Here is a 57,671-nt window from a genome sequence, read left to right as displayed (position 1 = left end):
CCTACCGCATGCAGCTCGGTTTCTCCCAGATCGCCAAGGGCAACCGGGACCTGATGAACACCGAGGAGCGCATCCAGTATGAAAAGGAGATCGGACTGACCGACGGAAAGGACTACAACCTCCTCAGCCAAACCGACGTTTGCTGGCTCGACGAAGTCTACAACAACGCCGCCATGCTCCAGAACTACGAACTCTCCGTGTCGGGCGCCAACGAGAAGACAAACTACTACGTCTCGGGCGGATACTACAGCCAGGAGGGTATCGCCCTGGGCTCGAACTTCGACCGGTACTCCATCCGTGCCAATATCGAACAGCGCGCCGCCAAGTGGCTCAAGATCGGGACCAACACCATGCTCAACTACCAGGATATCGAACAGGCTGACGATGGCGAATACACCCTCGTGACCCCGATCTCCGCCGCCCGATTCATGCTCCCCTACTGGAACCCCTACAACCCCGACGGATCGCTCGCTTCGGTCAACGACGGATCGTGGAAGGGTGACGGACAGAACCCCCTGGAGTGGATCAAGAACAACCAGCGCTCCTACAAGAAATACAAACTCGTGTCGAGCATCTTCGCCGAGGCTACCATCATCGAGGGGCTGACCTTCAAGTCGCAGTTCAACGTCGACTTCTCACACATGACCGGTCTGAGCACCTCGGCCCCGAGCTATGCCCCGAATCTCGGTCAGGGCAACGCCCAGCGCCTCTCGAGCGATGCGCTGACCCTCTCGGTCACCAACACGCTCAACTATCAGTTCCAGAAGGACAAGCACTCGTTCAACTTCCTGCTCGGTCAGGAGGGCGTCAACTACCACTACGAGGGATTCACGCTGCGGGCCGAAGGTCAGAACAACGACAAACTGGTCAACATCACCTCCGGTACGCGCGTCACCTCGTGGAGCGACACGACCGATGACGACTACTCCTACATGTCGGTCTTCGGCCGCGGCGAGTACAACTACGACGACCGCTACTATGCCGACTTCTCGATCCGTGCCGACGCCTCGTCGCGCTTCGGCGCCAACCGCCGCTGGGCCGGATTCTGGTCCCTGGGCTTCATGTGGAACCTCCGCAACGAAGCTTTCATGGAGAGCGTCAGCCGCTGGCTCTCGAACGCACAGATCTCCTTCAGCACCGGTACCTCGAACTCTACAACGGCGTGCAGGAGTATGAAATGTCCGCTACGTCGATGAAGCTCGTCGTCGGTCACGACAGCGGCGAATTCTACGTCAACCGCTTCGCCGGCGTCAACCCCGCAAACGGAGACGCCCTCTGGTACACCAAGGACGGCGAAATCACCACCGAAATGCGCGACGAAGACAAGGTGCTCGTCGGCAAGAGCATGAACGCCCCCTGGGCCGGCGGTTTCGGCACGAACCTCTCCTGGAAGGGAATCTCGCTCTCGGCCCAGTTCTCGTGGGTGGCCGACCGCTGGATGATCAACAACGACCGATACTTCGACGAGTCGAACGGCCGCTACAGCGCCTACAACCAGTCGCGCAAGCTGCTCGACCGCTGGAAGAAGCCCAGTGACATCACCGACATCCCGCGTCACGGCGTCTACACCGAGTTTGACGACCGTCTGCTGGAGGATGCCTCGTTCCTGCGTCTGAAAAACCTCATGCTCAGCTACTCGTTCCCCCAGGAACTGCTGCGCAAAACCCGGTTCATCAACGGAATACGAATCTACGCCCAGGCGCAGAACCTCTTCACGTTCACCAAATTCTCGGGCCTCGATCCCGAAGGTATCGGAAACATGTATCAGGCGCAATATCCCATGTCCCGCCAATTCACGTTCGGTCTCGACCTCACGTTCTAATCGACAGCCAATGAATATGTTACGAAATATCAAGTCACTCATCGCCGCGATTCTTCTGGTAGCCGGCACCTCGTCGTGTCTGGACAAACTGCCCGAATCGTCCATCCGTGAAGACGAGGCCATGCAGACCTTCGACGATGCCGAACAGATCCTCACGGGCATCTACGAAGGTCTGATGAGCAGCTCGCTCTTCAGCGGGACCCTTACCGTCATGCCCGACATTCAGGCCGATCTGGCTTACGCCGTCGAAAACTTTTCGAACGTCTACGGCCCCGCATGGCTCTGGAACCTCCTCTCGACCGATCAGGATGTCGAATCGGTCTATGCCGCTCTCTACGGCGTCATCAGCCGCTGCAACTTCTTCCTCGAGCGCGTCGACGCCGTCAAGCAGCAGGAGACCAATTACGAAAACATCGATGCCCTGGACACCTACACCGGCGAGGTCTACACCATCCGCGCACTCTGCTACTCAAAACTCATCGAGTGCTTCTGCAAGGCATACGACCCCGCAACGGCCGAAAACGAACTCGGCGTCGTCCTGCGTTCGAAGTACTCCACGCCCGAACCCATGAAGCGCGCCTCGCTCAAGGCTTCCTACCAGTTCGTCATCGACGACCTGAACCGTGCCGAAGAGTTGCTGGACAACGACAACGACCAGTACAACAACATCTACGCCTCGGCCGCTGCCGCACAGGCCCTCCATGCCCGCGTGGCCCTCTACATGCAGGACTATCAGACGGCCGTCGACTACGCCTCGAAGGTCATCGGCAACGACATGTTCCAGCTGGCCGACGCCAACACGCAGTACACATCCACGGATACCTATCTGACCTACATGTGGAACTACGACTCGAGCTTCGAGATCATCTGGAAGGTCGGATTCACGACCACCTCCTACGGCGGCGCCCCGGGTCAGGTGTTCTTCAACGCCAACCGCGACTACACGTACACCTATCCCGACTACGTGCCCGCACAGTGGGTGCTCGACGCCTATGCCGATACGGACCTGCGTTACGACGCCTACTTCAAGGAGTACACCACCGGCTATGCCAACGGACTGACGTGGCCCCTGTTGTACAAGTACTTCGGCAACCAGTCGTTCATCACCTCGGCAAACCTCTACATGATCTCGATGCCCAAGCTCTTCCGTCTGGCCGAACAGTATCTGATCCGTGCCGAGGCCTACTGCAACCTCCCGACGCCCAACTACTCGGCGGCCAGCAAGGATCTCACCACGCTGCGTCAGAAACGTTACTCGGGCGGCGCCGGAGCCATCACCGTCAGCGCCAACAACTGGCTCGAAACCATCTCCGCCGAGCGCGTCCGCGAACTCTACATGGAGGGCTTCCGTCTGAACGACCTCAAACGCTGGCACATGGGATTCGAACGTAAACCCCAGTCGTGCTCGCTCACCGAAGGCAGCTCGCTCAAGATCGAGGCCGACGACCCGCGTTTCGTTTGGCCCATCCCGCGCCACGAACTCGAATCGCCCGGCGCCGAAATCGAGCCCAACGAGAGCAACAACTAACGCATTCACCGTTTACTAAGACCTTTCAAACATGAGACGAATTACTGTCATACTGTGCACGGCCGCCCTGGGCGGACTCCTCGCCACAGGATGCAACGCGGATAAAAAGACCTACTCCGATGCCGAATACATCATGTTCGCCGACACGATGTCGACCTACAGGGTTTTCCCGGACGAGGCCAGCTTCTCCGTCCCGGTAACCTCGACCGTCGCCTGCGACTACGACCGCACGTTCGCCGTCGAGGCCATCGATCAGGGCAGCAACGCCATCGACGGCTACCACTACCGGATCCTATCCAATACCATTACCATCAAGGCCGGTGAACGTACCGCCAATGTCGAAATCGCCGGGTGCTACGATCATATTCAGGATACCGACTCGCTGGGATTCAAACTCCATCTGGTGATGCCCGATCAGCTCCGCTGGACGAGCCTCTATCCCGAGAGCGACTACACGAAGGTTGTCCTCTACAAGGGCTGCAACTATGATCTGGATACGTTCAGCGGCTGGTGCGTCGTCACGTCGCTGCTGCTCTACGACTACCCCAGCGCACTGGACACCAACTACCAGCGGCTCATCTACACCGAAAAGCACCCCACGGAACCCAACACCATCATCCTGCACGACTTCCTCTACAACGGATACGATGTCACGATGCGTCTGACGAACGACGATCCCAACAATCCGATCATTGAGATGGATGAAGACCAGGTCCTCAGCGACGAGCAGACCGTCTTCGGACAGATCAACGGCGATGACAAGATCCTCGGTACCGTCAGCCCCTACTACGACTCGTATTACAATACGTGCCAGAAATCCATCTCCGCCTGGCTCTACGTATATATAAAGAACGTCGGAACCATGGTGGGTGCGGTCGGACACTACTACAACACCCTGGAGTGGGTATCGCTCGAGGAGGCCGTCCGGCTCAAAACCGAAGAGAACATGTCAGGGGCACGCGATCCGCGCGAGGATCCGAACTACCCCGGGAATGCCCAAGAATGAGAAACCCGAAAATTCCATCCAAATTCTCATTCTCCAATTATAGTACCACTAAACGCAATGTCTTATGAAAAACACGATTTTATATTGGACATCGGTTCTGTTGGCGAGTTCAGCCCTGATACTCTCCGGCTGCAAGTCGGAGGACGACAGCGTTGATACACCGATCACTCCCGCGTTCCCGGAGCTGCTGCAGGCGACCATCCCCGCCGGTGAGAACTCCTGCGCCGTGACCTTCACCCCCAACATGGACTGGAGCGCGTCGATCCCCACCGACGAGGTAACTTCACGCTGGTTCACACTCCGCTACGACCCCTTCGAAGGCGTATCCGTATCCGGAAAAGCCAGCACGGAGCCCGTCACCCTATATGTCGAATCCATCTCCACGGGAACCTTCGACGAAAACCCCGTCTGCGAGGTCTCGCTCACGATGAACGGCCAAACCAAGGTTATCGCCCAGATCACCCGCGGCAACAAGGCCCGCGAATTCGAACTCTACGCCTCGGAGTACAACACGACGGATAATTTCACAACGGATGATTTCACCATCCCCTATGTCTACCCGGAGACCGCTCTGACCAAATACTCCGGCCCAGATCAGGCCTCCGGAGATACCGTAGAGCTGAAATGGCCCTTCCGCGTAAGCAGTTTCATGTATGTCTTCAAGGCCAAGGGCAACTTCAGCTGGCTGATCTCGAAACCCGAGGGGCTGGAGATCTCCTCAATGGCCATTGCGGATGATCCCGGCAGCTACCAGATCACCGTCACCGGTGACTTCTCCGCAACCAATCTGGACACCCACACGGCCGTACTCGACTTCTACGACAGATCCATCAACCGCGACGAGGATCCCGGAAACAACGCCCACAACCGATATTGTCTGCGCATCCCCGGATTCCGCGACATCGTCCGCCATCCGTTGGCCAACATCGACGCCACCTTCACCTTCAACAAAGAAGGCAAGTATATCAGCAACACACTGGGGAACGAAACCATCTCGGACAATCTCTCCACGACGGTTTCCAGTACGGAAGGGCTGGCCTTCTACGTGGCCGAGGAGATTGAGCATGTCGGATATGTATTCAAAAAGGGTCCGGCACAATGGGTGACCATAGCCGACACCTGGGACTCCGAACTCGAAGACGTTTTTCAGAAACACCAGTACACCGTGACGGTAGCTCCCAACGAAACCGGAGCCGCCCGTACGGCCAAGCTGATCGCCCTGCCCAAGAGTCTGGCCGACGAACTGCAGGATGATCCATTTAATATGCTGGAGGGCATGACGGACTTCAAGGCGGAGTACAAGCCCTACGTCTATGCTACCATCGAACAGAGCGACGCTTCGTCCAGCGGCGATACCGACGATTTCATCACCATCAACCCGGAGGTACAAGACCGCTTCGAGGGTCCAGATGCCATTGCAACCCTTACCAAGCTCGATCCGGACAAGGATGAAGACCAGCAGTTCTTCAAGGATCACGAGAACGATAGCCACATCTTCGACTATGCCGGACCCTGGGAGAACAAAGAGTACCCGGTCTATGTACTGACCTGCAAGGCCAATCCGATGCAGTCGAACGACACCGAGCTCGGTATCGGCACCCTCTTCGCAGACGCCACTTACAACCAGGTCAAGATAGATCCCGAAGGAACCACATGGTTGGCATGCGAACCGATGGAGGCTGTCAATGGGAAGACCGAGCTTTTCATCAACACGGAAATGAGTGATACGGCCCAGAAAGGAGATACGGCAACCATCGTGTTCCAGGAACTCACTCCCGAAGGTTGGATAATAGGTACACTCGGTGTTATTGTCGTCGTCCATGACTACGGTTCTGAACCTGCACCCGGTGAAGGCGCAGGCGGCGAGTCTTCGGCAACTGACGCTTTCTGACACTGCAAAAACAGGGGCCCCGTTGAATGGGCCGGGGCTCCTGTTTTCAAAATATCAAATCCTTATTCGCCTTCGTCGTCTCTTGCGCCGCACTCTGCTCCGCAGCCTGCTCCGACGACGACGGTATCGACAATCGTGAGCTCGAATACGGCTATGTCCAGTTCAAGCTCTACAAGGAGGCCTCCTATCCGCAAACGCAGGATGCCCAGGGCCTCACGCGTGCCGACCAGACCGACCATATGGTCGCTCAGCTCGACTCCCTCTCCCGGGCCTGCAAGCTCCGCATCAGACTCCTGTCCGGATCGACGACCATCTCGCAGACCCTTACCCTCTCGGCCTCCAGCAGCGAAGCTGCCGAGTTCGGCCTGCGAAGCGACAAACTCGAGCTCATGGCCGGTGACTATCAGATCATCTCGTTCATCCTCTACGATATCACCGATACCCCGATCTACAGCGGTACGGTCTCCGACAACCAGCTTTCGGTCGTCGCCGGCGGCCGGACCATCCATGACCTTACGGCAAACGTCGCCCCCCGCGGAAAGGTCCGTTTCAACCTCGTAAAGGATATCTCGGAACTCACCGGGAAATGGAACGCAACACGAAGCTCATCCCGCAACCGCGAATATACCTTCGACGAAATCGCCTACTTCGACGTCTCCGTCCACAAGGCCAACTCCGACGAAGAGGAAATCACTTTCACAAACCTGAAGGCGAACTTCGACGTTCACTTCGACGAAGAGAATGTCGAAAGCGACAAATTCGGATACCAGACCTCGTCGATCACCTGCGACTCGCTCCTTTTCCTCCCCGCAGGAACCTACGAAATCACCGGCCTGGTCACCTACGACACCAACAAACTCCTGCTCGAAACCATCACCGGCGGGATCCCCGAGAAGTACAACTTTACGGTCACGGACAACGAGACGATCGATGCCAAAGCCCCCGTCACCATGCAGGAGGCCGATGAGTACATTCAGGACGGATACGCCCTGAAGGCCATCTGGGAGGCCCTCGACGGCCCGAACTGGTACTACGGCGGTCAGGACTACAACAAGGGCTGCAACTGGGACTTCAACAAGTCGCCCGACCTGTGGATCGATCAGCCCGGTGTCGAGGTCCACTCGAACGGCCGTGTGGCCAAGCTCGTGCTCAGCGAGTTCGGAATCAGCGGCGACATGCCCGCCGCTATCGGTCAGCTCACCGAGTTGGCCGAACTCTACCTCGGTTCGCACAGCGATACCAACACCGGCACCTACGACCCGATGCTCGACCAGTCGAAGTCGCTCGAAGACCGCAACCGCAACCGGCTTGCCTACAACAAGCAGTATCTGGCAGCCACGCACATCCAGCCCCAGATGTCCTATCCCTGCGCCCTGGCCCTCAAAGAGCACAACCTCACCAGCCCGGCCATCTATCTCTATGAGCAGGGCTACACCGAGGACCAGATCTTTGACCGCAAGAGCGGCCGTCAGGTCGAAATCCAACCCAAGGATGTCATCGCCGGACGTTTCTGCAACAACCTCAAGAGCCTGCCCGACGAAATCGGCAACCTGACCAAGCTCGAGTATCTCTACATCGCCAACAGCCCCATCTCGAATACCCCCACGACGATCGCCAACCTCGCGTCGTGCACGCTGCTCGAGATCTACAACTGCCCCAACCTGCACGGCCTGCCCAAAGAAGTCGGCGACATGCCCGCCCTGGTACAGGTCAACATCTCCTGCAACCAGGGTACCGCTCAGCATCCCGGATGGACGGCCGACGAGATCTACCGGTCGATCGGATACCTGGCCAATGGCAAGTCGCAGAATCTGATCCAGATGTTCTATGCCCGCGACAACAACCTCGAGAAGTTCCCCGAGGATATCAAGCAGATGGAGCGCCTCAACTTGCTCGACCTGGCCAACAACAAGATCCAGGGCGTGATTCCCGCGTTAGGCAACAACTTCATGCCCTCGGAGCTCTACTTCGAGAACAATGAAATCACCGGTTTCGGAACCGAAACGGTCAACGGCCGCCGCATCTTCTGCAACACCGACAACCTGGAGACCTTCTCCGCTTCGTACAACAAGCTTACGAAGGTCCCCGACATCTTCACCAGCAACACCCCCAACTACGTGTCGAGCGTTTCGCTGGGCTACAACGAGATCGACGGTTTCGAAAACCAGGACAACGGCCAGTATCAGGGTATCAACGTCAAGACCTTCACCCTCTCGGGCAACCGGATCAAGACCTATCCCGCCTGCATGGCCAAGAGCCAGTCGCAGATCAGCTACATCCTGCTGGCCGGAAACGGTCTGGAGGGATTCGAGAAGGACTGCTTCACCTCCCCCAAACCCGAAAACCAGGCAAACCTGATCTCCATCGACCTGACCTACAACCGTATCAAGGAGCTTCCGGATGATTTCCATGCCGGAAACATGCCTTACCTCTACGGTGTGGACCTCTCCTACAACGCCTTCTCGAAGTTCCCCTGGGAACCGACCGACGCCCTCACGCTGACGGTCTATGCCGTCCGCGGCCAGCGCGACGACAACGGCAACCGCTGTCTGAAGGAGTGGCCCACGGGCATCTACAAGCACACCGGTCTGCGCGGTCTCTATCTGGGGTCAAACGACCTGCGCAAAATCGACGACACAATCTCCTATCTGATCTACAACCTCGATATCAGCGACAACCCCAACATCACGTTCGACGCTTCGGACATCTGCTACTACTGGCAAGCCGGAGCCTACACCCTGACCTACGACAAAACGCAGAATATCATCAACTGTCCTGAAATGCTCGAATAACCATGAAAGTACGCAATCATATCTTCCTCGCGCTGCTCGCCGTCGCCTTCATGGCCTCCTGCTCCGAGGCCGACAAGACGATCGAGTTCGGGGTCGACAACAACTCGATCGACATCGAAGCCGTCGGCGGCACCCGTAAAGTCAACGTATCGGCCGGCGAAAACTGGGTCGCTACCTCCTCCGCACCCTGGATCACCGTATTGCCCGCAAACGGCCGCGGTTCGAAAGAGTGCAGCCTGATTATCGACTCCGCCATCACCACCTCGCCTCGCGACGGTTATGTCCTCTTTATTAATACCGACAATAACAACGAATACAAGCGTGTCGACGTCTCGCAGAAGGGTTTCGACTATGCCATCACCCTTGATGAGCCATCGGTAAACATCGAAAACTATGCAACGCTCGACAAACGCTACTTCGACGTGAAGGTGAAAACCAATGTCGCCTTCAATGTCAAGGTCGTCGACGAAGAGACCGGAGCTGAACCCAGTTGGGTCGATGTCGGTCAGTTCAACGTTAACCTCGACCACGGCCGTCGCCCCCGCGAAGTCTCCCTGCGCATCTCCTGGGGTATCAACTCCACCCCGATGCAGCGCAATGCCCTCCTCTCGTTCACGCCTGCCGAAACGGATGTTACCTCCGAAATGCTCGCCCGGAACGACGAACTGACCATCAACCAAAATGCCGCTGAGCGCATCGTCACAGGACGCGGAGGTGACTCCATAGCCCTGCTCGGCATTGCCCGGTCGCTCGAAGTCTGGGACTCCAATTGGGAAAGCTCCGGCGAAAAAATGGACAACTGGGACGGCGTAGTTCTCTGGGAAGAGGGCATGAGCGGATACGTCGATTCGCTGAAGGGCCGTGTCAAGTCGGCCGAGTTCAACTCGTTCTCCACCAAGGAGGGCATCCCCTACGAGGTACAGTATCTGACCGCGGCCGAAGAACTCAAGTTCTACAGCAACGTGAACACCTTCCAGCTCAACCTCAGCACGGGTCCCTACATCTGTGAACTCACGCAGCTCAAACGGCTGACTATCGGTGCATACGGTCTGACCGAACTCGACGAAAACTTCACCAAACTGAAGAACCTCGAGTACCTCGATCTGAGCAGCAACAATTTCGAACAGGTGCCTGCCGTCATCAACCCGGAGAACTTCCCGAAGCTCCATGCGCTGCAAATGGTCAACAACCAGCGACTGCTCATCTATGACCTGAGTAACAGCATCTCGACCAACTTCGGCGGTCTCTATCTGCATACCAAGTACGATTCGGCCCAGGATACCTTCGGCGAATTCCCCACGTGGCTGCTCAAGTGGGAGCCCGACGCGGCAAAGGGAATCGCGGGTCTCGACACGCTGAAACTCTCGGTAAACTACCTCCAGGGTTCAATCCCCGATTTCAAGGATGACGCCACGATCGGTTATTACGACGATGAAGATTTCATCCGGCCCGACACCATCCCGGCCATACATGTCAAACGCGTCATGCCCCAGTTGAAGATGTTCGCTCTGAACCTCAACCGTCTGACCGGAGAGCTGCCCGAATGGATCCTCTACCACCCGGCTCTCGACTGGTGGGACCCCTACACCCTGCTTTTCACTCAGGAAGGCAAGGACGAAAAGGGTAACCTGGCAGGTTTCTCCAATACGCCCGTAAACCTGAACTATTACTACGAAAAGTACACCAAGAAGGAGATGGCCGGCAGCTCCAGCGACCAGGAGACGGGAACCGACTCCGGATCCCAGACCGGCAGCCGTTAACACTATGTATCTCGTATCGGCCCTCAGCGTCGTGGCGCTGTTCGCCTTCCATGCCTGCTCGACCGAAGATCTCGTCGAACCCTCCGCCTCCAACACTCAGTCGGAGCCCACGGAGATGAGCGGTGAGGTCATCGTGAAGTTCGACCCCGCGGTCAGCGATCTGCTCGATGAACGCGGCCTGGCTCAGACCCGCAGCAACGCCGCTGCAACCCGCAGCGGTATCTACTCCGTGGACGAGGTGCTCGACATGCTCGGCGAGGTCCAGGCCGCCACGCCCAACCGCACCATCAAACGGGCCTATCGCACCGACCGAAAGCCTATCCCCTTCCCCAAGGAGCTGCTCAATGCCCCCGCAACCCGTGCCGAGGGTGAGAACGGATACGTTTACAACGACCAGCTCCTCAAATGGGAGTGGCACATGATCAACCGCGGCTATCAGGACCACTTCACCATCGATCCCGAGGAGGATGCCGAGGTAGCCAAAGCCAAGTTCCAGGTCGGTGCCGACGTCAACTGCGAAAAGGCCTGGGAGCGTACGACGGGTGATCCGTCGATCATCGTGGCCGTGCTCGACGAGGGCATCTACTTCCGCCACCCCGACCTGCAGTACAACATGTGGGAGAACGAGGGCGAAACCTACGGCTCGCACAAGGACAACGACGGCAACGGATATGTCGGCGACTACTACGGATACGACTTCATCAACAATACGGGAATCATCTCCTGCGACAACTCGGCCGATACGGGCCACGGAACCCACGTGGCCGGTGTGATCGCCGCCCGAAACAACAACGGAATCGGCATCACCTCGATCGCCGGCGGCACGGAGGAGAATCCCGGCGTGAAGATCATGTCCTGCCAGATCTTCTCCGGAAACACCTCGAGCAATACGGTCAGCCTGGCCCGCGCCATCAAGTACGCGGCCGATAACGGGGCCGTCATCCTGCAGTGCAGCTGGGGCTACACCTCCAGTACGGCCAACGGCTATGAAAACACCCCGGGGTTCGCCACCCAGGAGGAGTGGGAGACCAACTGCCCGCTGGAGAAGGCTTCGCTCGACTACTTCGTCCATAACGCCGGTTCGCCCAACGGACCCATCGAAGGCGGTATCCCCGTCTTTGCGTCGGGTAACGAGAGTGCCCCCTCGGCCGGATTCCCCGGCGCCGCGGACTACTGTGTCTCGGTGAACGCCATCGCCGCCGACTACACCATCTCGACCTTCTCGAACTACGGCCCCGGTTCGAACATCTCCGCTCCCGGCGGCGACCAGGACTACTACTTCGACTACATCGGTTCGGAAAGCTCCGATCCCGCCTATACCGCAGCACGCGGCGCCGTCGGATGCGTCCTCTCGACCATGCCCCCGCAGGTCAGTGACCAAACCGGATACGGCTACATGGAGGGTACCTCGATGGCCTGCCCCACGTATCGGGTGTCGCCGCGCTGGGTCTCTCCTACGCCGTCAAGCTGCGCAAGCACTTCACCGCCGCCGAGTTCCGCAAACTGCTCGTCGAAAGCGTTACCCCGATCGACGACTACCAGACTGGGAACAAGAACTATTACCACTATGTGAGCGATATGGGCAAGAACTATCCCAAGATCATCCCGCTGTCGCAGTATGTCGGCAAGACCGGTGGTCTGGTCAATGCCGACAAGCTCCTGGCCGCCATCGAGGGCGAAGAGGCCGGTACGGCCGTCACCTTCCCGAACATCTACCTCGGAATCGGGGAAGAGAATGCCGTCAAGGAGGATCCCGCCCGCTACTTCGTCAACGGAGAAAGCCTCTCCTACACGCTCAAGATCGACAATACCTCGGTCGCAACGGGCGAAATCAAGGAGGGCAAAGCCGTCTTCATCGGCCTGAAGGAGGGGGTAACGACTGCCTCGATCGAAGCCAACGGCACGGTACAGAAATTCAACATCACCGTCCGCAAGACGGCCAACGGTAACGGCTGGCTCTAATTCGGAGAAGGAAGGCTTATGCCCGGAAGATCGCTCATAACGAAGATTCTGGTCCCGATGGGGATGGCGGCGGCACTCGGCGCCGCCTCCCCCGTCCGGGGACAGTTTCACATCGTTCCCCGTCAGCGGCTCGACAGCATGGCCAACCCTGCACTGGCCAACGGCGCTCAGGCAATGCGGTTCGTCGCCAAACGGATCGAAACCGGTCCGATCGGCGAAGACGACGGCCCGAAAAACTACCGCTTCGAGTGGCAGAACGTCGGCGACAAACCCCTGGTCATCACCCGCATCACGACCACGTGCGGCTGCGCCGCCCCGTCGTGGGACCGCCAGCCGGTCAAACCCGGAGAGAAGGCGACGGTTACCGTCACCAACCACCCCAAAGGCCATCCCGGCAGCTTCACGCGGAAGATCTTCCTCTTCACGCAACTCGCCGCGAATGCGCCGACGGCCATCCTCGAACTCTCCGGCGAGGTGATCCCCTCGGCCCGTCCGACCTACGCCTACCCCCATGCCCGCGGGAATCTGCTCCTCAAGCAGGAGGCGATCCACCTCGACCCGCAGCTGAAGGCCGTCGAACGAATCGAGTGCCTCAACGGCGGAAACGACACCCTGCGCATAGGCGTCGATACGCGGATCCTGCCCCCTGCATCCGGGCCGGATTCAAGCCCGAGGTGCTCCGACCGGGAGAGATCGGCGAGCTGACCGTGCGGTTCGATCCGACGGCCGGCCGTGCCCCCCAGCGGGTGCCGCTCTTCCTGCGCGGTGTGGGGCTCCCGCCCTCGCAAAGCGCCGTGACAGTCTACTTCGACCCAACCACCAACGAATCCAAATCTGTGAACAACAACTAACGAAATATGAAAAATCTGCTCAAAATCTCGCTCCTGATGCTCTTCGCATTCGGCCTGACCGCCTGCGATGACGACAAAAGCTACGACGACCCCGGACTCGAAGTCTCGCTCTACAACCTCTCCGGTACGTGGAAACTCGACTCCTGGAACAACGGCGAAGCCCTGGCCGACGGCAGCTACGTCTACATCGAGCTCTCCTACCGCGACGGAAACGAGTTCACCATCTACCAGAATCTCGACAGCTTCGGTCCCCGCCGGATCACCGGCGTCTACAACCTCTCGACCGACGAATCCCTCGGCTCGGTCATCCGCGGCATGTACGACTACGAGAACGGAGACTGGAACCATCGCTACATCATCCGCAACCTCTTCTCCGACCGCATGACCTGGATCGCCACCGACGACGCCCAGAATGTCTCCGTCTACAAGCGTTGCCCGGGCGTGCCGCAGGAGATCCTCGATGCCTACAAGGACGAAATCGAGGCCGAAGAGAGCGAAAAATAGACCGAACCGAACACCTCTGCGGCAGATGCGCCCCGCGGCGCACCCCGCGCAGGCCATCCCGAGACGGGGAGCGACATGCATGCACGTCGCTCCCCGTTTTTTCGCGGCCGACCGATCGCGCTCACGGGACAATTTTCCCGGCCCCGGATTGCGCTTTCTGAATTTCTTATTAACTTTGCGCTTTGGAAACCAAAACGCTCGAAATCCTTTTTAAGAAATATGTTCGAAAACCTTACCGATAAACTCGAACGGTCGTTCAAAATCCTCAAGGGAGAAGGCCGCATCACGGAAATCAACGTCGCCGAAACCCTCAAGGAGATCCGTCGCGCCCTGATCGACGCCGACGTCAACTACAAGGTCGCCAAGTCGTTCACCGACGAGGTCAAGCAGAAGGCTCTGGGACAGAACGTCCTCACGGCCGTCAAGCCCGGGCAGATGCTCACGAAGATCGTCCGCGACGAACTCGCCGCCCTGATGGGAGGTACGGCTACGGATATCCGGCTGGAGGGTACGCCCGCCGTCGTGCTGATCGCCGGTCTGCAGGGTTCCGGTAAGACGACCTTCTCCGGAAAGCTCGCCGCCATGCTCAAAAGCAAAAAGGGACGTCAGGTGCTGCTGGTGGCCGGCGACGTCTACCGTCCCGCGGCCATCGACCAGCTGAAGGTCCTCGGTGAGCAGATCGGCGTCGAGGTCTACACCGAAGAGGGAAACAAAAACCCCGTGGAGATCGCCCGACACGCCATTCAGTATGCCCGGCAGAAGAACTGCAACGTCGTGATCGTCGATACGGCCGGCCGTCTGGCCGTCGACGAAGCCATGATGCAGGAGATCACGGCCATCAAGGCCGCCATAAAACCCTCCGAGACGTTGTTCGTCGTCGATGCCATGACCGGTCAGGACGCCGTAAACACGGCCAAGGAGTTCAACGACCGGTTGGATTTCGACGGCGTCGTACTGACCAAGCTCGACGGTGATACGCGCGGCGGTGCCGCCATCTCGATCCGTTCGGTGGTCAACAAGCCCCTGAAATTCATCTCCAGCGGCGAGAAAATGGATGCCCTGCAGGTCTTCCACCCGGAGCGCATGGCCGATCGAATCCTCGGCATGGGTGATGTCGTCTCGCTCGTCGAGCGCGCCCAGGAGCAGTTCGACGAGGAGGAGGCCCGCAAACTCAAAAAGAAACTCGTCAAGGATCAGTTCAACTTCAACGACTTCATCGCACAGATCCAGCAGATCAAGAAGATGGGCAACCTGAAGGATCTGGCCTCGATGCTTCCGGGCATGGGCAAGCTGCTCAAGAATGTCGACATTCCGGACGACGTCTTCAAGCAGACCGAGGCGATCATCTCCTCGATGACCCCCGCCGAGCGCGAACACCCCGAGATCATCAACGCCCGGCGCCGCGAACGCATCGCAAAGGGCTCGGGAACGACCGTGGCCGACGTCAACCGCCTGATGAAGCAGTTCGACGACACGCGCAAGATGATGAAAGCCGTAGCCGGCGGCGGCATGAAGATGCCCAAGGTCCCCGGTGGCGGCATGTTCCGCCGGCGATAGTCCCCCGGCCGAAGGAGCCGAGAGAAACAGAAAAGGGACCGAGAGAAACAGAAAAGGGACCGAGGCGCAGAAAAAGGCCGAGAGGAACTGATGGGCCAAGAGGAACTGATGGGCCGAGAAGGGGCCGAAAATGAAGAGTTGAGAGGAAGCATGTTCCTGCCGCAAATAAACGAATACTCGGCTCCCCAAAAACAGCTAAAGGAGACTTTCGAAAACGAAGGTCTCCTTTTTCGTCCCCGCAGCGGGGCGGAAATGAACCCGCAACACCCTTAAACGACAAAATCCACCGGTAAATTCACCGCCCGACAGTTGCAGGCATGCCATTTTATCCGTATCTTTGTCCGAATCATCTCCGAAAAGAGTACAGCAACATGCATAAATCGGGCTTCGTCAATATTATCGGAAATCCCAACGTCGGAAAATCAACGCTCATGAACGCCTTGGTCGGCGAACGGCTCTCGATCATCACCTCCAAGGCCCAGACTACCCGTCACCGAATCATGGGTATCGTATCGGGCGACGACTTCCAGATCGTCTACTCCGATACCCCGGGGATCCTCAAACCCGCCTACAAACTCCAGGAGTCGATGATGAAATTCGTCAACGGCGCCCTGACGGATGCCGACGTCATCCTCTACGTCACCGACACCGTCGAGCAGAGCGACCGCTCGGCCCAGATCCTCGAGAACATCCGCCACAGCGGGATTCCCGCCATCGTCGTTATCAACAAGATCGACCTCTCGAACCCCGCGGCTCTCGACACTCTGGTCGAAAAGTGGCACCAGATCCTCCCCGAAGCCCGGATCGTCCCCGTCTCGGCCAAGGAGCAGTTCAACCTCGAGGGGCTCTTCAAGACCATCCTCGAACTGCTGCCCGAAGGCCCCGCCTTCTACCCCAAGGATACACTCACGGACAAAACCCTGCGATTCTTCGCCTCGGAGATCATCCGCGAAAAGATCCTCCGCTTCTACGACAAGGAGATCCCCTACTGCTGCGAAATCGAAATCGAAAGCTACAAGGAGGAACCCACGATCGACCGCATCTCGGCCACGATCTTCGTCTCGCGCGAATCGCAGAAGGGGATCATCATCGGACACAAGGGCGAAAAACTCAAACGCGTCGGGCAGGCCGCACGCGAAGACATGGAGCAGTTCCTCGGCAAGAAGGTCTTCCTGCAGCTCTTCGTCAAGGTCAGCGACGACTGGCGGAACAACGATCGGCAGCTCCGCCGCTTCGGATACGAAACCGAATAGCCGACCGCCCGGCCCGGGGCAACACTCCCGGGGCCCGTCCCGCACTCACGCGTAAAGGCCGGCGGGAAGGTAAGGGGACGGGAAGGGTCGCGTGAGCCCCGGGCCACAATCGCGTGTGAAGGCTTGGGAAGGGACTCCGGACCGTAACAAAACAATAAAGTCCCTCAAAAGGACGTTACAACAAAAACTCGAAAAATGCGGAAATTCATCATCGCCCTGCTGGCCGGTATCGCCCTGCTGGGGTCTCACGCGGCTCACGCCCAATACAACCGGGAGTACTTCTTCTGGATGGGCCGCACCTGCATGATGAACAACAACTACCAGGAGGCCATCCGCACGCTGAACATCCTGCTGCGATTCGACGAGGACGCCTTCGAGGGATACTTCCTGCGCGGTATCGCCAAATACAACCTCGACGACCTGCTCGGCGCCGAGGAGGACTTCTCGACGGCCATCCGCCTCAATCCCGTCTACACCCAGGCATATACCTATCGCGCCATCACCCGCTCGCGCCTCGGAAACTACGACGACGCCCTGCAGGACTTCCGTGAAGCCATCGAACTGCGCCCCGATCTGCCCGGCCCCTACTACAGCCGCGGGGTCACCCGTCTGCTTAACCAACAGTTCAAGGAGGCTATCTCCGACTTCGACAAGTTCATCCGCCAGGAAAACAAGGTCGCCGATGCCTACATCTGCCGCGGACTGAGCTATCTCCACCTCAAGGACACGGTGAAGGCCTATGAGAACTTCAACACCGCCATCCGCACCAATCGCGAAGATCCCAACGGGTACAACCGCCGCGGAGGCCTCTATCTCGAACAGGAACGTTACAAGGAGGCCGAGGCCGACTTCAACAAGGCCATCTCGTGCGATTCAACCTACCTGCTCTCGTTCTTCAACCGCGCACTGGTCTACAACGCCACCAACCGCCCGATGCAGGCGCTGGCCGATTTCGACCGCGTTATCCAGCTCGACTCGACCAACTCGCTCACCTACTTCAACCGCGCCATGCTCCGCACCCAGATCGGCGACTACAACCGCGCGCTGGAGGATTACGACCGCGTGGCCCTCTATTCGCCCAACAACGTGCTGGTCTACTACAACCGCGCCGGCGTACATGCCCAGCTGGGCGAGATCGAAGAGGCCGTCAAGGACTACACCCAGGCCATCAAACTCTACCCCGACTTCGCGAACGCATACATCTACCGCGGACAGCTGCGCGAACTGCTGCGTGACCCCAAGGGCGCCCGCAGCGACCGCGAAACCGCCCAGCGCAAAATCGCCGAATACCGTTCGCGGCTGAGCGACAGCACCTACTCGATCTTCGCCGATACCACACAGCGTTTCGACCGTCTGCTGTCGTTCGACAGCAAACTGGCCGGGACCGGTTTCGAAAGCATCTCCGGACACAACGGCGGACACGAGGAGATGCGTCTGCTGCCGCTCTTCAAGTTCACGCTCATGCGCCCCGACTCGATGCCCGAACCCTATCGTCTGCAGCGCATCGAGGACTTCAAACGCCGTATCGGCAACGAATACCTCACCCTCTCGTGCCGCGAAAGCAACATCGCTCCCGATACGCTCGTGATGCTCGACAAGGAGTATGTCCAAAGGCTCAAGAGCGGCGAAACCAACTGGGCGCTGCTCTTCCAACGCGGCGTCTCGCAGTCGCTCATCAAACAGTACACCAACTCGGTCAACACCTTCTCGACGGCCATCGAGCAGAACCCCTCGAACCCGTTCCTCTATCTGAACCGTTCGACGACCCGCGCCGAAATGATCGACTTCATCTCCTCGATCGACAACTCCTATCAGCGGATATCGATCGACTCGGATCCGGCCAACCGGCTGAACAACAACTCGAAACGAACGTACAGCTACGACGAGGCCGTGGCCGACCTGAACAAGGCCATCAAGCTCTTCCCCGCATTCGCCGAGGCTTACTACAACCGCGCAAACCTCCGGGCCCTCTCCGGAAGCCTGCCCGAAGCCTACGAGGACTACTCGAAAGCCATCGAACTGAACCCCGCGTTCGCCGAGGCTTACTACAACCGCGGCGTCATCCAGATCTTCATGAAGGATACCCGAAAAGGCTGTCTCGACCTCTCGAAGGCCGGCGAACTCGGAATCACCGAGGCTTACGACATCCTCAAGCGTTACGCACAACTCGAAGACTAATCCAAACCCAATAAAACATGACAGCAACTATCCAACGCAAACTCAACGATTCGCCCGCGGCGCGGTGGACAGCCCTGGTCCTCATCGCTCTGATGATGTTCTTCGGCTACATGTTCGTGGACGTGATGTCCCCGCTCAAATCTCTTATCGAGTCCTCCCGCGGCTGGGACAGCGGTACTTTCGGAACCTATGCCGCTTCGGAATACTTCCTTAACGTATTCTTCTTCTTCCTGATCTTCGCCGGCATCATCCTCGACAAGATGGGAATCCGCTTCACCGGTCTGCTCTCCGCATCGCTGATGGTCATCGGCGCCTCAATCAAGTTCGTCGGTATCTCCGACTGGTTCCAGACCACGGCCTTCAACGAGTGGCTCAACAGCTGGTGGGTCTCCTTCCCCGGCAGCGCCAAGATGGCTTCGCTCGGATTCATGATCTTCGGCTGCGGCTGCGAAATGGCCGGTACGACCGTCTCCAAGGCCATCGCCAAATGGTTCGACGGAAAGGAGATGGCTCTGGCAATGGGCCTCGAAATGGCTATCGCACGGTTGGGTGTCTTCGCTGTCATGTGGCTCGCCCCGATGATCTCGAACCGATTCGACCACTCGGTCGTCGCTCCGGTCGCCTTCTGCACCGTGCTGCTCATCATCGGACTGCTGTGCTACACGGTTTTTGTCTACATGGACCGCAAACTGGACCGACAGCTCATCGCGGCCGGTGAGATGAAGGAGCAGAAATCCTCCGACGAAGAGTTCCATGTCAAGGACCTCGGCCTGATCTTCCGCAGCAAGATGTTCTGGCTCGTCGCACTGCTCTGCGTGCTCTACTACTCGGCCATCTTCCCCTTCCAGCGCTACGCCCCCAACTTCCTCGAGGTGACGCTTCAGATCGACGCCGAATCCGCCGCACGTCTCTTCAGTTGCTTCCCGATTCTGGCCATGATCCTCACGCCGTTCCTCGGCGCCATGCTCGACTTCCGCGGCAAGGGGGCCACGATGCTTATGGTCGGAGCCGTGATCATGATCGCCTGCCATCTGAGCTTCGCCTTCCTGCTCCCGGCATTCCCCTCGAAATGGTTCGCCCTGCTGCTCGTTGTCGTCCTCGGCGTCTCGTTCTCCCTGGTGCCGGCCGCTCTCTGGCCTTCGGTCCCGAAGATCATCGATGCGAAGATCCTCGGCTCGGCCTACTGTCTGATCTTCTGGATCCAGAACGTCGGTCTCTGCCTCGTGCCGCTGCTCATCGGCAAGGTCCTCGATGCCACGGGCGGATACACCGTCCCGATGATGATCTTCTCGACATTCGGCGTGCTGGCCTTCATCTTCAGCTTCTACCTCAAGATCGAAGACCGAAAGAAGGGTTACGGCCTCGAACTGCCCAACATCAAGAAATAGCCCGAACTCCGAACGATACATGGAGAAGCCCCCTGCCTGCGGTTTATCCCGGGCAGGGGATTTTCGTGGGTGGGGAGGGATGAGGCCGGCCGACAGCAGCGGCTTGAGCGGCAACGACGTAAGGAAAGGACGGCAAGGATTCGGTTGGAACCGCGACGGGGCGGATTGGGACCATAGCAAAAGCCGGGGTCGGCCAAGGCAAGTGTCGGGACCGGACCAAAGCAAGTGTCGGGATGGGACCGAGCCGGAATCAGACTGAGTCTAGGAAAGGTCGGGGTTGAGCTGCGACATGGGCGAGTCGGAACTGCGGCGGGACAGGCGAGGAGTGCGGCGGGAACTGCGGCGAGGGCAAGCGAGGCCTCGGACGAGGACAAACTGGGACTGCGGTGGAGCAGGCGGGGACTCGGCAGAGGCAGAGGCACAAGGGGACTCGGCAGAGGCAGAGGCAGGCAGGGACTCGGCAGGAACAGACGGGAACCGCGATGAGGTCAAGCTCACCCCCTCCCCTTCAGGAAATCACTTCCCGGCAACCAGTCCGTAGAGCTCCGTGATGCGGTTGCACATCTCCTCCCAAGAAAAACGCCGACGTACCTCGACGCAGTTTTCCCGAAAACGGGTTAGATGATCCCCTTCATACATCCGTTCAATGGCAGCCGCGACCCCTTCCGCAGTCGGCTCGCAGACGTAGCCGACCCGACCGTCGGGGACAATCTCAGCCAGCCCCCCGACGTCGGTCACCACCATCGGCACACAGAACTGATAGGCAATCTGCGTCACACCGCTCTGCGTGGCCGTCTTGTAGGGTTGCACGACGAAATCAACCGCCGAAAAGTAGTATTTCACCTCCTCGTCCGGAACGAAATGGTCGTGAAGCAGCACTTCGTCCTGCAGCCCGCTGTCGGCTATCTGCCGCAGGTAGGGCTCCTTCGAGGTGTAGAACTCTCCGGCCACGATCAGCCGCCGGCCGGCAGTCTTGCCCTGACACCGCAGAAGCGACCACGCGTCGAGCAGGATATCAAGCCCCTTGTAGTCGCGGACCAGCCCGAAAAAAAGCACATAACGCAGGTCGGGATTCAGCCCCAGCCGCACGCAGGCCTCCGAACGTTCGATCCGCTCACCGAAATTCTCGAACAGCGGATGGGGCGAAAAGAGCGCCGGGACCGACGTATAGGCACCGAGTTCGCCGTGAACCTGTTCGGACATGTAGATGAAGCCGTCGACCGATGACAGGAAATAACGGTTGAAGGGACGGTCGATCAGGTGATGTTCGTGCGGCTCGACATTGTCGATCTGGCAAAGGACCTTCGTATGGCCGTTGCGCCGTGCCAGACGCGCGATCGTACCGAAGCAGGGCGCCATGAAGGGCGTCCAGTACTTCATCAGCACGAAATCGGGCCGATCCCGGCCGATCGCACGCCCGATGCGCAGCCAGTTCAGCGGATTGACCGTATTGACGCACCGTGTGATGTGCAGATCCGCCGGCGCCGGGGTATCTACCGTCTGGCTCTCGCCGGGAAAGAGCAACGAGGGGTATTGCAGCGTGAAGGTCCGGATGCGGACCTCAGCCCCCCGGCGCTGGAATGTCCGCGCCAGAATCTCCAGAATGGAGGCCAATCCGCCCCGATACGGGTGGGCGGGGCCCACGATCGTGATTTTCATGGAATCGGTTTTACGAAATTCTCGAACGGATCACGTCCCGTCCGCTGGCGATTGTTGACGTGCGGCCCGGTGTACCGCAGAGGACGCCATAGCATGCCGGTCGTTTGTCGGTCAGTTGCCGGTGTACAGCCGATACCGCGCAACCGATCGGCTCGGCAACTCAACTCGGCAGGTCGGCTCGGCGTTACGCGCGCCACTCCAACGAAGCCCGTACGGCCGCCGTCGCTCCGTCGCCCGTGATCTCGAACAGCACCGACTGCTCCCGCTCCTCGCACCCCACCGTCAGCGTCTGTCCGTAACGGCACTCCTTCAGGAAGTGGATATCCAGCCGGACAGGAACCTCCAGCGTCAGCCGCTCGAGAGGCAGCATGTCGAGCATCATCTCGATATAGCGCATCGTATTGACATGGCGGTTGAAGTCGATATCGCTGTAGACCACCCGGTGTTCGGTGCTGCGTGTGGGCTTCACCTCGCGGATCTTGCGCGGCTTCTCGGCCGGAGGCGGAACCGCCACCACCGCATCGTTGTGCTCGCGGCCCACCCACGAGAGATCCACCGCCGAGCGTGTCGTCAGATCGATCATCGCCCATTGCGTCACCGAACGCCCGAATTCATGTCCCGCAGCGTCAGTCAGCGTGAAGTTACGCGTCGACAGCACCCGACCGTAGTCGCTGATCCACGTGGCTATCGTATAGTCGGTATACTGTTCAGGCCGCCGGTCAATCTCGATGGCCATGCGCGAAAGAACCCACGAATGGTTCCCGGCATTGAGCACATCCACTCCAAAACCCTTGCCGTAGGCATCCACACCCGCCGTATTGAGAATCGAACCCCCGAGCGATGCCAGCGTCGCCCGCAGCGTGAAATCCACATCCTGAGGCTCAACCCGATAGTGATAAAGCGATTTTTCTGCCATATCCGTCATTTGTTGCAACAAAGATAGGAATTTTTCGTATATTTGGCAAACCGCATCGGTGGTTTGCCCGTGACTCCCGGGATTTTTTACCCGCTACCGGCTCCGGTTTCGAAACCCGACATTCCATTAACCCTATTCTTTAACCCCTAAAATTCAAAACCATGGAGACGAAAAAACTCGACTTCTCGGAAACGCTCAAGGATGCAATCACCATCGGCGTGAAAAATGCCCCCTCGATCATCGCCGCCGTTGCCCTCTGGCTCATCACCATCTGGATCCCCTATCTCAACATCGGAACCACGATCGCAATCACCCTGCTCCCCACCCAGCTCGCCAAAGGTGAAATCATCAACCCGCTGGGAATCTTCGACGCAAAATATCGCCGTTACATGGGTGAATTCTTCATCACCATGGGACTGATGGTCTTTCCGATCCTGATCGGCGTCATCTTCATGCTTGCTCCGGCCGTCGTCCTGGCCATCTCCTGGTCGCTGGCATACTACTTCCTCATCGAAAAGGGCAAGAACCCCATTCAGGCCATCAAGGCCTCGAACGACGCTACCTATGGCAGCAAATGGATCATGTTCTTCGTATCGCTGGTTATCGGTATCGTCGTCGGAATCGTCTTCTCCCTCTTCCAGGCCCTCTGCAACGCCATCAACGTCAGCATCATCACCACCATCGTGATGTTCATCCTCTACGTGCTGGCCATCTCGATCAACATGGCCGTCAACGCATCCTTCTGGAAACAGCTCAAGGACAACGTCGAATAATCCATACCCCGCGGAAGCTTCGCACGGTCTCCCGAGTCATTGGGAGACCGTTTTTTTCGCTATTCCAAAAAAATTTATCGAAAAACGATAAATATTATTTGTTTTTCGAAATTTTCGCTATCTTTGTTTCCGTAACAGACAACCGTACGTGTCATGCAGAACAAAAAATCGCTCCTCAAAAGGCTCCTGTTCATCTACATCGCCTTCTTCCTGGTCATCGTCGCGGGGATCATCCACAACGTCCTGGGCGACTTCGGCCGCGGCGCCGAAACCGGCATGAAGATGGGCGAAGAGATCGCGGCACGGCTCCAGTCGGGTGACCCCCGCATGATCTATCTCCTCGGAAACATCCACATCATCGCGCAACCCGAACTCGACATCCAATCGTCCGACAAGCAGATCAACCTCAAGGCCCGAATCTCCCAACTCGAACTCTTCGTCGACGAACCCGCCGAAAACTCCTCGCCCATTCACCTCGCACTGCATTCCGTCGGCGGCAGCATCGGACTCTATCTGCTCACCCTGCTGGTCCCCCTGCTCTTTATCGCCATCATCGTCCTGATGGTGCTCATCATCCACTCGCTCCGACGCTCGATCCGTCAGGAAAAGACCCTCGACCGCCGGAACGTACGATGCCTGCGCGCAATCGGCGTGCTGACCATCCTCTCCGAACTGGTCAATGCCCTGGCCGACCGGATCATGAACCTCCATGCTGCCAGACTCCTCGATGGTAGCGGCTTTACGGTCGATACCGGATTCCAACTCTCCTACACCATGATCATCATGGGTATCCTGATCCTCTTCTCGGCCGAAGTCTTCGCCATCGGTCAGAACCTCAGCGAGGAACAAAAACTCACCATCTGACAAACCTCCCCCGCTGACATGCCCATTATCATCAATATCGACGTCATGATGGCCCGACGCAAGATCTCCCTCGGAGAACTCGCCGAAAGGGTCGACATCACCCCGGCAAACCTCTCGATCCTCAAGAACGGAAAGGCCCGCGCCATCCGGTTCTCAACCCTCGAGGCCATCTGCCGCGAACTCGACTGCCAACCCGGCGACATCATCGAATATCGTCCCGAAAATACTCAAAACCAATAAACTCCTTTAATTTCAAAATCGTATGAAGAGATTGATTTTGATGGCCCTGGCGGCGTTCACCGTCTATGGAGCCACCGCGCAGATGCAGCCGATCCCTGTCGACCCCGAACTACGCACGGGGAAACTCGAAAACGGGATGACCTACTACATCCGCCACAACGACAAACCCAAAGGGCAGGCCGACTTCTACATCATCCACAACGTCGGCGCCATCCAGGAAAACGATGCCCAGCAGGGCCTCGCCCACTTCCTCGAACACATGGCTTTCAACGGTACGAAAAACCTCCCCGGAAAGCAACTCACCCAATACCTCGAATCCGTCGGCGTGAAGTTCGGCGCAAACCTCAACGCCGCAACCAGCTGGGACCAGACCGTATACAACATCAAGGATGTCCCCACCTCGCGCGAGGGAATCATCGACTCCGCCCTGCTGATCCTCCACGACTGGTCGCACTTCATCGCCCTGCAGCCCGAGGAGATCGACTCCGAACGCGGCGTCATCATGGAGGAGCTCCGCACGCGTGACGGCGCTTCGTGGCGATCCTCGATGAAGCTCATCCAGGCGCTCGGCCGCGGTTCGAAATACGAACACCGAAACCTGATCGGCTATCTCGACGGGCTGAAGAACTTCAAGCACCAGGAGCTCGTCGACTTCTACCACCAGTGGTATCGCCCCGACTATCAGGCCGTCATCATCGTCGGTGACATCGATGCCGAAGCCGTCGAGGCCAAAGTCCGCAAACTCATGGCCGATATCCCGGCTCCGGAAGCCGATGCCCCCCAAAAGGAGGTGATCACCGTCCCCGACAACGAGGAACCCATCGTCAGCATCTACACCGACCCCGAAATGCAGGGTTCCAAGGTGCAGATCTTCATCAAACGCGCCGCATTCCCCCAGCAGCTGGCCAACACCGTGGCCGGTGAGACGCTCAACATCATCCAGGCGTACGTCTCCTCGATGGAGAACGGCCGTCTGCAGGAGATCGCCATGCAGCCCGATGCCCCGTTCCTCAGCGCCGGAATGGCCACGGGTGACGTCATCGGAATCATCCCCACGCTCAACGCCACGGCTTTCGTTGTCTCTACGCAGGATGGAAAAATCAACCGCGGATTCGAGGCGATCTACACCGAAATGGAACGCCTGCGCCGCCACGGATTCACCCAGAGCGAATTCGAACGCACCCAGAAAAACCTGCTGCGCAGCGTCGAACGATCCTACACCAACCGAAACGACCGCTACAACGGTTCGTTCGTCCAGACCTATCTGAGCAACTTCCAGAAAAACACACCCATGCCCGACGCCCTGACCGAATGGCAGCTCGACAGCATGCTCATCTGCTCGATCAACGTCGACATGGTCAACGACTTCGCCAACAAAACCCTCACCGAAAACAATCAGGTCATTACGGTTACCGCCCCCGAAAAGGAGGGCCTCGCAAACCCCTCGGCCGAAGAACTGCTCGCCATCCGCGACAAGGTGATCGCTTCGGAGATCGATCCCTATGAGGACAACGTCGTCAAGGAGCCGCTCATCCCCGAAGGCACCCAGCTCAAGGGTTCGCGCGTGAAGAAAACACACGTCGACAAGCTCTTCGGAACCACGGAGTGGACCCTCGCCAACGGCGTGAAGATCGTCGTCAAGCCCACCACCTTCAAGGCCGACGAGGTGCTGATGAGCGCCGTGGCAAAGGGCGGTCTCTCGCTCCTCTCCAACGAGGACTACTACATGGGAAGCATCATGCCCGCCATCAACCTCATGTCCGGCGTCGGCAAGTTCTCCACAACCGAACTCCGCAAACAACTCTCGGGCAAGGCCGCCAGCGTCGCACCCTCTGTCAGCAACTACAACAGTTCGATGAGCGGCTCGGCTTCGCCCAAGGATCTCGAAACCATGCTCCAGCTGCTCTATCTCCACTTCACGCAGCCCCGTTTCGACCGGACCGACTACGACAAACTCATGACGATGTTCCGAGCCAGTCTCGCCAACTCGGAGTCGGACCCCGATTTCCAGCTGCAGACGCATATCCTGAAGGCCGTCTACGGAGACAATCCGCGCCGACAGAACATCACGCCCGAACTCCTCGACACGTTTGACTTCGAGCGGCTGCCCGCCATCTACTCGAAACTCTACAACGGCGCCAACAGCTTCGTGTTCACCTTTGTCGGGAACGTCGATCCGGAGACCCTGAAGCCCCTGGTTGAGAAGTACATCGGTTCGCTCCCCACGACCAAGAAGCCCATGAACTGGATCGACGACAAGACCCAGCCCGTCCAGGGGGAGATCACCGACGACTTCCGCATCGAAATGCAGCAGCCCAAAGTCTCGGTTTACTACTATTTCTCGGGTAAAATGCCCTACGAGTTCAAGGAGAAACTCGCGCTGACGTTCCTCACCCAGGCTCTGAACTCGCGCTACCTCGAGTCGATCCGCGAGGAGAAGGGCGGAACTTACGGCGTCAGTGTCAAGGGTTCGACCGACTACATCCCCGACGAAAGCTACGACATGACCATCTCGTTCGACACCAACGAGGAGATGGCCGACGAACTCTGCGAGATCATCATGCAGGAGATCCGCCAGATCGCCGAAAACGGACCCAAGAGCGAGGATATCGAGAAGACCCGGGAATACCTGCTCAAGAGCCTGAAGAACAGTCTGGAGATCAACAGCGGTTGGCTCGGGTACATTCAGGCCAAGTATGGTTCGGGCCTCAACTTCGTTCAGGATTACGAGCCGGCTCTGCGTGCCCTGACCGCAGCCGATGTGCAGGCCATGGCCAAGAAGGTCCTCGCCGAGGGCAATCTCGTAAAGGTGGTTATGCGTCCCGAAAAGGCTGCTGACGCCGGCGAAGAGGCAAAATAACCCCATACGACGGCAATCGCCGATACGTTAAGGGTCGGGACCTGACAGGTCCCGACCCTTTCTATTTGTAGCCGAAACAGGCTGATTCCGCCCCTCTCTCCCGGGCAGTTCCGGTCCCGCTCCCGGAACAGCGGATGGATCGGGTTCCGGCCGGAACCCGATCCGGTCCTCCCGGGATGGAAGGGTTCCGGCCAACGAACGCACCGCAAAAGCCGGTGGACGCACGGCAAAAAGGCGGCCCGGGTGATTCCCGGGCCGCCTTCCTTATCGGTCTCTCGGATGGAGGTTATTCACCCCCCTCCATACCTCCCATCGGATCGTACTTCACGGGAGGATCGAACGGATCGTAGCTGGAATATCCATTATCATAGGCCCAACGGGCCAGCGCATCGGCCTCGGCCTCCGTCAGCAGATCCTCCTCGTTGAAGTCCAGATCCTCGATCCGGCTGATCGAAATCTGATACTGCGCCCAGTCGTTCTCGCCGCCCGTGAAGGTACTCTTCTTCGAGTAGATCGCGTAGATGCCCAGCACCGTACCCACGGCACCATCCTTCGGCACGGGACGCATCGCGAACTGCGAATATCCGCTCGTACGAACCGAATAGATGCCCGGATCCGACGTATACTCGGCCGCATCGTTGTACGATATCAGCAGCGATCCGTAAAGACGGATATTCTCGATGTTGTAGGCCATGTAGTACCACGGAGCGTTCTGCGGAATACCCGTATCGGTGACGATCCACGACGGATAGATGTTCGTATTGCCACCGTTCTTCATCGCATCCTTGACCACGTGATCCTGGTTCGGAACACCCGCATAGCGCACCTTCACATCCTTGAAACGCACCAGACGCCCGAAGTGATCCTTGCTCAGCGACGTATAGGTCTGGGGATCCACCTCGGTGATGTTCGACGAATCGAGCATCGTCTTCTCGCCCGGCAGCACATACTGCTTGGCAATGTTCGGGTTGTCGAGGTTCGAGTTCGCATAGTGCTTGTGCTTGCCCGCGGTGTTGTTCGAATCCGACGGCGCATCGCCGATCGAGAGCATCATGCGGTAGTTGCCCAGGAAGAGCCCGTCCAGACGGACGTAGACCCACTGGCTCTCCATCGTATTCAGATTCAGGTAATAGTCCAGGTAGAGGCCGTTATAGAGCTTCAGCTCAATGCCGGCCGTACCGTCGTCGATGAACAGCGACTTGTAGATGTTACCCTGACGGTCGCTGCTGATCACCTTGCCCTTGATGTACTTGTTCGAGGCGTCGGGCCAACCCTTCATCCCCTCGAATTTCGTCTCCTCGGGCGCCAGATCGCCAAATTTCAGCGTATTGGTCGTCTCCCAGTTGTCGTTGGTTCCCGTCCCCGAGATCGAACCGAAGGCCGACTCGAACCACCCCTTGACCTCCTTGATCGACACCTGCTCCAGACCAAGCGTCTCCATATCCGAATCGGTATAGATTTTCCGGGGCGCCGGCGTGTCGAAATCGTTGTAGCAGCCCGCAGCCAATGCGCCGACAAGAACCGCTATTGCTATTTTAAGACTTTTCATAATGTGTGCTCTTCTCGGTTGTTAGAATCGTAAATAGACATTCAGAAAATAGGTCGTACCCAGCATGTAGAAGTACTTCGACGGGAAGCGTCCGAAGACATAATCGCCCGTATTGGCCGCACGAACCTTGCTCATGCGCATCTGCTCGTAACCGCCCGTGCGGATATCCTGATCGTTGAGAATGTTCTTCACCTCGAGGCTCATGCCCAGCATGTAGCGCCCGATATACCAGTTCTTGCCCACGTTGGCGCTCAGCGTGAAGTAACCGCCGAACTCCTCCTGAGCCCGCAGCTCGTTGATCGAACTCAGGGCTCCGTCAATCGTCGTCATGTTGGGTTCCGGCATCGAAAGCTCCGACAGAATCAGATTCGTGAAGTACTCCGAAGCCGTGTTCGTCCGGTAGAAGGGGTTCATCGACAGGTAAAGGCGGTCGTAGTAGTTCAGGTTCACGCCGGCAAACCAGTTGCGGGCTCCGCGGTAGTCCAGACCCACGTTGATGGCCGTCTGCGGCGAGCTCTCCACGTGCATCCCCTTCCAGTTGACCTTGTCGCGCAGTACGATGCGGTCGACGTTATCCACCGTCTGGACAAAGTCGGCGTTCGACGTGTAGGTATAGTCACCCCAGCTGACGGCTCCCACGACCGAAATGCCGTTCCACACCGGAATCGAGAGTCCCAGCTCCACGCCGTAGTGGCGCTTGTCGATGCCGCTCATGGCAAAGTTCGTGAACGAACTGCGCGTATCGTCGTAGAACGAGATCACCTTGGCCTGGTCCGCGATCGTCGTGTAGTAACCCGACAGACGCGCCTTGATGTAGGGCAGATTGAGGTTGTAGGTCAGATCCACGCCGAAGACCTTCTCGGCCTTCAGACCCGGCGTCACGTTGTTGCGCGTACGCGGCGAAACGAAGGCCGTGTTGAACTTCGGAGCCTGCTGCAGAATCACCGCGTTGGCCTCCAGCGAGTGGGCGCCCGAGAACTTGTAGCCCAGCGAGAGCTTGCCCTCATAGGTCAGGTAGTCGAGCTTCTTCGAATCGCCCTTCGAGTTGTCGGGGAAGAGGCCCTTGCGCCACATACCCTCGCGGTACATCTGCGAATAGCCGACCGATCCGGCCACACCCAGCGAGAATCCGCCAACGGCCCACGAGTAGTTGGCCCAGGCTTCCGATTCGAGCAGGTGGGCCCGGTAATAGTAGCCGTACATGTCACCCTCGCGGGCAATACGTGCGTGACCCGTCGACCAGTAGTAGTCCAGATCGTTCTGGTAGGCCGTCTCGCTGGCCATGTCCCGCTCGGCAAACTTGTCGATGTCGTACCAGTAGTCGCCGCCCAGCAGATCCTTCACCTGCGAATAGTAGTTCGTCCGGTTCACCCGCAGGTTCGCACCGCCGACGATCTTCATGTTGTTGCGCATGTTGTGCTGCACGTTCACGGCCAGGTTGTAGTCCAGCTGGTCCGTGTGACGCTCCTCGATCATGTAGTTCGAACGGCGGCTGTCGCCCATCAGATCCGTCAACTCCGTATCGACATACTGGTTCATGTGGTAGAAGTCATCGAACTTCAGCATGCCGTCCCAGACCTGGGCCCCCTGAACGGCGCTCTGCAGATAGTAGTAGTAGGTCTGGTCAGTCGTCGTGCCCGGAACATACTGCGTCATGTCCGACAACGGCATGTAACGGTAGTAGTCGCCGCGCGGATCCGAACCGCCGTTCCACGTCAGCGCCGAGTAGCCGTTCTTGCCGAAGCGAAGCGACGTGGCCGCATTCAGACGCGTATTCTCCGAGATGTCCCACGTGTAGTTCAACATGGCGATCGGTTCGTGCGTGTTACGCACGCGCGAATTGCGCAGCTTGCCGGCCTGGTAACCCACGTTGGGATTGTAGTAGTTGTTGCCGAACAGGGCGTAGGCCTCGTCGGTCGAAGCCTGCTGCGCGCCGCGCTCCGTGGGCGAGGCCAGGAAGGTCAGCGCCAGACGGTGGTTGTCGCCGAAGAGCTTCTCCACCGAGGCAAAATAGGCATACGAATTGTAGTAGACACCGTCGACATAGCCGTTGCCGCCCTGACGCGTGCTCAGCGAGAAGGCGTACGACCAGCCGTTGTCCAGCTGTCCCGAACCGTAGGAGATCATCGCCCGGAAACGGTACATCTGGTTGGCGTTCGAGACGCTCACCCGGAAGCCCTTGCGGAACTGCGAAGCCCGGGCGTTGATGTTCGTCAGACCACCGATGCCGCCGATGCCGAAGTCGGCCATCTCCAGCCCCGTGTGGTTCTCCTGGTTGCGCGTGGCGTCGTTCAGACCGCTCCACAGCGACCACGGGCCGTAGCCCGTCAGGGCGTCGTTGAAGCGGATGCCGTTCAGGTAGATGTCCGAAAACTGCGAATCATAGCCGCGGACGTTGAACCGCATCTCGCTGAAACGGTACGAGGCAATGTTGTTGAACAGATCCTTCGAGGCCGAAAGCGACGAAGGAAGCGCCTGCGAGTCCGACGACGAGGAGTCGCTGTCGAACTCCGCAAAGACCGCATCGTCGAGGAACCCTCCGTACGAGGGGTTGCCCGGAACCAGAATCACCTGCTTGAGATCCTGCACATGGTCCGTACCGACGCGCACGAGCAACTCCAGCGGTTCGAAATCCGGGGTCGTGAACTGCACCCGGTAGCTGCCGGCCGGAAGACTCTCGAACTGGAACCGGCCGTCGTTGTCGGTCGTGGCCGTCAGGCCCAGCGATTCGATCTTCACCTCGACGTTGCTCAGCGCCACGCGCCCGTTGCGCGATACCACCGTGCCCCGGACCCCGCCCTGCTGGGCGTAGGAGACGAAGCTCACGGCGGCGAGCATCAGAAAAAGTAGAGCTTTCAGTTTCATACAATTATTGTTAGCTGGTTATTTGCCAATGCAGATATAGACGGGGAAGTGGTCGCTGAAGCCCCCCTGGAAGTCGTTGCCCACAAACGTACGCAGCGGATAGCCCTTGTACTGACCCTCCTTCTGCAGCATGTAGGGACGGCGGAAGATGCCTCCGTAGAATTTCGAGTGGCCGACGGGCAGAATCTTCAGCTTGCCGGTCGATCCCGTGGCCAGATTCTCCGATACGATGATGTTGTCGAACAGGTTCCACTCGTCGCGATAGGCCAGCGTGCCGTATCCGGCCTTCAGCAGCGCGATGAACGGATTGAACATCTCGCCCTTGTGGACCTCCTTGATCTTGCCCCTGGCCTGCAGGCACTCCACGACGCTGCGGTCCGTGGCGTCGTCGTTCAGGTCACCCATCACCACCACCTTCGTGGCCGGATTCCGCGCCATGACCGAATCGACGATGTGCTTAACCTGGCGGGCGGCCTCCTCACGCTTGGGCGACGAGGCCTCCTTGCCGTCCAGACGCGACGGCCAGTGGTTCACCACGAAGAAGAACGGCTCGCCCTCGATCGTACCCCACATCGTCACGAAATCACGCGTCCGGAAATCGGGCATCCCCGGCATCACGAAGCGGTGCGGGGCGCTTCCCTCCAGCTTGAAGACATCCGGACGGTAGAAGAATCCCACATCCACGCCGCGCGCATCGGGCGAATCATAATGTACGATGCGGTAGTTGCCGTGTGCGAGTTTGGGCTGCGCGATGACATCCTCCATCACCGAACGGTTCTCGATCTCCGAAACGCCGATCACCACCGGGAAATCCCTGTCCTCGGCCGCAATGTCGAACAACACGCGTTCGAGATTGCCCAGTTTCTTCTCATACTTGACCGTGTTCCACCGCTTGGGACCGTCGGGCGTAAACTCCTCGTCCTTCACTCCGGGATCGTTGATCGTGTCGAAGAGGTTCTCGAAGTTGTAAAAGACCACTTTATAGGGCTTCTGCGCAAAGCACGCCACCGCCACCAATACGGCGATCAGTCCTGTCAAAAGGTTTTTCTTCATAAGGTTGTGCAGTTAAGTAAACATATGTCTGTCAGTTAATTGCCAGTCCGGGCCATTGCGTCGCATCGGGTTCGCGGCTCTTCACCTCGGCGGCCACCGCCGGATCGAGGTTCCGGAAGAAGGTGAAGCCCGTCAGCTGCTCGACCTCCTCAACCGTACAGGCCGCATCGAGCAGTTTGGTCTGGCCGCCCGCCCGGTCATTCGTGAAGATGAAGCCCACGGCCTGCAGTTCGTCGGCCGAGAACTCCCAGATTTGCCGGTTTTCGTTCTGTCCGCGCTTCTGCTTGAGCAACACCTTCCAGCACTTGTCGGGATAACCGACCCGCTTGCCGCTGCGGTCCGTAATGGTCCGCCCTGAAAGGTGTGCGCCCGTGACGACGAACAGCGTATCGTAACGCATCTCGGTGACCGACGTCGGCGCCCAGTTGCGGATCAGAGTCTCGAGCCGCACCCAGCTGCCGCTGTTGAAGCTGCCGTTCTGCGGCATGATGTTCGTGGCGTAGAAGGTCATCTCGTTGGTGGCCGCCGTATTGTAGCGGTCGGCCGAGGGGCACTGGTGACCGCGGGCATCGCCCGTGCCGTAGGTATCGATGATATTGGCCTGCTGCGACTGCTCGATCAAGGGCTGCTGCGCATTGGGATCGTACGACCAGGCGTCGGAACGACTGGCCCGGGGTGTCGTGTAGCACCCGTGCAGCGGGTAGGCTACCCACAGCGATATGCGGTTCGAAGCATCGAAGCAGATCGAATAGTTGCGCCGCACGCCACCCATAAGGTATCGGTTGGTGGAGACCAGTGTTGTATGATAGGTTTTGTAGATATAATTGCTACCCTGACGATAGGCGGGCTGCTCGCCCCAGGAGCGCTGGTAATCGGCCGCCTCCGGTGAGGAGGTCGCAGGCATCTGCCACATCTGCAGCAGGGTTGAATAACCATTGGCAAAGGTTACGGTGATTTCGGCCGTGCGATACTGGTCGGAGGTATTCACCTCCAGCACGAGGGGCAGATCCTGCCCCACAACCCCGGCCGCCACCGTGGTATTGGATTCGAACGAGCACCACTTCTCCCCTCCGTCGAAAGCGAGGGTTGCGGCATAGGCCATGCCGGCCGGGCCGAGGGTGATGATCCGGTTCGATGTAGCGTTACAATTCACGGTTGTAGCGGCGAGCGACGCGGAAGAGGCCGCAGTGTCCTCGTCCTTGCTGCATCCCGAGAAAAGGACAAGCATTGCGAGCATCACGCCGGTCAAGCCTGTCTTGTGGAAAAGGTCAGAAAACATCAAAAACAGCGGTGGGAATAGAAAATTGTGAGATTGGTTTTTAGAAAACCAAACTCTTGACGGGGCATCTTGCAATACCCCGCCAAGAGTGGTTGGTTTAAAAGTCGGTTTCCTCGACTGATGAACTATTCGGCCTTGTTAATGGCAATCGACTTGATATACATTGCTTTCACCGAATTCGTCAGTTCGATCGTAATCTCGCCCGAAACTGCCGAGGCAGGAGTGAACGTATAATCGGTAGCAGTAGTCGTCAGCGCGACAGTCTCACCAATCTGGGTACCACCGACCTTCACCGTCAGTTTACCGTCACCGCTTTTGGCATTCGAAGCATTGACAACAATCTGGGTTATAGTACCTTCATAGGCCGTGGTCGACAGCGTAAACGATTTTGCAGGCGAACCTCCGGATCCGAACTGAACACCTTTGGCAGAAGTATTGGAGTCCCAGCCGACATAAGAAACTGCAGGATAGGTCCAGCTCATGGCAGGAGTACCTCCCGTAATCGTTCCTCCCTTGCTAGAGAAAGTATCCTTCTCAAAAGTCCACTCGTAAGCAGCACCCTCACCACCGGTCGGCTTCTGCGACTGCTTCAGCGTTACCGAAGCCTCGGTAACGGCCGTACCGTTCTCCTCGGATGCCAGATAGATCGTCAGTTTGGCCTCACGTGCGGCACCGTCGTTGGCAGCAGCCGTAACCTTGACCGGGGTGGTCACCTCACCCGTGGGTACCGAGAAACCGGTGCCCTCGATCTTGGCGTACGTCTTGTAGCTGCCGGCATTGGCTACCGTGAAGGTGATGTCCTGCGTGCCGCCATCCGCCGAGAAGGAGGTCGGGGTCGTCGTAATCGTAACAACAGGAGTCGAGGTGTTCTTCGCGATCTCCGTGAGCATGATGTTCAGCTTCGAGTTGCTCGAATCATAACCCAGTGCAAAGCCCGTAGCGTCAACCACGTCACCGTCTTCTACACCCGAGAACTTGGCATCCAGACCGTAGGCGAACGTGATATTCTTAACCGAAGAGCCGGCTACGGTGATCGTGTAGGTATTGTAGCTGGGGCCCTTCTCAATGTGGAGAACGCCCGAAAGCTTCACATATTTGTAGGCGGGAGCCTGCGTGTAAGCCTCAATGCCTGCGGCGTCAAACGTCACGGGAGTCGGAAGCTTGAGCGACGAATCGTTGCCGGTCGTCACCTCGAAGGTCGAGAACTGATACTGGCCGTGGAAATCCTCGCACTGGCCCTGCACGTCGGCCAGCTTGCCAACGGACTCGATATAGGGATTCGACGTCTGGGTCGTCCAGCCGTTGTTGAAGCCCAGCACATAGTATACCGTGCCCGATACCTCCTGGGCAAACATGACACCCTTCTGGTGAACACCGACGATCGTGGTGCCGGTCAGCTTGTAGTTGCCGGCCTTCAGCTGGTCGATGGTCGTCTCGGTGTACTCTACCTCGGGAGCATCCTGGTTCAGACCGGCCAGGTCGGCTGCCGAACGGGGCGAAACCTGTACATCACCGTTGAACTGGCCGCCGATACCGATCAGATAACCGGCCTTGTCGGGGATCAGCTCGTCCTTGAATGCGGCGCTTTGACCCGTGCGAACGACAAATGACTTGCCGTCGGCCGTCGTAAAATTGGCGTTACCCTTGTTCGTCGAGTTGTTCCATGCCGTGCCGGCTACTCCGGTTGCGGGCATGCAGTTCTCGATCTTCACCAGCATCGACTCATAGTCGAGCAGCTGATCGGGCGTTACGACAATCGGTTCGGGTGCAGTCGTTTTCGAGGTCTTAACCTCTACGGTCTTGTCAACATAGAGCTGGATCACGCTGCCATAGGTGCCCACCTGGGCTGCGGTCAGCGGAATCGTCACCACGTCACCGGCCGAAAGTTTCAGATCGGGGAACTGGTTGGCGTTGAGCGTCAGACCCGAATCCTTGTCGGCCGAAGCATCCTGAACGGCGATGTTGTAGTCATTGCCGAAGTTGTGGCCGGCGAAGTCCGAAACCACGATACCCGTGATCGTCTTGGCGGCAATCTCATCCGTCACGTTGACTTTCGTCTGACCGGGATTCATGGCCTTGAGCAGGGCGCGGATCTCGGCTACGTTGGTCTTCACCTCGGTCGAGCCGTCAGTGTTCTGAAGAATCGTGATGGTCACGCTGGCGGGAACCGGCATGCTCAGACCGGCAATCGTTCCGTAGGTAACCACCTTGGCCGTAATCGTACGCTCGGCCGTGCGCGAACCCAGCTCGAAATAGACCGACGTCGAGCCCTTGCCGCCCGTTGCCGGTACGGCCACGCAGTCGTCGGTATCCGAGCCCTCGAACGTAATCGTCCAGTCGCCCGACGACTCGATCGTAACGGCATCGGTCTTACCGCCATCGAGCCCGACGGCAACCCGTGCCGACTCCGCTCCGTTTACCGTGATCGACGGCATCCCGCCGCCCTCGTCCGAATCATCGTCCGAACATCCCGTAAAGGCCGCTACAGCCAATGCCGAGAGGAACAATGTCTTCCAAAGATTAACTTTTTTCATAAAAGCGAGTGTTAGTTAAAAATAAAAACAACAGTCTATTTTATTTATTTATATTTTAAAATATAGTATACATAATATAAATATTAGGCCCCAAAGTTAAAATTATTTCCCGGCTTTACAAAGTTTTGTAACATTCTTTTAATATAAATCGGAATATTCGGGACATTTCTTTGCTTTCAGCGAATACGATCCGTGCTCCGAACCAGCAGCTCATCCCGGAATATGGCCCGCACCGACAACCACGCAAACAACAGTCCTACAACCGGTAAAACAATCGTGGCTTGCATCCCGTGGGCCGACTGAGACAGCTCCGCGACGACACGGCACCCCAGGTAATAATAGATCCCCTCCATCAGCGCACTGCCCACCAGAAGCACCATCTCAACCACACACAGCCGGATCTGAAGCATCCGCTTGCGATACAGAAATACAGTCACCAGAGGCAGAACCGCCGCCAATACCAGCAGAATGCCCAGATAAACCGCCGAATAAAGCTCCTCGCCGTCGGCACTCTTCAAGGCAAAGGCATAGAGCGAAAACTCCTCGCCTGAACCGCCGAACCAGGCCAGACGGGTGAACAGCGTGACCGTGACAAGCGCCGTTACGATCAACAGATAAAGTGTTTGAATGCGTTGTATCATCGTTTACAGGGTTTTATCAATCAGATAGGTATTGCGATCCGTCGAATTGCGGTTGATCAGCTCGCCGAGGAAGCCCGCCAGAAAGAGCTGTACGCCCAGAATCACCGCCAGAATCGCCAGATAGAACAACGGCTGGTCCGTTACGGCCCGCAGCGGAAGCCCTTGGGACTGTTTCCAGAGTTTCTCGCCGATCAGCCAGCAGGTCGTACCCCCGCCCAGAAGGAACATCAGCGTCCCGAGACTCCCGAAAAAGTACATCGGAGATCGGCCGAAATGGGTCATGAACATCACCGATATCAGGTCGAGATACCCCTTCACCGTGCGCTCCAGACCGAATTTCGAGTGCCCGTACTTGCGGGCGTGGTGCTCGACAACCTTCTCGCCGATGCGCCGGAAACCCGCCTGCTTGGCCAGGATCGGAATGAAGCGGTGCATCTCGCCGTAGACCTCGATCGACTTGACCACCTTGCGGCGGTAGGCCTTCAGACCGCAGTTGAAGTCGTGGAGACGGATGCCCGAGGCCCGGCGGGCCGTCCAGTTGAAGAATTTGCTCGGCCAGCGCTTGCCGATCGGATCGTAGCGCTTCTTCTTCCACCCCGAGACCAGGTCGTAACCCTCCTCGAGGATCATCCGACGCAGGGCCGGAATCTCGTCGGGCGAATCCTGCAGGTCGGCATCCATCGTGAAGACCACCTCCCCCTCGGCAGCCGCAAAACCGCAGTACAGCGCGGCCGACTTGCCGTAGTTGCGGCCGAAGCTGATGCCCCGGATGGCCGGATAACGCTGTTTGAGCTCCTCGACCACCCGCCACGAGTGGTCCGACGATCCGTCGTCGACGAAGATCAGTTCGTAGGTGAGGTGGTTTTCGCGTGCCACGCGGTCGATCCACGCCGCCAGCTCGGGCAGCGACTCCTCCTCGTTGTAAAGCGGAACGACGACCGAAATATCCAGTTTGTCCATTACGCGTTCTTGGTAGTGTCGGTGTTGGTGTCGGAATCCCCCTCCTCGCTCCGCGAATCGTTCGCCGGAGCGAAGACCGGCGCTTCACGACGTGCATAGGCCGAGATGAACAGGCCGAAGAAGCCCCCCTTGATGAGCGCCCCAACGATGGCCGAGAAGATCAGCGCCAGCGGCGAGTAGAGCATGCGGGACACCAGCATGATCTGGTCGTCGGTGTAGAAGCCCGTCGACTCCAGCAATTCGATCTGCGGAGCCATCATCGCCTCGTACTTCGAGGCGAAGAGCCAGTTGGCAGCCACGCTCATGTAGGCGCCGTCGAGGAATCCCGCACAGAGCATCACCGCCAGAATAAACCGCAGGCACTGCCCATAGCTGTAACCGTTGGCTCCGTAGCGGGCCACACGCTGCTTCGTGAAGAAGGTCAGCAGACCCAGGAAGAGAAGCAGGGACACCAGGGATATGATCGCATGCTGGGTATAGAAGTTCAACGTATCGAACACAAAGGCGACCAACGCCATGATTACGCCGTAGAAGGCGGCATCTTTCCAGAAATTCGTCTTTTCCATCTATTTTTATATTGCTCTTTTCCTAAACGTCTCCTCGGCCCTTCCGCCCCGGCCTCTTCTCTCTGCCGGGGAGGGGAGGCTTCTCTCAGCCGCGGCCGCCGTCGCATCTCGCCCGATCCCGGTCTCTCGTTCCTCGCCCCTCGCTCTTGGCACCCGGCGGCTGTCTCTCGGCACCCGGCGGCTTACTGCAGGTCACCCCGGCCTTCGCGCAGGATCTCCGGCTCGTCGCCCGTCAGGTCAACCACCGTCGTGGGGACATTGTCGCCGATCCCGCCGTCGATGACCAGCGATACCTCGCGGCCGTAACGCTCCTCGATCAGTTCGGGATCGGTCGTGTACTCCACCACCTCGTCGTCGTCCTTGACCGACGCGGTGATCATCGGGCTCCCCAGCGCCTCGACCACCGCCCGCGCCACAGGGTGCGACGGAATGCGGATCCCGATCGTGCGGCGCCGTTCCAGCGCCTTGTCCGGAACCCGCGACGAGGCCGGCAGGATGAAGGTGAACGGTCCCGGAAGATTGCGCTTCAGAATCCGGAACGCCGCGTTGTCCACCCTGCAGTATTCGGCCACCTGGGCAATGTCGCAAAAAACGACGCTCAACGAATCCTCGCTGCGCCCGCGCAACCGGCGAAGCCGCTCGATGGCCCGCGCCGAACGCAGCGAACACCCGAAGGCATAGACACTGTCGGTGGGATAAATCACCACCCCGTCGTGCTCCAGGGCCTCCACAACCCGTTTCAACTCCTTTTCCGAAGGATTCTGTCCGTAGATCTTCACCAACATGGGACCGCAAATATAGTGAAATTATTTAATCTTTCGCCGATTAAGTTCGGCACTGTAGGCCCGGGCGTTGCGATTGTGCTCGGAGAGGGTGCGCGCGAAGTTGTGGTAGCCGTCAAAAGTCGGCCGGGCGCAGAAATAAAGATAATCGTGCTCCTCGAAGTGAAGCACCGCTTCGATGGCACTCTTGCCCGGCATGCAGATCGGAGAAGGCGGAAGACCCCGGTTTACATAGGTATTGTAGGGCGACGGCGTCTTCAGATGCCGGTGGAGAATGCGGCGCAGCGTGAAATCCTGCAGGGCGTATTTCACCGTGGGATCGGCCTGCAGGGGCATGCCGCAGCGCAGGCGGTTGATGTAGACCCCGGCGATGCGGGGCATCTCGTCGCTCTTCGAGGTCTCCTCGTAGACGATCGAGGCCAGGGTCATCACCCCGAGCCGGCTCAGACCGCTGCGCTGGCGCAGGGCATCACGTTCGGGCGTCCAGAAACGGTCGTACTCGCGTTTCATGCGCAGCACGAAGTCCCGCGGCGAAACCGTCCAGTAGAATTCATAGGTGTCGGGAATGAACATCGAGAAGAGCGTCACGCTGTCGAAACCCACCTCGGCGGCCATCTGCGGCGAGGTCAGCACATCCATCAGCGCCGCCGAGTCGGCATCGAGCTGCCGCGAGAGGCGCTGGGCCAGCTGGGCCGGCGTGCGCACGTTCTGGATCGTCACCCGAACGGGGGTCTGCATGCCGAGTTTGAGCATGCGGACGATCTCGATGACGCTCATGCCGGGACGCAGCACGTAGCGGCCCGGTTTGAAGCTGTCGGCCAGGCGAAGCCGCCGGGCATAGGCCCGGAAGGCGGCATGGCGACGGATCCGGGGCATCAGCGAATCGGTCAGCGTTTCGTAGGAGGCACGCGAACTCACGAAAAGTTCGGACTCCTGCCCGACGGCGCTGCCCTTGAACTGCACGATCAGCAGCACGGCGGCCGCAGCCCCCAGGACGACACACGCCAAAAAGATCCGGAGCAAAGTTTTTTTACGCATTTCGCCAATTTTTTTGCAAAGATAGGAAAATATTCCTACTTTTGCATCCCGGGTGAGTCTTACACGACCAGCTCCTGCAGAATCCCCCAGGCGAGGAATCGAGCAAGGGTATGTGGTTGTAGCGGTGCGATGCAAGTAGCTCACCCTTTTTTTGTGCCCTGCGGCGTCCGGCTTCCCGGACGCCGCTTTTTTTAAAGGCCCGGAAATCAGAGGAATGGACGGGCGGCCCGGCGTGCACACTCTTCTGCCTCTCGCCGGCGAAGCGGCGAAAGATGCCGCCGGAGGTGACGCCATACCATGCGCAGCAGGTCCGCAGGCAGGGAGTCACCGTAGACCATCCGCCGCATCCAGCTGAACCGCCGCCAGCGCCGCCATCGGAAGTAAATCCCGCGCCAGAGTCCCTCGGGAATGTCCGCCGGGAACTCCGCTCCCACATCGCGGCATCGGGAACCTCCACCCCTGACGCCGGGGATCCCCCCCCGCCGCAAAAACCGCGCCCGGCGAGAACACCCGATGTAAATGAAGCAAATATTTTTCCTTTCGACAGGAAAAAACTATCTTTGTCCATCTGAAACCGTATTTGCACCATGAAAGGTATCGTCCTGGCCGGAGGCTCCGGCACCCGCCTCTACCCGATCACAAAGGGAGTCAGCAAACAGATGCTCCCGATCTTCGACAAACCGATGATCTACTACCCCATCTCGGTGCTGATGCTGGCCGGAATCCGCGAGATCCTGATCATCTCCACACCCGTCGACCTGCCCGGATTCAAACGCCTGCTGGGTGACGGCTCCGATTTCGGCGTGCGCTTCGAATATGCCGAACAGCCCTCGCCCGACGGCCTGGCCCAGGCCTTCCTGATCGGCGAACGGTTCATCGGCCCGGAGAGCGTCTGTCTGGTGCTGGGCGACAACATCTTCCACGGATCCGGCTTCACGGGCATGCTCCGCCAGGCGGTCCGCGCCGCCGAAGAGGAGGGCCGTGCTACGATCTTCGGATACCGCGTCGAGGACCCCGAGCGCTACGGCGTGGCCGAGTTCGACGCCGCGGGCAACTGCCTCTCGATCGAGGAGAAACCCGCCCGCCCGAAGTCCAACTACGCCGTCGTCGGACTCTACTTCTACCCCAACAAGGTGGTGGAGGTAGCCAAAGGCATCAGGCCCTCGGCCCGCGGCGAGCTCGAGATCACGTCCGTGAACCAGACCTTCCTCCAGGCCGGCGAACTGCGCGTCCAGACCCTGCAGCGCGGGTTCGCCTGGCTCGACACCGGAACCCACGACTCGCTGGCCGAAGCCTCGATCTTCGTCGAGGTGATCGAAAAACGCCAGGGGCTGAAGATCGCCTGTCTGGAGTCCATCGCCTTCCGCATGGGCTGGATCTCGGCCGACAAATTGCGCGAACTGGCCCGGCCGATGTCGAAAAACCAGTACGGACAATACCTGCTGAAGGTGGCCGACGAGACGGAGGCCGGCGACCCGCAACTCCTTGCAGAATGACTTCACATTCCTGTATGCCATGGAGGTAATCAAAACCGATATCGACGGGGTGGTCATCATCGAACCCCGCCTCTTCCGCGACGAACGCGGTTATTTCTTCGAATCGTTCTCGCAGCGTGATTTTCAGGAAAAGGTCTGCAACACACGCTTCGTCCAGGACAACGAGAGCAAGTCGACTTACGGCGTGCTCCGCGGACTGCACTTCCAGAAGCCGCCCTATGCGCAGTCGAAACTCGTACGGGTCATCCGGGGTGCCGTGCTGGACGTGGCGGTCGACATTCGCCGCGGCTCGCCGACCTTCGGGCGCCACGTCGCCGTTGAACTCTCGGGCGAAAACCACCGCCAGCTCTTCATCCCGCGCGGGTTTGCCCACGGATTCAGCGTCCTGACCGACGAGGTGATCTTCCAGTACAAGTGCGACAACTTCTATGCCCCGCAGTCGGAGGGAGCCCTGGCCTGGGACGACCCCGATCTGGGGATCGACTGGCGGATCCCGGCCGAACGGATCCTCCTCTCGGAGAAGGACCGTCACCACGACCGTCTGCGCGACGCCGGGTGGCTCTTTGACTACCACGAAAAACTCTATTGAACGATGAATATACTCGTAACGGGCGCCAACGGCCAGTTGGGACGCGAAATGCAGCGTCTGGGAGCCGTTTCGCCCAACAACTACCTCTTTACGGATGTCGCCGAACTCGACATCACGGACCCGGAGGCCGTCCGCCGCTGTGTGACCGGAAACCGCATCGGGGCCATCGTCAACTGCGCCGCCTACACCAACGTCGAACGCGCCGAGGAGGACGAGGCTACGGCCGACCGACTGAACCACGCCGCCGTCGGGAATCTGGCCCGGGCGGCCGCCGAAGCCGATGCGCTGCTCGTCCACGTGTCGACGGACTACGTCTTCGACGGCTGCGCCTCGCTCCCCTACACCGAGGAGGACCCAACGGCCCCCCGCAGCGCCTACGGCCGCACGAAACTCGCCGGCGAAGAGGCCGTCCGGGCCTCGGGATGCCGCCATCTGATCCTGCGCACCGCCTGGCTCTACTCCGAATACGGAAACAACTTCCTGAAGACGATGCTCCGTCTGACGGCCGAACGCGAAACGCTCAACGTCGTCTTCGACCAGGTCGGGACGCCGACCTATGCCGGCGATCTGGCACTGGCCATCTTCTCGATCCTCGAGGGCGGCCTGGACCGCGGCCACGAGGGAACGTATCACTTCTCGGACGAGGGCGTCTGCTCGTGGTACGACTTCGCCGTGGAGATTGCCCGCGCTGCGGGCCACGACCGCTGCCGCATCTCGCCCTGCCGCACGGCCGACTACCCCACCAAGGCCGTACGCCCCGCCTTCTCGGTGCTCGACAAGGGCAAGCTCAAACGCACGTTCGGCATCGAGATCCCCCACTGGCGGGAGTCGATGTTCTACTGTCTGAAACGTCTGCAGGCCATGCAGAACCAACCCTCGGAACAATCATGAAACGAAACATCCTCGTTACGGGCGGCGCCGGATTCATCGGCTCGCACGTCGTCCGGCTGCTGGTCACGAAATACCCCGACTACCGCATCATCAACCTCGACAAGCTGACCTATGCCGGCAATCTGGCCAATCTGCGGGACATCGAACAGCGGCCGAACTACACCTTCGTCCGCGGCGACATCTGCGACTTCGAGGCTGTCAGCGAGCTGATGCGCCGCTGCGAGGTCGACGGAATCATCCATCTGGCCGCCGAAAGCCATGTCGACCGTTCGATCCGCGACCCGTTCACCTTTGCACGGACCAACGTCCTGGGGACCCTCTCGCTGCTCGAGGCGGCCCGCCGCTGGTGGGAGTCGCGTCCCGAGCGATTCGAGGGCAAACTCTTCTACCACATCTCCACGGACGAGGTCTACGGGGCGCTGGAGCTGACCCACCCCGAGGGGATTGAGCCGCCGTTCTCAACCACGGCCTCCTCCTCGGAGCACCACCTGGCCTACGGCGAGGAGTTCTTCCGCGAGACGACGAAGTACAACCCGCACAGCCCCTATTCAGCCTCCAAAGCCTCGAGCGACCACTTCGTCCGGGCCTATTACGACACCTACGGCATGCCGACCCTGGTGACCAACTGCTCGAACAACTACGGCCCCTATCAGTTTCCCGAAAAGCTGATTCCGCTCTTCATCAACAACATCCGTCACCGCCGGCCGCTGCCCGTCTACGGACGGGGCGAAAACGTCCGCGACTGGTTGTACGTCGAGGACCACGCCCGCGCCATCGACCTGATCTTCCATCGCGGACGCGTGGCCGAGACATACAACATCGGCGGTTTCAACGAGTGGAAGAACATCGACCTGATCCGGGTCGTCATCCGGACGGTCGATCGTCTGCTGGGCCGCCGCGAAGACGAGGACATGGATCTGATCACCTTCGTAACGGACCGTCCCGGCCACGACATGCGCTATGCGATCGATTCGTCGAAGCTGCAGCGCGAACTGGGCTGGGAACCCTCGCTGCAGTTCGAGGAGGGGATCGAGAAGACCGTGCGCTGGTATCTGGACAACCAGGCCTGGATGGACAACATCACCTCGGGCGAGTACGAGAAGTATTACGACGAGATGTACCGGAACCGATAAGCACCCTCAAGATGCGGAAAAAGATGAAATCGCGACCCGGACTTTTCAGCCTCATCCGGCAAAAATCTTTTCACGAAAGACACGATACGGAGGTGGTCGCCCCCCTCTATCGGCAAACCGACCGGCCGCTCGATGCGGAACAGCACCGGGCAATCATGATGATCGACGGCCGCATGCAGCACGGCGGACTGGCCGACCGTATCCGTGGCTGTCTGGGTATCTACGCCCTGTGCAAGCGACGGCAGATTCCGTTTCGCATCAACTGGTGCTATCCGTTCGACCTGCGGCTGTTTCTGGAGCCCGCCCGCTACGACTGGCGGATCGACCCCCGGCAGATCATCTACGAAACGCCCTACGCACAGCCGCTGGCAATCTATACGTTCGGAATTCCCGGCGAGACCCTCTGGGATGCCCTCTGGCTGGACCGGCAGCTGCGATTCGACACGCACACCCACTACCACATCTATTCGAACACGAGACTCCACAACGCATTGTGGAGCCAGGCCTACGAAGAGCTCTTCAAACCCTCGCCGCTGCTGCAGCAGGCCATTGACGAGAATCGCCGACAGCTGAACGGCCCCTACGTCTCCTTCACGCTCCGGTTCCAACAGCTGCTGGGCGACTTCAAGGAGGGGCCCTTCCCGGTGTTGGAAGAACCCGAACGGGAGAGACTCATCGAAAAGTGTCTGGACAAACTCGCGGAGCTGATCGGCCGCGTGCCCCAATCCCACCGCATTCTGGTGACCTCCGACAGCATCACGTTCCTCAACCGCGTCCGGCAGCTGCCCCGGACCTACGTCATCCCCGGGGAGGTGGCCCACATGAATTATCCGGGCGAGAGTCAGGTCTTCCTGAAATCGTTCCTCGATTTCTACCTGATCATGGGGGCCGAAGAGGTTCATCTGCTGCAGACCGGACAGATGTACCGAAGCGGATTCCCGCAGTTCGCCGCCGAAATCGGCCGCAAGCCCTTCATCGTGCACACCTTCTGAGCCCATTCGGGCAGGCGGGAGGGAGGACTTCCCTCCCGTTCGGTGCTCCGCAACAAAGACGCGGGCCCCGCAAATCCGATCGGATTGCGGGGCCCGCTGTTTCTGCGGCCAAAAGCCGCGAAGGGTTACTCGAGCGTAAACTCCACCTGGCCGCGGATATCATCCGAGGCGGCCCCCACATAGGCCGTGAAGCGTCCCGGTTCAGCCACCCACTGTCCCTTCGTGTCGTCGTAGTAACGCAGCGCCTCGGGGGCAATTTCAAACGTGACGGTCCGTGTCTCGCCCGGGGCCAGCTGCACCTTCTCAAAGCCCTTCAGCTCCTTCACGGGGCGCGGCAGCGACGACTCCTCGTCTCCGATATAGAGCTGGACCACCTCGGCGCCCGCCCGATCGCCCGTATTGGTCACATCGGCCGTCACGTGCAACACGCCCTTCGACGTCAGCGTCGTACGGTCGGCCTTCACGTTGCCGATCTCGAAGGTCGTATAGCTCAGGCCGTGGCCGAAGGCAAACAGCGGACGGATCGCCTTCGTATCGTGCCAGCGGTAACCGACCAGAATGCTCTCGTTGTAGCGGACCGAATCGCCGCCCGGGAATTCGCCCATGGCATGCGCCGCATTGTCCTCCAGCCGGACGGGGAAGGTGAAGGGAAGCTTGCCCGACGGATTCACCCGTCCGAAGAGCACGTCGGCCAGCGCATGTCCCGTTTCCGAACCCGAGAACCAGGCCTCCAGAACCGCCGGAACCCGATCCAGCCACGGCATGGCCACGGCATTGCCCGAAACCAGCACGACGGTCAGATGGGGATTGGCCGCCGCAAGGGCCTCAATCACCCGATCCTGCGCGTAGGGCAGCCCGTACTGCCGACGGTCGGTGCTCTCGCAGTCCTGATAGTCGCTCTTGTTCAGTCCGCCCACGAAGATCACCGCATCGGCCCGCTTTGCCGCCTCAACGGCATCGGCAATCAACTGCTCCTCGCTGCGCGTTTCGGAGAGGTCCTGTCCTGTCTCGACGCCGTTGTAGGAACCCGTCGGATCACCCACGTATCCGCGTTCGAAGGTCACCTCACAGCGATCGCCCACCGCCTCGAGGATCCCCTCCATCGGCGTATATTCGTGGCGCACCTTCAGCGACGAGGAGCCCCCGCCGACGGTCATCATCTTCACGGCGTTCTCCCCGACGACCAGCAGCCTCTTCACCGCCACGGAATCCAGCGGAAGCTCCCCGCCGTCGTTCTTCAGCAGCACCATGCCCTCGCCGGCAATCCGCCGGGCCGCGGCCAGATGCTCCGGAGAGTTCAACGCCCCGAAGGGCTTGTGCGTATTCATCGCCGTGCGGAAGTTCAGCCGCAGCACCCGGCGCACCTTGTCATCCAGCATCGCCAGATCGGCCTCGCCCCGGCGCAGCATCTCCAGGTAAGGGAATGCCAAATGGTAGTTGTCGTAGGCGTTGCGCGTTCCGGCCCGCAGTCCGTCGGTTCCGGTGCCGAACTCGAGGTCCAGTCCGTTCTCGGCCGACTGTTTCGTGTCGTGGACTCCGCCCCAGTCGGAGATCACCGCTCCGTCGAAGCCCCACTCACCTTTCAGAATGTCGTTGAGCAGGTACCGGTTGTGGCAGCAGTGCTCCCCCCGGTATTTGTTATAGGCACCCATCACCGACCAGGCTCCGCCCTGCCTGACGGCCGCCTCAAAGGCCGGAAGGTAGATCTCGCGAAGCGCCCGGTCGTCCACAACCACATTCACCGAGAAGCGGCGCGTCTCCTGATTGTTGAGCGCAAAGTGTTTCACGCAGGCCGCCACGCCGTTCTTCTGCACCTCGCGGACATAGGGAACCACCATCCGCGAGGCCAGGTAGGGATCTTCGCCCATATACTCGAAATTACGACCATTCAAGGGGGTGCGGTAGATGTTCACGCCGGGACCCAGCAGCACATCCTTTTCGCGGTAGCGGGCCTCCTCTCCGATCGAACGGCCGTAGAGGGCCGCCATGCGGGGATTCCACGTCGCGGCCAGGCACGTCAGGGCCGGAAATGCCGTACAGGAGTCATTCGTCCAGCGGGCCTGGTCCCATTCGTCCCACAGCACCTCGGGGCGGATTCCGTGGGGGCCGTCCGTACACCAGAGTTCAGGAATGCCGAGTCGCGGCACTCCCGCCGACGAGAATTTCGACTGTGCGTGCAGCACGGCCACCTTCTCTTCGAGAGTCATGCGGGAAAGAGCGTCTTCGATCCGCTCTTCCAGCGGGAGGTTCTCATTCAGGTAGGGGGCTACCGTCGTCGAAGAGCCCCCGTTTCCGGCGCAACCCGCAAAAAACAGCAGCACCGGGGCCAGTTTCAAGAAGTTCAAGTTCATCAGGATTATGTTTTGAGCAGTAATTGAGTACAAAGATAATAAATGGCGCGGCAATGCCTACACGAAAAATCGGTATTTATCGGACAATTCGAACAAAAAAAGATCGCGGTTTTCACCACGATCTTTTCAGATTTTCCTTTCGGGATTTCAGCCCCCGGTTTTTCAGGGATTTCAGGTCCGGTTTTTCGGGATTTCAGCCCCAGTTTTTCAGGGTTTCAGTCCCCTCCCCCCCGGTTTTTCAGGGTTTCAGGTCCCGTTCGTACACAATTCTTAATCGGAGGTTCTCGAGCCGGCGTTCATTTCCCCCCCCGTCGGCCCGGACTACTTGGAAGGCTGGGCGGCAGGCGTCTCGGCAGGCGCCTCCGTCGTCGACTCGGCGGCCGGGATCTCGGCCTGCGGCATTGCGGCCGGAGCCTCCGTCTCAAGTACCCGCTCCTGAAGAGCCTTGGCATCCTTGGCAATCTCCGAGTTGCTCTCGGCAACCTTCGTGCTGTCCATGGCCAGCGTGGCTACCAGACTCAGCACCACAATGGCAATGGCCATCGCCCAGGTGAACTTCTCCAGGAAGTGCGTCGTCTCACGGACACCCATCACCTGGTTCGAGGCTCCGAAGTTGGCGGCCATACCGCTCTTGGGGTTCTGCACCAATACCGCGAGAATAACCAGAACACTCGCAATGAGGATCAGCGCAATGCAAATCGTGTATAACATATCATCAAATTTTAATTATTGTTCTGCGTTTTGCGAATTAACTCGGCAAAGTAAACACTTTTTTCGGGATTTAGCAAACTTAATTTGCGATAAATCGCTGCGGCCCGCTCCCGAAGCCCCTGCGAAAGATAAATTTCGGCAAGTTCCTCGCTGACAACCTCGTCGTCATCGTCCAGATCGGGCTGCAGACGCACCTCCACCTCGGGTTCGTCGTCTCGCGCCACGATACGCAGATCCCGCTCCTGAAGGAACGTGTCTATGATCTCCTCCGAGGTGCGTCGGAGCAGCGCCCCGGCATCCACCCGCTCGCCGCACAGCGAGCTCTCCGCACGCCACGGCGCCATCAGCTCCACCCGCGGGTCCATCCCGCCCCGCTCCGCAGCGCGCAGCACCCGCAACGGCATGAACCACGGCACGGCCGCCACGGCGGCATCCAGTCCGCCCTGCGCCGCGGCCGCTTCGATGAGATATTGCTTCAGATCCGCCATCCCGGTTACCAGTTGGAGGCCGAAGCCTGGAAGATGTCGGTTACGATCTTGTCGACAATCTCGGGAATGAGCGTTCCCTCGACCTCGGTCAGCAGCTGCGTCGATTCGTAATCCTCGTAGGCCGAGAAGGTGCGGTTCCACGACGCCTTCTCGTCAAGGGCATTCGTGAAGCGCACCTTGACGGTGATCGTCAGGCGGTTCAACAGCGCGTAGTCGTCGCTCGAGACCGACGAGGTGGTCGAGGTATAGTTCGTGATCTCACCCTCGAAGGCAAAGTCACCCCCCTCGTCGACCTGCATGAGCCGCGTCCGCCGCGAGAACATGTCGACCAGCGCGTCGGTGAGCGTCGAGCTCAGGATCGGCGAGACCATCGTGGCGTTGTTCGGGAAGTAGGCCACCGAGAAGGTCTTCGCATCGGGCGGAATCGAGGCGCCCGACAACGAATATTTGATCGACACGCCGCACGCCGTCAGCAGGCACACGCCCGCGGTCGCCAGGAAGAGTTTCAGATTTCTGTGTTTCAGTTTCATTTCGCGGTATTTGGCGGTCAGACATCCTCGATGCCCAACTCCTTGATTTTACGATACAGCGTCCGTTCGGACATGAACAACTCCGCAGCGGCTTCGCGACGGCGTCCGTTGTTGTGCTTCAGGGCGCGGATGATCTGCTCGCGCTGCATGTCGGCCTTGGTCTTCTCGCGGGGCGGTTCGTCGGTCACCTCCTCGCTCTCGGCATAGATCGGCGTCGAAGGTTGCACGTCGGCCGCCCCCACCGACGGGCCGCAGGGCTGGCCTGCCGCGGGCCCGTAAGGCTGTCCTGCCGCAGGTCCGTAAGGCTGTCCTGCCGTGGGTCCATAGCCCGGCGCCGCCTGATGGCCGTAGGCTCCCGGGGTCTGCACCGCCGGAACATAACGCCCCTGGGTCGTGGTCGGAAGCAGCGCCCGGATATCGCGGACCGGTTCCGAAGCCGCCACTCCGCCGTTGCGGAGCAGTTCGGCCATCATGCGCTTCAGGTCGTTGATGTCGGCCCGCAGATCAAAGAGCACCTTGTAGAGCAGTTCGCGTTCGGTGGACATCGTCTGATCGTCCATGCGCGGGGCGCCGGCCGCCGCCATGGTCGAGGTCCCCTCCTGCGGCGGCAGGTATTTGACCAGCACCTCGGGGGTGATGACCCGCACCTGTTCGATGGCCGAAATCTGCTCGGCGACGTTCTTCAGCTGGCGGATATTGCCCCGCCAGTAGTAGCTCTTCAGCATATCGCGTGCCGCATCGTTGAGCGTCACGGCCGGCATGCGGTACTGCACGGCCACGTCGGCCGCAAACTTGCGGAACAGCAGCGGAATGTCGTCCGGACGTTCGCGCAGCGCCGGAACCGTGATGGGAACCGTCGCCAGGCGGTAGTAGAGGTCCTCGCGGAAACGTCCCGCGGAGATGGCCTCCGGAAGGTTGACATTCGTGGCCGCCACCACCCGCACGTTGGTCTTCTGAACCTTCGACGACCCCACGCGGATGAATTCGCCCGTCTGCAGCACGCGCAGCAGACGCGCCTGGGTCGAGTGCGGAAGTTCGGCCACCTCGTCCAGGAAAATCGTCCCGCCGTCGGCCTCCTCGAAGTACCCCTTGCGCGCCTCGACGGCCCCGGTGAAGGCCCCCTTTTCATGCCCGAAGAGCTCGGAGTCGATCGTCCCTTCGGGGATGGCCGCGCAGTTGACGGCGATATATTTATTGTGTTTGCGCGCAGAGTAGGCGTGGATCACCTGCGGAAAGAACTCCTTGCCCACGCCGCTCTCTCCGGTGACCAGAACCGTCAGATCGGTCGGCGCAACACGCAGCGCCACCTCCAGCGCCCTGTCCAGCAGGGGCGAGGTGCCAATGATGCCGAAGCGTTGTTTTACGGTGGTTATTTCTGTCATTTTTCAGTCTGTTCGGGCTATTCAATCTGTCAAAAACATCCGAATCAAGTCGGATTTTCCACCCCCCCGCACGGAGTTTATTCAGCCCCGGCAGCGGTCTGCGGCGCCTCGTCGGTCGAGACGACCGGCAGTTCGATCACTTCGGTCTCCGCCTGCTTCTCGCGCGCATCGTTCCAAAGCCCGAAGGCAATGGCCCCCAACGCCAATACCGCCACAACGACCCCGATCCAGATGAACCAGTCGGCCCGCCGACGCGGCGGCCGGTCGACATAGGTGTAGGCATCGGTATTCTTCGGCGGCTTGCCGTAGCGCAGCCCCCGCACCGACGGATCGGGATTCATCTTCGCCGAACGCGACACATGCGGTTCGGTAAAGGCCGTGCGCACCGCCTCGGCCACCCGTTCGGGATGGACATGCGCAGCATGAGGCGTCTTGCGTCCGTCAGCCGGGGTTTCACGTCCCGAAGCCTCGGACGCCGATCCGGCAGGCTCCGCTCCGGCCGCAGCCGGTGTCAAACCTGCCGCCGGTGATTCGGCAGGGCGCGGCTCGTAATGGAAGGCGATCGTTCCGTTGGGACCGGGCTTCAGGGTTCCGAACCCCTCGAGCCGGTACTCCTCGCCATGCTCCACGGCGTGGCGAACCTCGAAAACCAGCCGGTCGATCTCCCCGGCAGCCTCCAGATCACCCATCCCCTGCTCGCGCAGCAGGCCCCGCAGCACACCGTCGTCCCGCTTGAGCAACTCCGAAAACAGGATGCTTTGCCCCGGCTCCTTGACGATGAACGCCCCGAGCTGAGGTATGACGAGCCGCTTGTGCGACTCCAGATATTGTGTGAGAACAGCTATCAACACGATCGAATGCAGCTTTGAATCCGGCTCCAAAAATACCCTTTTTCAGAGAAAAAAGCAAAATATGACCCGGTTTTTCAAAATATTCGGACAAAGTGTTGGTTAAAAGAAAAATATTCACCTACTTTGCATCCCGAAATTTTGGAAAATCCAATCGAGCTACTTCCGCCATATTTTCGCCATGTAGCCGAGCCGGATTGTCAAAAAGCCCCTGAACCGACCATGAAAGACAAGTACATCGACCTGATCGAACAGTCGTTCGATTTCCCGCAGGATGAGTTCTCCGTCGAGGACAACGAGCTCAATTTCCACGACATCCCCCTCATGGAGATCATCAAACAGTACGGAACCCCGCTCAAGATCACCTACCTGCCGAAGATCTCCCAGCAGATCAACCGCGCCAAACGCATGTTCAACGTGGCCATGGCAAAGGTCGACTACAAGGGCTCCTACAACTACTGCTACTGCACCAAGTCGAGCCACTTCTCCTTCGTGCTCGAAGAGGCCATGAAGAACGACATCCACCTGGAAACCTCCTCGGCATACGACATCCACATCATCAACGCCCTCTACGACAGCGGAATCATCGACAAGGACCGCTACATCATCTGCAACGGCTTCAAACGCCCGCAGTATGTCGAAAACATTGCCCAGCTGGTCAACGACGGATTCACGAACACCATCCCCGTGCTGGACAACAAGGAGGAGCTCGACCTCTTCGAGGATGCCTTCACCAAAAAATGCAAGGTCGGCATCCGCATCGCCTGCGAGGAGGAGCCCAAGTTCGACTTCTACACCTCGCGACTCGGTATCCGATACAACGACATCGTCGCGTTCTACAAGTCGAAACTCAAGAACAGCAAGAAATTCCAGCTCAAGATGCTCCACTTCTTCATCAATACGGGCATCAAGGACACGGCCTACTACTGGAACGAGCTGTCGAAGTGCATGAACGTCTACTGCGAACTGAAGACCATCTGCCCCGAACTGGACAGTCTGAACATCGGCGGAGGTTTCCCGATCAAGAACTCGCTCAACTTCGAATACGACTACGAATACCTCACCGAGGAGATCGTCGCCCAGATCAAGAACATCTGTCAGCGAAACGGAATCGAGGAGCCGAACATCTTTACCGAATTCGGATCCTTCACCGTCGGCGAAAGCGGCGCCGCCCTCTACTCGATCGTCAACCAGAAGCAGCAGAACGACCGTGAAAACTGGTACATGATCGACTCGTCGTTCATCACCACGCTGCCCGACACCTGGGGTATCAACCAGCGCTATATCATGCTGGCCATCAACAACTGGGACAAGGAGTACCAGCGCGTGCTGCTCGGCGGTCTGACCTGCGACAGCGAGGACTTCTACAACTCCGAGTGCCACTCGAACGCCATCTTCCTCCCGAAACTCGAACCCGGCAACACCCAATACATCGGCTTCTTCCATACGGGAGCCTACCAGGAGTCGCTCGGCGGTTTCGGCGGCATCCAGCACTGCCTGATCCCCGCCCCGAAGCACATCGTCATCGACCGCGACAAGTCCAACAACGAGTACTACACGCGTCTGTTCGCCAAGGAGCAGTCCTACCGTTCGATGCTCCGCATCCTGGGCTACTGACCCGGGGCCCGCAAGAGGTGGGCCTGAGGGGGGGGGACTGCAGAGACCAGGCAAGAGAGAGCCGGAGAGGCCACGGAAGAGAGAGCCGGGAGAGGCCACGGAAGAGAGAGCCGGGAGAGGCCACGGGAGAGAGCCGGGAGAGGCCACGGGAGAGAGCCGGGAGAGACCACGGGAGAGAGAGCCGGAGAGACCACGGGAGAGAGCCGGGAGAGACCACGGGAGAGAGCCGGGAGAGACCACGGGAGAGAGCTGGAGAGGCCACGGGAGAGAGCCGGGAGAGAATCCTGGAGATCGAGAGAGACCGCAACCGAAGGAGATCAAAAAAGACTAAAGGAGCCTCCAAGCCTTCCGAAAGCAACAAACCGGCCGCTCCAACCCTTGGGAAAAATCCCGGACGCGGAACGGGGAAAAGACCAAGTGCCTCCCCGGAAGACAAACCGGCCGCCCCGGCCTTCGGGAAAAGCCCCGGACACACAAAACGCAAAAAACCAAGGCCCTGCTTTCAATCGGAAACAGGGCCTTTTTCATTTTTACATTCCCCGCAGAGCCGGAATGGAGAAAAAATTCGTATCTTCGACGACAAAAAACGCATCCGACCTGCCATGAACCGATCCCTCCGACGCCGAATCCTGTTGCTCCTGACCGGAGTGATCGCATGCGGTGCGGGCTTCGCCCGGGGACAAAATCCCGGCACGGAGTGCGATTCACTCAAGGGATGCCAAAACGCCTACGAAGCAGGATATCAAGCCGGTTATGAAGCCGGATACCGGGCCGGCCGGGCCGAAGGCGGCAGCACCGCTCCGAACGGACAAACCGGACTCCAGACCGGCAACCAAACCGGCAAAAACAGCCCGCTGCGCTTCGGGAACACCTCGACAAACCGTTTCGGTGCGGAGCGTCGGAACCTCGGTCAAAAGACTTTTGCCGATGACAACACCTCCGGACGCCGTTTCATGCACCGTCTCGGAGCCGAATTCCGCCCCGAGTACATCTCCCCGACCAACCCCTTCCTGCGGGGTGAAAACAACGCCGGACTCCCCATTGACCTCGCCCTCTCGGGACACCTCCGCTATGCGTTCCAGTTCCGCCCCGGGTCGACCCCCGACCGCATCTACGGCGGTGCCTATCAGGGTCTCGGCGTGGCCTACTACGACTTCCAGCGCCCCGATGAACTGGGCAATCCCGTGGCCCTGTACCTCTTCCAGGGGGCCCGCATCGCACGGCTGGCTCCGCGGCTGACCTTCGACTACGAGTGGAACTTCGGTCTCTCGTTCGGCTGGCAACCCTACGATCTCAACACAAACCCCAACAACAAGATGATGGGGTCGAAGATCAACGCCTACCTCAACGTCGATCTGCTGCTCCGCTGGCGCGTCCTGCGCGAAGTAGACCTCACGGCCGGCGTGGCCCTCACCCACTTCTCCAACGGAAACACCAAATACCCGAACGCCGGGCTGAATTCGCTCGGCGGACGCATCGGACTGACCTGTAATTTCGGACGCCTCTCGCCAGAAACCACTCCCCGGACACTCGGTCCCGCCTTCCCGCGCCACGTGAGCTATGATCTGGTCCTCTTCGGGTCGTGGCGCCGCAAGGGAATCGAGGTCGGCGACAAGCAATATGCCGCCCCGGATGCCTACACAGTCGTGGGATTCAACTTTGCGCCGATGTACAACTTCGGCTACAAGTTCCGCGCCGGCGTCTCGCTGGACGGCGTCTACGACGGCAGCGCCAACGTCATCGCGGCCTCCTCGATCGAACAGCTCGGTTCGACGGCCGAGATCGAAACCGTCAATCCGGGATTCGACCACCAGATCGCCCTCGGGATTTCGGCCCGCGGCGAGTTTGTCATGCCCTATTTCAACATCGGCATCGGATTGGGTGTCAACGTCCTGCACAAGGGCGGCGACCTCAGGTCGTTCTACCAGATGCTGACCCTCAAGGTTGCCGTCACCCACAGTTCGTTCGTCCACATCGGCTACAGCCTGCGCGACTTCCACATGCCCAACTTCCTGATGCTGGGCGTCGGATACCGCTTCAACAACAAATATCCGCGCCACCGCTGATGCCGGCGGGGCGAGAGACGGAGAACGGCAGCCGAGAGACGGAGAACGGCGGTCTAAACCGATGCCCCGGCAAATGCCTGCTCACGAAGGGTTCGCGACCCGAAATTTGGTGATCCCCGTGACAAACACTATCTTTGCCGAAAAAACCGGACCGATGCAAATCTCGAAAGCCGAATTCAAATGCTCCTCCGAGCGGATCTCCCAGGTCCCCAAGGACAATCTGCCGGACATCGCCTTCATCGGACGCAGCAACGTCGGCAAATCGTCGCTGATCAACCTGCTGACCGGCCGTCAGGGGCTGGCCAAAGTCTCCGGAACACCCGGCAAAACGCGTCTGATCAACCACTTCCGGATCAACGACTCGTGGTATCTGGTCGATCTTCCGGGATACGGTTACGCCCGCACGTCGAAGCTCCAGCGCGGCGAATTCTCGCGCATCATCACCGATTACGTCCTGCGCTGCGAAAAACTGCACTACCTCTTCGTGCTGGTCGACATACGGCTCGAACCCCAGCGCATCGACCTGCGCTTCATCGAGATGCTCGGCCAGAACGGCGTCCCCTTCGGCATCATCTTCACCAAGGCAGACAAACTCTCCAAAACCCAGCGCGAAAAGAGCATCGAACGTTTCCGAAAGGCCCTCGCCGAACAGTGGGAAGAGTTGCCTCCGATGCTGGTCAGCTCCTCCGAACAGGGGCTCGGACGCGACGAAATTCTCGATTTCATCGACTCCTGTCTGAAAGTTTAACATTTGTTGAAAAATAGCGCCCCCCCGCGGCGCATTTTTTCATCCTATTATCCTATCTTTGCATCGTCAAAATCCTCGTAACCTATGGCTATCCACAAAATCAAAATCTTTTCCGGCCGCGGTTCGGAGTATCTCGCCAAGAAAATAGCCGCCAGCTTCGGCACGACTCTCGGTCAGGTCGAAGTCCTGCGCTTCAGCGACGGCGAATTCCAGCCCTGCTACAACGAATCGATCCGTGGCTGCACGGTATTCATCATCCAGTCGACCTTCCCGCCCTCGGACAACCTCATGGAACTGCTCATGATGATCGATGCCGCACGCCGCGCCTCGGCCTACAAGGTCGTTGCCGTGATGCCCTACTTCGGCTGGGCCCGTCAGGACCGCAAGGACCGTCCCCGCGTGCCGATCGGAGCCAAACTGGTAGCCAACCTCCTGATGGCCGCCGGTGTCGACCGCGTCATGACGATGGATCTCCACGCCGATCAGATCCAGGGATTCTTCGACGTCCCCGTGGATGCCCTCTACGCCAGCGGTATCTTCGTCCCCTACATCAAGAGCCTCAACATCGAGGACCTCTCGATCGCCGCACCCGACATGGGCGGCGCCAAACGGGCCAACACCTATGCCAAACACCTCGGTACGCCGATCATCATCTCCCACAAGGAGCGCGCAAAGGCCAATGTCGTGGGCAAGATGACCGCCATCGGTGAGGTCGAGGGCCGCAACATCCTGATCGTCGACGACATGATCGACACCGC

At 59.2% G+C, this 57,671-nt stretch carries 45 protein-coding genes and 1 pseudogene (1 of these 46 running past the window's edge); 28 read left to right on the top strand and 18 right to left on the bottom strand.

Translation table 11 applies throughout. The features are described 5' to 3' along the window. From PUQ42_RS00885 to PUQ42_RS00820, 15 genes and pseudogenes are all read left to right on the top strand, one after another. A pseudogene (locus PUQ42_RS00885) lies at positions 1-1,822 on the top strand (SusC/RagA family TonB-linked outer membrane protein); it begins 655 nt to the left of the window's first position. Between the two features lie 16 nt (positions 1,823-1,838). Continuing rightward, positions 1,839-3,350: a RagB/SusD family nutrient uptake outer membrane protein gene (locus PUQ42_RS00880; RefSeq protein WP_273369933.1), complete on the top strand. Its 1,512-nt coding sequence runs from the start codon at positions 1,839-1,841 to the stop codon at positions 3,348-3,350. A gap of 31 nt (positions 3,351-3,381) precedes the next feature. Further along, positions 3,382-4,356 (top strand): DUF4984 domain-containing protein, encoded by a 975-nt coding sequence (locus tag PUQ42_RS00875; protein WP_087404031.1) that lies wholly within the window; start codon positions 3,382-3,384, stop codon positions 4,354-4,356. Positions 4,357-4,420: 64 nt separating this feature from the next. Beyond that, positions 4,421-6,247 (top strand): hypothetical protein, encoded by a 1,827-nt coding sequence (locus tag PUQ42_RS00870; RefSeq protein ID WP_273369931.1) that lies wholly within the window; start codon positions 4,421-4,423, stop codon positions 6,245-6,247. A gap of 26 nt (positions 6,248-6,273) precedes the next feature. Next, positions 6,274-9,039 carry a DUF4458 domain-containing protein gene (locus PUQ42_RS00865; RefSeq protein ID WP_273369930.1) on the top strand — a complete coding sequence of 922 codons (2,766 nt, stop codon included), beginning with the start codon at positions 6,274-6,276 and terminating at the stop codon, positions 9,037-9,039. A 2-nt stretch (positions 9,040-9,041) separates the two neighbouring features. Further along, on the top strand, positions 9,042-10,799 hold the full coding sequence (locus PUQ42_RS00860; RefSeq protein ID WP_273369929.1) for a BACON domain-containing protein: 1,758 nt from the start codon (positions 9,042-9,044) through the stop codon (positions 10,797-10,799). A 4-nt stretch (positions 10,800-10,803) separates the two neighbouring features. Next, the gene (locus tag PUQ42_RS00855) at positions 10,804-12,372 is read left to right on the top strand and encodes a S8 family serine peptidase (RefSeq protein WP_337956009.1); all 1,569 of its coding nucleotides are present in this window, start codon (positions 10,804-10,806) and stop codon (positions 12,370-12,372) included. A gap of 5 nt (positions 12,373-12,377) precedes the next feature. Then, positions 12,378-12,761 carry a hypothetical protein gene (locus PUQ42_RS10290; protein ID WP_337956008.1) on the top strand — a complete coding sequence of 128 codons (384 nt, stop codon included), beginning with the start codon at positions 12,378-12,380 and terminating at the stop codon, positions 12,759-12,761. Between the two features lie 18 nt (positions 12,762-12,779). Then, complete coding sequence (locus PUQ42_RS00850) at positions 12,780-13,466, top strand: DUF1573 domain-containing protein (RefSeq protein ID WP_273369928.1); 687 nt, start codon at positions 12,780-12,782, stop codon at positions 13,464-13,466. Further along, the gene (locus tag PUQ42_RS00845) at positions 13,436-13,612 is read left to right on the top strand and encodes a hypothetical protein (RefSeq protein ID WP_273369927.1); all 177 of its coding nucleotides are present in this window, start codon (positions 13,436-13,438) and stop codon (positions 13,610-13,612) included. The genes PUQ42_RS00850 and PUQ42_RS00845 overlap by 31 nt, the downstream gene beginning before the upstream one ends. Before the next feature lie 6 nt (positions 13,613-13,618). Further along, positions 13,619-14,116 (top strand): lipocalin family protein, encoded by a 498-nt coding sequence (locus tag PUQ42_RS00840; protein WP_273369926.1) that lies wholly within the window; start codon positions 13,619-13,621, stop codon positions 14,114-14,116. Positions 14,117-14,335: 219 nt separating this feature from the next. After that, positions 14,336-15,673: a signal recognition particle protein gene (gene ffh, locus PUQ42_RS00835; protein ID WP_087309180.1), complete on the top strand. Its 1,338-nt coding sequence runs from the start codon at positions 14,336-14,338 to the stop codon at positions 15,671-15,673. Positions 15,674-16,044: 371 nt separating this feature from the next. Next, positions 16,045-16,926, top strand: a complete 882-nt coding sequence (gene era / locus PUQ42_RS00830) for a GTPase Era (protein ID WP_087404037.1) — start codon at positions 16,045-16,047, stop codon at positions 16,924-16,926. A 195-nt stretch (positions 16,927-17,121) separates the two neighbouring features. Then, on the top strand, positions 17,122-19,104 hold the full coding sequence (locus PUQ42_RS00825) for a tetratricopeptide repeat protein (protein WP_122120631.1): 1,983 nt from the start codon (positions 17,122-17,124) through the stop codon (positions 19,102-19,104). 17 nt (positions 19,105-19,121) lie between these two features. Then, the gene (locus PUQ42_RS00820) at positions 19,122-20,492 is read left to right on the top strand and encodes an MFS transporter (protein WP_197714860.1); all 1,371 of its coding nucleotides are present in this window, start codon (positions 19,122-19,124) and stop codon (positions 20,490-20,492) included. Between the two features lie 516 nt (positions 20,493-21,008). Here PUQ42_RS00820 and PUQ42_RS00815 read toward each other — a convergent pair. After that, complete coding sequence (locus tag PUQ42_RS00815; protein WP_087309177.1) at positions 21,009-22,151, bottom strand: glycosyltransferase; 1,143 nt, start codon at positions 22,149-22,151, stop codon at positions 21,009-21,011. Between the two features lie 184 nt (positions 22,152-22,335). Then, positions 22,336-23,067, bottom strand: coding sequence for an acyl-[acyl-carrier-protein] thioesterase (locus tag PUQ42_RS00810; protein WP_273369925.1), 732 nt, complete (start codon positions 23,065-23,067; stop codon positions 22,336-22,338). A gap of 161 nt (positions 23,068-23,228) precedes the next feature. Between PUQ42_RS00810 and PUQ42_RS00805 the strand changes: the two genes are divergently transcribed. From PUQ42_RS00805 to PUQ42_RS00790, 4 genes are all read left to right on the top strand, one after another. After that, positions 23,229-23,840: a hypothetical protein gene (locus PUQ42_RS00805; protein WP_087309176.1), complete on the top strand. Its 612-nt coding sequence runs from the start codon at positions 23,229-23,231 to the stop codon at positions 23,838-23,840. Between the two features lie 153 nt (positions 23,841-23,993). Continuing rightward, positions 23,994-24,704 carry a DUF2975 domain-containing protein gene (locus tag PUQ42_RS00800; protein ID WP_087309175.1) on the top strand — a complete coding sequence of 237 codons (711 nt, stop codon included), beginning with the start codon at positions 23,994-23,996 and terminating at the stop codon, positions 24,702-24,704. Positions 24,705-24,722: 18 nt separating this feature from the next. After that, entirely contained in the window at positions 24,723-24,944 is a 222-nt protein-coding gene (locus PUQ42_RS00795) for a helix-turn-helix domain-containing protein (RefSeq protein WP_087309174.1), read from the top strand. A gap of 22 nt (positions 24,945-24,966) precedes the next feature. Continuing rightward, positions 24,967-27,804 (top strand): M16 family metallopeptidase, encoded by a 2,838-nt coding sequence (locus PUQ42_RS00790; protein ID WP_273369924.1) that lies wholly within the window; start codon positions 24,967-24,969, stop codon positions 27,802-27,804. A gap of 286 nt (positions 27,805-28,090) precedes the next feature. Here the strand turns inward: PUQ42_RS00790 and PUQ42_RS00785 are convergent, their stop codons facing one another. From PUQ42_RS00785 to mltG, 10 genes are all read right to left on the bottom strand, one after another. Next, positions 28,091-29,353, bottom strand: coding sequence for a DUF5689 domain-containing protein (locus tag PUQ42_RS00785; RefSeq protein WP_273369923.1), 1,263 nt, complete (start codon positions 29,351-29,353; stop codon positions 28,091-28,093). A 21-nt stretch (positions 29,354-29,374) separates the two neighbouring features. Continuing rightward, positions 29,375-32,218 (bottom strand): TonB-dependent receptor, encoded by a 2,844-nt coding sequence (locus PUQ42_RS00780; protein ID WP_273369922.1) that lies wholly within the window; start codon positions 32,216-32,218, stop codon positions 29,375-29,377. 18 nt (positions 32,219-32,236) lie between these two features. Next, a complete protein-coding gene (locus PUQ42_RS00775; protein ID WP_273369921.1) occupies positions 32,237-33,271 on the bottom strand; it encodes an endonuclease/exonuclease/phosphatase family protein in 1,035 nt (344 codons plus the stop codon). A 31-nt stretch (positions 33,272-33,302) separates the two neighbouring features. Beyond that, positions 33,303-34,424 carry a DNA/RNA non-specific endonuclease gene (locus tag PUQ42_RS00770; RefSeq protein WP_273369919.1) on the bottom strand — a complete coding sequence of 374 codons (1,122 nt, stop codon included), beginning with the start codon at positions 34,422-34,424 and terminating at the stop codon, positions 33,303-33,305. Positions 34,425-34,675: 251 nt separating this feature from the next. Next, positions 34,676-37,084, bottom strand: coding sequence for a DUF5689 domain-containing protein (locus PUQ42_RS00765; protein ID WP_273369917.1), 2,409 nt, complete (start codon positions 37,082-37,084; stop codon positions 34,676-34,678). Positions 37,085-37,260: 176 nt separating this feature from the next. After that, a complete protein-coding gene (locus PUQ42_RS00760; RefSeq protein WP_122120627.1) occupies positions 37,261-37,725 on the bottom strand; it encodes a DUF4293 domain-containing protein in 465 nt (154 codons plus the stop codon). 3 nt (positions 37,726-37,728) lie between these two features. Beyond that, positions 37,729-38,685 carry a glycosyltransferase family 2 protein gene (locus tag PUQ42_RS00755; RefSeq protein WP_087309168.1) on the bottom strand — a complete coding sequence of 319 codons (957 nt, stop codon included), beginning with the start codon at positions 38,683-38,685 and terminating at the stop codon, positions 37,729-37,731. Next, positions 38,685-39,251, bottom strand: coding sequence for a DUF4199 domain-containing protein (locus tag PUQ42_RS00750; RefSeq protein ID WP_273369915.1), 567 nt, complete (start codon positions 39,249-39,251; stop codon positions 38,685-38,687). Before PUQ42_RS00750 ends, PUQ42_RS00755 begins: the two co-directional genes overlap by 1 nt. A 182-nt stretch (positions 39,252-39,433) precedes the next feature. After that, complete coding sequence (locus tag PUQ42_RS00745) at positions 39,434-40,036, bottom strand: L-threonylcarbamoyladenylate synthase (protein WP_087404048.1); 603 nt, start codon at positions 40,034-40,036, stop codon at positions 39,434-39,436. Positions 40,037-40,057: 21 nt separating this feature from the next. Continuing rightward, positions 40,058-41,071, bottom strand: a complete 1,014-nt coding sequence (mltG, locus tag PUQ42_RS00740) for an endolytic transglycosylase MltG (RefSeq protein WP_273369914.1) — start codon at positions 41,069-41,071, stop codon at positions 40,058-40,060. A 587-nt stretch (positions 41,072-41,658) separates the two neighbouring features. On the opposite strand from mltG, the gene rfbA reads away from it, so the two are divergent. The 5 genes from rfbA to PUQ42_RS00710 are packed head-to-tail and all read left to right on the top strand — an operon-like array spanning position 41,659 to position 46,172. Continuing rightward, positions 41,659-42,567: a glucose-1-phosphate thymidylyltransferase RfbA gene (gene rfbA, locus PUQ42_RS00730; protein WP_087404050.1), complete on the top strand. Its 909-nt coding sequence runs from the start codon at positions 41,659-41,661 to the stop codon at positions 42,565-42,567. A 19-nt stretch (positions 42,568-42,586) separates the two neighbouring features. After that, a complete protein-coding gene (rfbC, locus tag PUQ42_RS00725; protein WP_273369912.1) occupies positions 42,587-43,156 on the top strand; it encodes a dTDP-4-dehydrorhamnose 3,5-epimerase in 570 nt (189 codons plus the stop codon). A gap of 3 nt (positions 43,157-43,159) precedes the next feature. After that, positions 43,160-44,047, top strand: coding sequence for a dTDP-4-dehydrorhamnose reductase (rfbD, locus tag PUQ42_RS00720; RefSeq protein ID WP_273369910.1), 888 nt, complete (start codon positions 43,160-43,162; stop codon positions 44,045-44,047). Further along, on the top strand, positions 44,044-45,180 hold the full coding sequence (locus PUQ42_RS00715; RefSeq protein ID WP_273369908.1) for a dTDP-glucose 4,6-dehydratase: 1,137 nt from the start codon (positions 44,044-44,046) through the stop codon (positions 45,178-45,180). Before rfbD ends, PUQ42_RS00715 begins: the two co-directional genes overlap by 4 nt. A gap of 23 nt (positions 45,181-45,203) precedes the next feature. Further along, entirely contained in the window at positions 45,204-46,172 is a 969-nt protein-coding gene (locus PUQ42_RS00710) for a hypothetical protein (RefSeq protein WP_273369907.1), read from the top strand. 125 nt (positions 46,173-46,297) lie between these two features. Here the strand turns inward: PUQ42_RS00710 and PUQ42_RS00705 are convergent, their stop codons facing one another. The 6 genes from PUQ42_RS00705 to PUQ42_RS00680 all read right to left on the bottom strand — a co-directional run bounded on the left by PUQ42_RS00705 (position 46,298) and on the right by PUQ42_RS00680 (position 52,485). Beyond that, a complete protein-coding gene (locus PUQ42_RS00705; RefSeq protein WP_273369905.1) occupies positions 46,298-48,523 on the bottom strand; it encodes a glycoside hydrolase family 3 C-terminal domain-containing protein in 2,226 nt (741 codons plus the stop codon). A 321-nt stretch (positions 48,524-48,844) separates the two neighbouring features. Next, positions 48,845-49,234: a preprotein translocase subunit SecG gene (secG, locus tag PUQ42_RS00700; RefSeq protein ID WP_122120621.1), complete on the bottom strand. Its 390-nt coding sequence runs from the start codon at positions 49,232-49,234 to the stop codon at positions 48,845-48,847. An 11-nt stretch (positions 49,235-49,245) separates the two neighbouring features. Further along, the gene (locus PUQ42_RS00695) at positions 49,246-49,722 is read right to left on the bottom strand and encodes a hypothetical protein (protein WP_087309157.1); all 477 of its coding nucleotides are present in this window, start codon (positions 49,720-49,722) and stop codon (positions 49,246-49,248) included. A gap of 5 nt (positions 49,723-49,727) precedes the next feature. After that, the gene (locus PUQ42_RS00690; protein ID WP_087309156.1) at positions 49,728-50,252 is read right to left on the bottom strand and encodes an LptE family protein; all 525 of its coding nucleotides are present in this window, start codon (positions 50,250-50,252) and stop codon (positions 49,728-49,730) included. 17 nt (positions 50,253-50,269) lie between these two features. After that, positions 50,270-51,634: a sigma 54-interacting transcriptional regulator gene (locus PUQ42_RS00685; RefSeq protein ID WP_273369903.1), complete on the bottom strand. Its 1,365-nt coding sequence runs from the start codon at positions 51,632-51,634 to the stop codon at positions 50,270-50,272. 77 nt (positions 51,635-51,711) lie between these two features. Continuing rightward, positions 51,712-52,485 (bottom strand): hypothetical protein, encoded by a 774-nt coding sequence (locus PUQ42_RS00680; RefSeq protein ID WP_273369902.1) that lies wholly within the window; start codon positions 52,483-52,485, stop codon positions 51,712-51,714. Between the two features lie 219 nt (positions 52,486-52,704). On the opposite strand from PUQ42_RS00680, the gene PUQ42_RS00675 reads away from it, so the two are divergent. From PUQ42_RS00675 to PUQ42_RS00660, 4 genes are all read left to right on the top strand, one after another. Beyond that, a complete protein-coding gene (locus PUQ42_RS00675; RefSeq protein ID WP_087309154.1) occupies positions 52,705-54,099 on the top strand; it encodes a type III PLP-dependent enzyme domain-containing protein in 1,395 nt (464 codons plus the stop codon). Positions 54,100-54,701: 602 nt separating this feature from the next. Then, entirely contained in the window at positions 54,702-56,165 is a 1,464-nt protein-coding gene (locus PUQ42_RS00670; protein WP_122120619.1) for an acyloxyacyl hydrolase, read from the top strand. Between the two features lie 154 nt (positions 56,166-56,319). Beyond that, the gene (gene yihA, locus PUQ42_RS00665; protein ID WP_087404059.1) at positions 56,320-56,913 is read left to right on the top strand and encodes a ribosome biogenesis GTP-binding protein YihA/YsxC; all 594 of its coding nucleotides are present in this window, start codon (positions 56,320-56,322) and stop codon (positions 56,911-56,913) included. Positions 56,914-56,997: 84 nt separating this feature from the next. Next, on the top strand, positions 56,998-57,671 hold a 674-nt coding region (locus PUQ42_RS00660), incomplete at its 3' end, for a ribose-phosphate diphosphokinase (protein ID WP_273369897.1).

It is taken from the genome of Alistipes megaguti, assembly GCF_944320325.1.
Classification (GTDB): domain Bacteria; phylum Bacteroidota; class Bacteroidia; order Bacteroidales; family Rikenellaceae; genus Alistipes; species Alistipes megaguti.
The sequence above is the reverse complement of the archived record's forward strand: the minus strand, read 5'-3'. Positions and strand labels throughout refer to the sequence as shown.

Excerpts from the sequence above, each read along its gene's own strand:
- PUQ42_RS00880 (WP_273369933.1), top strand. The coding sequence starts at position 1,839 with ATGTTACGAAATATCAAGTCACTCATCGCCGCGATTCTTCTGGTAGCC.
- PUQ42_RS00875 (WP_087404031.1), top strand. The coding sequence starts at position 3,382 with ATGAGACGAATTACTGTCATACTGTGCACGGCCGCCCTGGGCGGACTC.
- PUQ42_RS00870 (WP_273369931.1), top strand. The coding sequence starts at position 4,421 with ATGAAAAACACGATTTTATATTGGACATCGGTTCTGTTGGCGAGTTCA.
- PUQ42_RS00865 (WP_273369930.1), top strand. The coding sequence starts at position 6,274 with ATGGGCCGGGGCTCCTGTTTTCAAAATATCAAATCCTTATTCGCCTTC.
- PUQ42_RS00860 (WP_273369929.1), top strand. The coding sequence starts at position 9,042 with ATGAAAGTACGCAATCATATCTTCCTCGCGCTGCTCGCCGTCGCCTTC.
- PUQ42_RS00855 (WP_337956009.1), top strand. The coding sequence starts at position 10,804 with ATGTATCTCGTATCGGCCCTCAGCGTCGTGGCGCTGTTCGCCTTCCAT.
- PUQ42_RS10290 (WP_337956008.1), top strand. The coding sequence starts at position 12,378 with ATGGGCAAGAACTATCCCAAGATCATCCCGCTGTCGCAGTATGTCGGC.
- PUQ42_RS00850 (WP_273369928.1), top strand. The coding sequence starts at position 12,780 with ATGCCCGGAAGATCGCTCATAACGAAGATTCTGGTCCCGATGGGGATG.
- PUQ42_RS00840 (WP_273369926.1), top strand. The coding sequence starts at position 13,619 with ATGAAAAATCTGCTCAAAATCTCGCTCCTGATGCTCTTCGCATTCGGC.
- ffh (WP_087309180.1), top strand. The coding sequence starts at position 14,336 with ATGTTCGAAAACCTTACCGATAAACTCGAACGGTCGTTCAAAATCCTC.
- era (WP_087404037.1), top strand. The coding sequence starts at position 16,045 with ATGCATAAATCGGGCTTCGTCAATATTATCGGAAATCCCAACGTCGGA.
- PUQ42_RS00825 (WP_122120631.1), top strand. The coding sequence starts at position 17,122 with ATGCGGAAATTCATCATCGCCCTGCTGGCCGGTATCGCCCTGCTGGGG.
- PUQ42_RS00820 (WP_197714860.1), top strand. The coding sequence starts at position 19,122 with ATGACAGCAACTATCCAACGCAAACTCAACGATTCGCCCGCGGCGCGG.
- PUQ42_RS00815 (WP_087309177.1), bottom strand. The coding sequence starts at position 22,151 with ATGAAAATCACGATCGTGGGCCCCGCCCACCCGTATCGGGGCGGATTG.
- PUQ42_RS00810 (WP_273369925.1), bottom strand. The coding sequence starts at position 23,067 with ATGGCAGAAAAATCGCTTTATCACTATCGGGTTGAGCCTCAGGATGTG.
- PUQ42_RS00805 (WP_087309176.1), top strand. The coding sequence starts at position 23,229 with ATGGAGACGAAAAAACTCGACTTCTCGGAAACGCTCAAGGATGCAATC.
- PUQ42_RS00800 (WP_087309175.1), top strand. The coding sequence starts at position 23,994 with ATGCAGAACAAAAAATCGCTCCTCAAAAGGCTCCTGTTCATCTACATC.
- PUQ42_RS00795 (WP_087309174.1), top strand. The coding sequence starts at position 24,723 with ATGCCCATTATCATCAATATCGACGTCATGATGGCCCGACGCAAGATC.
- PUQ42_RS00790 (WP_273369924.1), top strand. The coding sequence starts at position 24,967 with ATGAAGAGATTGATTTTGATGGCCCTGGCGGCGTTCACCGTCTATGGA.
- PUQ42_RS00785 (WP_273369923.1), bottom strand. The coding sequence starts at position 29,353 with ATGAAAAGTCTTAAAATAGCAATAGCGGTTCTTGTCGGCGCATTGGCT.
- PUQ42_RS00780 (WP_273369922.1), bottom strand. The coding sequence starts at position 32,218 with ATGAAACTGAAAGCTCTACTTTTTCTGATGCTCGCCGCCGTGAGCTTC.
- PUQ42_RS00775 (WP_273369921.1), bottom strand. The coding sequence starts at position 33,271 with ATGAAGAAAAACCTTTTGACAGGACTGATCGCCGTATTGGTGGCGGTG.
- PUQ42_RS00765 (WP_273369917.1), bottom strand. The coding sequence starts at position 37,084 with ATGAAAAAAGTTAATCTTTGGAAGACATTGTTCCTCTCGGCATTGGCT.
- PUQ42_RS00760 (WP_122120627.1), bottom strand. The coding sequence starts at position 37,725 with ATGATACAACGCATTCAAACACTTTATCTGTTGATCGTAACGGCGCTT.
- PUQ42_RS00755 (WP_087309168.1), bottom strand. The coding sequence starts at position 38,685 with ATGGACAAACTGGATATTTCGGTCGTCGTTCCGCTTTACAACGAGGAG.
- PUQ42_RS00750 (WP_273369915.1), bottom strand. The coding sequence starts at position 39,251 with ATGGAAAAGACGAATTTCTGGAAAGATGCCGCCTTCTACGGCGTAATC.
- PUQ42_RS00745 (WP_087404048.1), bottom strand. The coding sequence starts at position 40,036 with ATGTTGGTGAAGATCTACGGACAGAATCCTTCGGAAAAGGAGTTGAAA.
- mltG (WP_273369914.1), bottom strand. The coding sequence starts at position 41,071 with ATGCGTAAAAAAACTTTGCTCCGGATCTTTTTGGCGTGTGTCGTCCTG.
- rfbA (WP_087404050.1), top strand. The coding sequence starts at position 41,659 with ATGAAAGGTATCGTCCTGGCCGGAGGCTCCGGCACCCGCCTCTACCCG.
- rfbC (WP_273369912.1), top strand. The coding sequence starts at position 42,587 with ATGGAGGTAATCAAAACCGATATCGACGGGGTGGTCATCATCGAACCC.
- rfbD (WP_273369910.1), top strand. The coding sequence starts at position 43,160 with ATGAATATACTCGTAACGGGCGCCAACGGCCAGTTGGGACGCGAAATG.
- PUQ42_RS00715 (WP_273369908.1), top strand. The coding sequence starts at position 44,044 with ATGAAACGAAACATCCTCGTTACGGGCGGCGCCGGATTCATCGGCTCG.
- PUQ42_RS00710 (WP_273369907.1), top strand. The coding sequence starts at position 45,204 with ATGAAATCGCGACCCGGACTTTTCAGCCTCATCCGGCAAAAATCTTTT.
- PUQ42_RS00705 (WP_273369905.1), bottom strand. The coding sequence starts at position 48,523 with ATGAACTTGAACTTCTTGAAACTGGCCCCGGTGCTGCTGTTTTTTGCG.
- secG (WP_122120621.1), bottom strand. The coding sequence starts at position 49,234 with ATGTTATACACGATTTGCATTGCGCTGATCCTCATTGCGAGTGTTCTG.
- PUQ42_RS00695 (WP_087309157.1), bottom strand. The coding sequence starts at position 49,722 with ATGGCGGATCTGAAGCAATATCTCATCGAAGCGGCCGCGGCGCAGGGC.
- PUQ42_RS00690 (WP_087309156.1), bottom strand. The coding sequence starts at position 50,252 with ATGAAACTGAAACACAGAAATCTGAAACTCTTCCTGGCGACCGCGGGC.
- PUQ42_RS00685 (WP_273369903.1), bottom strand. The coding sequence starts at position 51,634 with ATGACAGAAATAACCACCGTAAAACAACGCTTCGGCATCATTGGCACC.
- PUQ42_RS00675 (WP_087309154.1), top strand. The coding sequence starts at position 52,705 with ATGAAAGACAAGTACATCGACCTGATCGAACAGTCGTTCGATTTCCCG.
- PUQ42_RS00670 (WP_122120619.1), top strand. The coding sequence starts at position 54,702 with ATGAACCGATCCCTCCGACGCCGAATCCTGTTGCTCCTGACCGGAGTG.
- yihA (WP_087404059.1), top strand. The coding sequence starts at position 56,320 with ATGCAAATCTCGAAAGCCGAATTCAAATGCTCCTCCGAGCGGATCTCC.